Annotated in this window: 49 protein-coding genes, 1 tRNA gene, 3 rRNA genes and 1 pseudogene (2 of these 54 running past the window's edge); 16 read left to right on the forward strand and 38 right to left on the reverse strand. The window is 42.5% G+C overall.

Annotation, left to right across the window (positions count from 1 at the left end; translation table 11 throughout):
• A protein-coding gene (locus tag CXF80_RS13825; RefSeq protein ID WP_101033408.1) for a YkgJ family cysteine cluster protein crosses the window boundary here: on the reverse strand, positions 1-55 show its start. 197 nt of this gene lie to the left of the window's left edge; only the first 55 of its 252 coding nucleotides appear in the window; the start codon lies at positions 53-55; its stop codon lies off the left edge, out of view.
• A 319-nt stretch (positions 56-374) separates the two neighbouring features.
• Here CXF80_RS13825 and rihA point away from each other — a divergent pair, with 319 nt between their 5' ends.
• Together rihA and rbsK are read left to right on the forward strand one after the other, a co-directional pair.
• A complete protein-coding gene (gene rihA / locus CXF80_RS13830; protein ID WP_101033409.1) occupies positions 375-1,307 on the forward strand; it encodes a pyrimidine-specific ribonucleoside hydrolase RihA in 933 nt (310 codons plus the stop codon).
• 53 nt (positions 1,308-1,360) lie between these two features.
• A complete protein-coding gene (gene rbsK, locus CXF80_RS13835) occupies positions 1,361-2,269 on the forward strand; it encodes a ribokinase (protein WP_101033410.1) in 909 nt (302 codons plus the stop codon).
• Positions 2,270-2,620: 351 nt separating this feature from the next.
• Here the strand turns inward: rbsK and CXF80_RS13840 are convergent.
• The 5 genes from CXF80_RS13840 to ccoG form a co-directional block, all read right to left on the reverse strand.
• Positions 2,621-2,697 (reverse strand) — tRNA-Asp (locus CXF80_RS13840).
• Between the two features lie 103 nt (positions 2,698-2,800).
• A 5S ribosomal RNA gene (rrf, locus tag CXF80_RS13845) occupies positions 2,801-2,916 on the reverse strand.
• 192 nt (positions 2,917-3,108) lie between these two features.
• A 23S ribosomal RNA gene (locus CXF80_RS13850) occupies positions 3,109-6,012 on the reverse strand.
• 381 nt (positions 6,013-6,393) lie between these two features.
• A 16S ribosomal RNA gene (locus CXF80_RS13855) occupies positions 6,394-7,936 on the reverse strand.
• The 16S, 23S and 5S rRNA genes sit together here with 1 tRNA gene alongside, the layout of an rRNA operon.
• Before the next feature lie 540 nt (positions 7,937-8,476).
• Complete coding sequence (gene ccoG / locus CXF80_RS13860) at positions 8,477-9,904, reverse strand: cytochrome c oxidase accessory protein CcoG (RefSeq protein WP_101033411.1); 1,428 nt, start codon at positions 9,902-9,904, stop codon at positions 8,477-8,479.
• A 76-nt stretch (positions 9,905-9,980) separates the two neighbouring features.
• Between ccoG and CXF80_RS13865 the strand changes: the two genes are divergently transcribed.
• The 4 genes from CXF80_RS13865 (at position 9,981) to CXF80_RS20165 (ending at position 11,987) form a co-directional block, all read left to right on the forward strand.
• Complete coding sequence (locus tag CXF80_RS13865; protein ID WP_101033412.1) at positions 9,981-10,328, forward strand: hypothetical protein; 348 nt, start codon at positions 9,981-9,983, stop codon at positions 10,326-10,328.
• A 90-nt stretch (positions 10,329-10,418) separates the two neighbouring features.
• The gene (locus tag CXF80_RS13870) at positions 10,419-11,336 is read left to right on the forward strand and encodes a 1,4-dihydroxy-2-naphthoyl-CoA synthase (protein WP_101033413.1); all 918 of its coding nucleotides are present in this window, start codon (positions 10,419-10,421) and stop codon (positions 11,334-11,336) included.
• Positions 11,337-11,529: 193 nt separating this feature from the next.
• Entirely contained in the window at positions 11,530-11,745 is a 216-nt protein-coding gene (locus CXF80_RS13875; RefSeq protein ID WP_101033414.1) for a DUF2061 domain-containing protein, read from the forward strand.
• A 74-nt stretch (positions 11,746-11,819) separates the two neighbouring features.
• The gene (locus tag CXF80_RS20165) at positions 11,820-11,987 is read left to right on the forward strand and encodes a hypothetical protein (RefSeq protein WP_157822235.1); all 168 of its coding nucleotides are present in this window, start codon (positions 11,820-11,822) and stop codon (positions 11,985-11,987) included.
• A gap of 850 nt (positions 11,988-12,837) precedes the next feature.
• On the opposite strand, the gene CXF80_RS13880 is transcribed toward CXF80_RS20165, so the two are convergent.
• The 3 genes from CXF80_RS13880 to CXF80_RS13890 all read right to left on the reverse strand — a co-directional run bounded on the left by CXF80_RS13880 (position 12,838) and on the right by CXF80_RS13890 (position 15,469).
• A complete protein-coding gene (locus tag CXF80_RS13880; RefSeq protein WP_232772109.1) occupies positions 12,838-13,608 on the reverse strand; it encodes a PepSY domain-containing protein in 771 nt (256 codons plus the stop codon).
• 41 nt (positions 13,609-13,649) lie between these two features.
• Positions 13,650-14,156 carry an FMN-binding protein gene (locus CXF80_RS13885; RefSeq protein ID WP_443019047.1) on the reverse strand — a complete coding sequence of 169 codons (507 nt, stop codon included), beginning with the start codon at positions 14,154-14,156 and terminating at the stop codon, positions 13,650-13,652.
• A 137-nt stretch (positions 14,157-14,293) separates the two neighbouring features.
• Positions 14,294-15,469 (reverse strand): porin, encoded by a 1,176-nt coding sequence (locus CXF80_RS13890; protein ID WP_101033417.1) that lies wholly within the window; start codon positions 15,467-15,469, stop codon positions 14,294-14,296.
• Between the two features lie 488 nt (positions 15,470-15,957).
• Here CXF80_RS13890 and CXF80_RS13895 point away from each other — a divergent pair, with 488 nt between their 5' ends.
• The 3 genes from CXF80_RS13895 to CXF80_RS13905 all read left to right on the forward strand — a co-directional run bounded on the left by CXF80_RS13895 (position 15,958) and on the right by CXF80_RS13905 (position 18,532).
• Positions 15,958-16,623, forward strand: coding sequence for a class I SAM-dependent methyltransferase (locus CXF80_RS13895; protein ID WP_101033418.1), 666 nt, complete (start codon positions 15,958-15,960; stop codon positions 16,621-16,623).
• Positions 16,624-17,009: 386 nt separating this feature from the next.
• The gene (locus tag CXF80_RS20170; protein WP_157822236.1) at positions 17,010-17,168 is read left to right on the forward strand and encodes a hypothetical protein; all 159 of its coding nucleotides are present in this window, start codon (positions 17,010-17,012) and stop codon (positions 17,166-17,168) included.
• A 170-nt stretch (positions 17,169-17,338) separates the two neighbouring features.
• A complete protein-coding gene (locus CXF80_RS13905) occupies positions 17,339-18,532 on the forward strand; it encodes a class I SAM-dependent rRNA methyltransferase (RefSeq protein ID WP_101033420.1) in 1,194 nt (397 codons plus the stop codon).
• A 147-nt stretch (positions 18,533-18,679) separates the two neighbouring features.
• Here the strand turns inward: CXF80_RS13905 and CXF80_RS13910 are convergent, their stop codons facing one another.
• A complete protein-coding gene (locus CXF80_RS13910) occupies positions 18,680-19,018 on the reverse strand; it encodes a DUF805 domain-containing protein (RefSeq protein WP_101033421.1) in 339 nt (112 codons plus the stop codon).
• Between the two features lie 479 nt (positions 19,019-19,497).
• Entirely contained in the window at positions 19,498-20,862 is a 1,365-nt protein-coding gene (locus CXF80_RS13915; RefSeq protein ID WP_198554768.1) for a DUF4397 domain-containing protein, read from the reverse strand.
• 865 nt (positions 20,863-21,727) lie between these two features.
• On the opposite strand from CXF80_RS13915, the gene CXF80_RS13920 reads away from it, so the two are divergent.
• Complete coding sequence (locus tag CXF80_RS13920; protein WP_101033423.1) at positions 21,728-22,225, forward strand: fasciclin domain-containing protein; 498 nt, start codon at positions 21,728-21,730, stop codon at positions 22,223-22,225.
• Between the two features lie 432 nt (positions 22,226-22,657).
• Here CXF80_RS13920 and glmS read toward each other — a convergent pair whose 3' ends face one another.
• The 20 genes from glmS to CXF80_RS14020 form a co-directional block, all read right to left on the reverse strand.
• Entirely contained in the window at positions 22,658-24,487 is a 1,830-nt protein-coding gene (gene glmS, locus CXF80_RS13925; protein ID WP_101033424.1) for a glutamine--fructose-6-phosphate transaminase (isomerizing), read from the reverse strand.
• A 29-nt stretch (positions 24,488-24,516) separates the two neighbouring features.
• Entirely contained in the window at positions 24,517-25,287 is a 771-nt protein-coding gene (locus CXF80_RS13930; RefSeq protein ID WP_101033425.1) for a DeoR/GlpR family DNA-binding transcription regulator, read from the reverse strand.
• A gap of 181 nt (positions 25,288-25,468) precedes the next feature.
• Positions 25,469-27,562: a TonB-dependent siderophore receptor gene (locus tag CXF80_RS13935; protein WP_101033426.1), complete on the reverse strand. Its 2,094-nt coding sequence runs from the start codon at positions 27,560-27,562 to the stop codon at positions 25,469-25,471.
• Between the two features lie 265 nt (positions 27,563-27,827).
• Entirely contained in the window at positions 27,828-29,192 is a 1,365-nt protein-coding gene (gene glmU, locus CXF80_RS13940) for a bifunctional UDP-N-acetylglucosamine diphosphorylase/glucosamine-1-phosphate N-acetyltransferase GlmU (protein WP_101033427.1), read from the reverse strand.
• Between the two features lie 139 nt (positions 29,193-29,331).
• On the reverse strand, positions 29,332-29,760 hold the full coding sequence (locus CXF80_RS13945; RefSeq protein WP_101033428.1) for a F0F1 ATP synthase subunit epsilon: 429 nt from the start codon (positions 29,758-29,760) through the stop codon (positions 29,332-29,334).
• A 36-nt stretch (positions 29,761-29,796) separates the two neighbouring features.
• Positions 29,797-31,188, reverse strand: coding sequence for a F0F1 ATP synthase subunit beta (gene atpD / locus CXF80_RS13950; RefSeq protein WP_101033429.1), 1,392 nt, complete (start codon positions 31,186-31,188; stop codon positions 29,797-29,799).
• A 35-nt stretch (positions 31,189-31,223) separates the two neighbouring features.
• Entirely contained in the window at positions 31,224-32,084 is an 861-nt protein-coding gene (atpG, locus tag CXF80_RS13955) for a F0F1 ATP synthase subunit gamma (RefSeq protein WP_101033430.1), read from the reverse strand.
• Positions 32,085-32,137: 53 nt separating this feature from the next.
• Positions 32,138-33,679: a F0F1 ATP synthase subunit alpha gene (gene atpA, locus CXF80_RS13960; protein WP_101033431.1), complete on the reverse strand. Its 1,542-nt coding sequence runs from the start codon at positions 33,677-33,679 to the stop codon at positions 32,138-32,140.
• A 14-nt stretch (positions 33,680-33,693) separates the two neighbouring features.
• Complete coding sequence (gene atpH, locus CXF80_RS13965) at positions 33,694-34,227, reverse strand: F0F1 ATP synthase subunit delta (protein ID WP_101033432.1); 534 nt, start codon at positions 34,225-34,227, stop codon at positions 33,694-33,696.
• A gap of 16 nt (positions 34,228-34,243) precedes the next feature.
• Positions 34,244-34,714 (reverse strand): F0F1 ATP synthase subunit B, encoded by a 471-nt coding sequence (gene atpF, locus CXF80_RS13970; protein ID WP_101033433.1) that lies wholly within the window; start codon positions 34,712-34,714, stop codon positions 34,244-34,246.
• A 37-nt stretch (positions 34,715-34,751) separates the two neighbouring features.
• Positions 34,752-35,003, reverse strand: a complete 252-nt coding sequence (gene atpE, locus CXF80_RS13975) for a F0F1 ATP synthase subunit C (RefSeq protein ID WP_011639455.1) — start codon at positions 35,001-35,003, stop codon at positions 34,752-34,754.
• 65 nt (positions 35,004-35,068) lie between these two features.
• Positions 35,069-35,905: a F0F1 ATP synthase subunit A gene (gene atpB, locus CXF80_RS13980; protein ID WP_101033434.1), complete on the reverse strand. Its 837-nt coding sequence runs from the start codon at positions 35,903-35,905 to the stop codon at positions 35,069-35,071.
• A 12-nt stretch (positions 35,906-35,917) separates the two neighbouring features.
• A complete protein-coding gene (locus CXF80_RS13985) occupies positions 35,918-36,301 on the reverse strand; it encodes an ATP synthase subunit I (protein WP_101033435.1) in 384 nt (127 codons plus the stop codon).
• 225 nt (positions 36,302-36,526) lie between these two features.
• On the reverse strand, positions 36,527-37,411 hold the full coding sequence (locus tag CXF80_RS13990) for a ParB/RepB/Spo0J family partition protein (RefSeq protein ID WP_101033436.1): 885 nt from the start codon (positions 37,409-37,411) through the stop codon (positions 36,527-36,529).
• Between the two features lie 9 nt (positions 37,412-37,420).
• Positions 37,421-38,209: a ParA family protein gene (locus CXF80_RS13995; RefSeq protein ID WP_101033437.1), complete on the reverse strand. Its 789-nt coding sequence runs from the start codon at positions 38,207-38,209 to the stop codon at positions 37,421-37,423.
• Between the two features lie 62 nt (positions 38,210-38,271).
• Positions 38,272-38,892, reverse strand: a complete 621-nt coding sequence (gene rsmG, locus CXF80_RS14000; RefSeq protein WP_101033438.1) for a 16S rRNA (guanine(527)-N(7))-methyltransferase RsmG — start codon at positions 38,890-38,892, stop codon at positions 38,272-38,274.
• A 112-nt stretch (positions 38,893-39,004) separates the two neighbouring features.
• On the reverse strand, positions 39,005-40,894 hold the full coding sequence (mnmG, locus tag CXF80_RS14005) for a tRNA uridine-5-carboxymethylaminomethyl(34) synthesis enzyme MnmG (protein WP_101033439.1): 1,890 nt from the start codon (positions 40,892-40,894) through the stop codon (positions 39,005-39,007).
• Positions 40,895-41,365: 471 nt separating this feature from the next.
• Positions 41,366-41,806 (reverse strand): FMN-binding protein MioC, encoded by a 441-nt coding sequence (gene mioC, locus CXF80_RS14010; protein WP_101033440.1) that lies wholly within the window; start codon positions 41,804-41,806, stop codon positions 41,366-41,368.
• A 475-nt stretch (positions 41,807-42,281) separates the two neighbouring features.
• Positions 42,282-43,127, reverse strand: coding sequence for an S-formylglutathione hydrolase (gene fghA, locus CXF80_RS14015; RefSeq protein ID WP_101033441.1), 846 nt, complete (start codon positions 43,125-43,127; stop codon positions 42,282-42,284).
• A gap of 74 nt (positions 43,128-43,201) precedes the next feature.
• The gene (locus CXF80_RS14020) at positions 43,202-44,332 is read right to left on the reverse strand and encodes an S-(hydroxymethyl)glutathione dehydrogenase/class III alcohol dehydrogenase (RefSeq protein ID WP_101033442.1); all 1,131 of its coding nucleotides are present in this window, start codon (positions 44,330-44,332) and stop codon (positions 43,202-43,204) included.
• Positions 44,333-44,473: 141 nt separating this feature from the next.
• Between CXF80_RS14020 and CXF80_RS14025 the strand changes: the two are divergent.
• A pseudogene (locus CXF80_RS14025) lies at positions 44,474-45,336 on the forward strand (LysR substrate-binding domain-containing protein).
• A gap of 17 nt (positions 45,337-45,353) precedes the next feature.
• On the opposite strand, the gene CXF80_RS14030 reads toward CXF80_RS14025, so the two are convergent.
• From CXF80_RS14030 to rpmH, 6 genes are all read right to left on the reverse strand, one after another.
• Positions 45,354-45,971, reverse strand: coding sequence for a 3'-5' exonuclease (locus CXF80_RS14030; protein ID WP_101033443.1), 618 nt, complete (start codon positions 45,969-45,971; stop codon positions 45,354-45,356).
• A gap of 13 nt (positions 45,972-45,984) precedes the next feature.
• Positions 45,985-47,346, reverse strand: a complete 1,362-nt coding sequence (gene mnmE / locus CXF80_RS14035; RefSeq protein ID WP_101033444.1) for a tRNA uridine-5-carboxymethylaminomethyl(34) synthesis GTPase MnmE — start codon at positions 47,344-47,346, stop codon at positions 45,985-45,987.
• Positions 47,347-47,427: 81 nt separating this feature from the next.
• Complete coding sequence (gene yidC / locus CXF80_RS14040) at positions 47,428-49,053, reverse strand: membrane protein insertase YidC (protein ID WP_101033445.1); 1,626 nt, start codon at positions 49,051-49,053, stop codon at positions 47,428-47,430.
• 3 nt (positions 49,054-49,056) lie between these two features.
• On the reverse strand, positions 49,057-49,311 hold the full coding sequence (gene yidD / locus CXF80_RS14045) for a membrane protein insertion efficiency factor YidD (protein ID WP_101033446.1): 255 nt from the start codon (positions 49,309-49,311) through the stop codon (positions 49,057-49,059).
• Positions 49,278-49,634, reverse strand: coding sequence for a ribonuclease P protein component (gene rnpA / locus CXF80_RS14050; RefSeq protein ID WP_101033447.1), 357 nt, complete (start codon positions 49,632-49,634; stop codon positions 49,278-49,280). The genes yidD and rnpA overlap by 34 nt, the downstream gene beginning before the upstream one ends.
• Positions 49,635-49,646: 12 nt before the next feature.
• Positions 49,647-49,784 carry a 50S ribosomal protein L34 gene (gene rpmH, locus CXF80_RS14055; RefSeq protein WP_101033448.1) on the reverse strand — a complete coding sequence of 46 codons (138 nt, stop codon included), beginning with the start codon at positions 49,782-49,784 and terminating at the stop codon, positions 49,647-49,649.
• Between the two features lie 445 nt (positions 49,785-50,229).
• Between rpmH and dnaA the strand changes: the two genes are divergently transcribed.
• The 5 genes from dnaA to CXF80_RS14080 all read left to right on the forward strand — a co-directional run bounded on the left by dnaA (position 50,230) and on the right by CXF80_RS14080 (position 57,496).
• On the forward strand, positions 50,230-51,615 hold the full coding sequence (gene dnaA / locus CXF80_RS14060) for a chromosomal replication initiator protein DnaA (protein WP_101033449.1): 1,386 nt from the start codon (positions 50,230-50,232) through the stop codon (positions 51,613-51,615).
• A 19-nt stretch (positions 51,616-51,634) separates the two neighbouring features.
• Positions 51,635-52,735, forward strand: coding sequence for a DNA polymerase III subunit beta (gene dnaN / locus CXF80_RS14065; protein WP_101033450.1), 1,101 nt, complete (start codon positions 51,635-51,637; stop codon positions 52,733-52,735).
• Positions 52,736-52,827: 92 nt separating this feature from the next.
• Positions 52,828-53,910 carry a DNA replication/repair protein RecF gene (gene recF, locus CXF80_RS14070; protein WP_101033451.1) on the forward strand — a complete coding sequence of 361 codons (1,083 nt, stop codon included), beginning with the start codon at positions 52,828-52,830 and terminating at the stop codon, positions 53,908-53,910.
• Positions 53,911-53,925: 15 nt separating this feature from the next.
• Positions 53,926-56,346 (forward strand): DNA topoisomerase (ATP-hydrolyzing) subunit B, encoded by a 2,421-nt coding sequence (gyrB, locus tag CXF80_RS14075; protein ID WP_101033452.1) that lies wholly within the window; start codon positions 53,926-53,928, stop codon positions 56,344-56,346.
• A gap of 97 nt (positions 56,347-56,443) precedes the next feature.
• Positions 56,444-57,496, forward strand: a complete 1,053-nt coding sequence (locus CXF80_RS14080) for an HDOD domain-containing protein (RefSeq protein WP_101033453.1) — start codon at positions 56,444-56,446, stop codon at positions 57,494-57,496.
• A gap of 134 nt (positions 57,497-57,630) precedes the next feature.
• Here CXF80_RS14080 and glyS read toward each other — a convergent pair whose 3' ends face one another.
• Positions 57,631-57,671: the final stretch of a glycine--tRNA ligase subunit beta gene (glyS, locus tag CXF80_RS14085; protein ID WP_101033454.1), read on the reverse strand. Its footprint extends 2,044 nt past the window's final position; 41 of the gene's 2,085 nt are visible here — the last part of the coding sequence; the start codon falls outside the window, past its right edge; the stop codon is at positions 57,631-57,633.

The following is a 57,671-nucleotide window of genomic DNA, read 5'->3' on the forward strand; positions in this document are numbered from 1 at the left end:
CACTAGTAATCGAAGGCGCAATACAGCAAGCACCGCAACCTAGACGACAATTCACACTACTCTCCACGATTTCAAAACAGTTATACCTTCACTTAAACACGTTAAACAGCCATATGGAAAAACAAGCTTAATTTGCAGCAATGCTGCAGATGTTATATCGCCAATAGCAGGCCTTTTCACTCGCTTATTGGCCATTATAACATTTGGATCACTCATCACGCTTCGATAGTCTACAACGAGGTTATCATAACGGTATTCAATAGCGACTAGCAGTGGGTTTAATCTCTATATTAGATCACATTTACATCGTTTAAGCATTAATACAATCAGCCATGATGATACAGTAACCACACATTCAAATAAGGAAATCACCCATGAAACGTCCCGTTATACTTGATTGCGACCCAGGTCATGATGATGCCATTTCACTTATCTTAGCACTCAGTTCTTCTGAGCTTGATGTCTTAGCGGTAACAACCAGTGCAGGTAATCAAACACCAGATAAAACCCTAAATAATGCATTACGAGTATTAACATTGCTCGGGCGTCACGATATTCCGGTAGCCGGTGGCGCACCGAAGCCATTAGCAAGAGAACTGATCATTGCTGATAATGTACATGGAGAAAGCGGCCTTGATGGGCCCAAATTGCCAGATCCAGCCTTTGCGACTGTAGAACAAACAGCCATTGAACTTATGGCCGATAAAGTTGGCAACAGCAAACAACCTGTCACTCTTGTCCCTACAGGGCCACTGACTAATATTGCTTTATTTTTGGCTGCTCACCCAGAACTGCATCACAACATCGACAGCATAGTGCTCATGGGGGGCGCAGCAGGTGAAGGCAATTGGACTCCAGCGGCTGAATTCAATATTTTTGTCGACCCAGAAGCGGCTGACATGGTATTCAAATCAGGCATACCTATTGTGATGTGCGGCTTAGATGTGACTCATAAAGCACAAATCATGGATGAAGATATTGAGCGTATTAGAGCAATTAATAACCCTATCGCTCTATGTGTCGCAGAATTACTCGACTTCTTTATGATTTATCATCGAGATCCAAAGTGGGGCTTCACCGGTGCACCACTACACGACCCTTGCACTATCGCGTGGTTACTCAATCCATCACTATTTACGGCTGTAGATTGCTGGGTTGGCGTTGAGACGAAAGGGGAGTATACACAGGGTATGACCGTGGTTGATCGTTATCAATTAACCGCTAAACCTCACAATGCTAAAGTATTGTTCGATATTAACCGAACCGGTTTTGTCGACTTCATTGTTGAACGTTTAAACGATTACTAGCAAATCAATGCCATGCAGAATCACTTAATTCTGCATGGGTTATAAGGAAATACATGAGCACTTTACTGGTTGTCGGCAGTGCCAACGCCGATCATGTCCTAACATTCAACGAATTACCCCAAGCAGGACAGACCTTAATTAGTCAGCAATATCGACTTGAACTAGGTGGAAAAGGGGCAAACCAAGCTGTTGCGGCTGCCCGATTAAGTAATACTGGCCAGAACGTATGTTTTATCAGTGCTCTGGGTGACGATAGCAACGCAGCAACAATGCGGAAAAACTGGACCGCCGATGGGATTGACCTAATTGGTTGTTATGAAATAGCCAATGAGAGTACTGGCACTGCGGTGATTTTTGTTAACCAGCAGGGCGAGAACTGTATTGGAGTTGTGCCTGGCGCCAATGCCTATTTGTCTGCACAACATCTTCAGCAACAACAGGTATTATTTACCCAAGCTAATTTCTTGCTGGTTCAACTAGAAACTTCGTTAGACAGTGTTCATCACGCATTAACATTAGCCAAACAGCATCACTGCACAACTATCCTTAACCCAGCACCAGCGGCAAAACTGAGTAACGATTTATTGTGTTTAATAGATATCATTACCCCCAATGAGACTGAGGCTTTCGCATTAACGGGAATTGATGTTATCGATCAACAAAGTGCAGCAAAAGCTGCAGAAAGTCTTCACAGGCAAGGGATTAATATCGTCATTATTACTCTAGGCAGTAAAGGTGCTTATGTCAGTGAAAAAGGCCAAGGGCGAATAATTCCAGCGCCCACAGTCAGCGCAATAGATACCGTAGCAGCCGGAGACACATTTAATGGCGCACTGATGGTAGCATTAGATGAAGGAAAAACCTTAAACGAGGCGGTCAAATTTGCCAATAAAGCATCTTCTCTCGCAGTCACTCGCCACGGAGCGCAAAGCAGCATTCCTTATCGAAACGAATTAGCTTAACCAGTGGTAAAAGTAATCCGGGTACGTTTTACTTCACTAAATCACATGAACGAAAAAGGCCTTTGCAGTAATGCAAAGGCCTTTTTCGTAAGTTTGCGGGCGAATATTGCGGCAGCAATAAGATAAAGGACGAGAAGCATGGGAGCCGACGGAACTATTAGCACAAGACTATTAACACGAGACTGTTGAGCGCAGATTGAGTTGAGAGTGACCCCATGTAACTTCTACCGCGTTGTGTTTTTAGGGAGTCTACAATCCCCATGTATGGGGTGAATGATCGCTCTATGACTGGTATTTCACCAAATTTCAGATACAAAAAAGCCTCGTCATATGACGAGGCTTAGATGTAATTGGCGGAGTGGACGGGACTCGAACCCGCGACCCCCGGCGTGACAGGCCGGTATTCTAACCAACTGAACTACCACTCCTTTAGCAAATTGCTTACGCACGATGCTAAATGCTTTTTAAGTCGCTAGTGTGTCAGCACAAGGAGACTTGCTTTTTCAAGCTACTCTTTCGAGTAAATTAGGCGCCTGGAAATGACCTACTCTCGCATGGGGAGACCCCAAACTACCATCGGCGCGATTGCGTTTCACTTCTGAGTTCGGAATGGGATCAGGTGGTGCCACAATGCTATGGTTTCCAGACAAATTTGTATATCTACCGCCTTTAAGGCCGTAAATAATAATTCGGAAAGCTGATTTTTTTGAGTCTACAAAACACTACTTAAGCGCTCTATTCTAACACTAAGGTTATGCTCCCTGTCAGTACGACCTCCATGGAAGGAGGAAGTGCTAGAAAATGTCGGGAACATTTTCAGTAAAACCCATCTGGGTTGTATGGTTAAGCCTCACGGGTCATTAGTACAAGTTAGCTCAACGCCTCACAACGCTTACACACCTTGCCTATCAACGTAGTAGTCTCCTACGGCCCTTTAGAGAGCTTAAAGCTCTAGGGATGACTCATCTTAGGGCTCGCTTCCCGCTTAGATGCTTTCAGCGGTTATCGATCCCGAACGTAGCTACCGGGCAATGCCATTGGCATGACAACCCGAACACCAGCGGTTCGTCCACTCCGGTCCTCTCGTACTAGGAGCAGCTCCCTTCAATCATCCAACGCCCACGGCAGATAGGGACCGAACTGTCTCACGACGTTCTGAACCCAGCTCGCGTACCACTTTAAATGGCGAACAGCCATACCCTTGGGACCGACTTCAGCCCCAGGATGTGATGAGCCGACATCGAGGTGCCAAACACCGCCGTCGATATGAACTCTTGGGCGGTATCAGCCTGTTATCCCCGGAGTACCTTTTATCCGTTGAGCGATGGCCCTTCCATTCAGAACCACCGGATCACTATGACCTACTTTCGTACCTGCTCGACGTGTATGTCTCGCAGTTAAGCTGGCTTATGCCATTGCACTAACCGTACGATGTCCGACCGTACTTAGCCAACCTTCGTGCTCCTCCGTTACTCTTTGGGAGGAGACCGCCCCAGTCAAACTACCCACCAGGCACTGTCCCGAACCCCGATTAGGGGCCGCGGTTAGAACATCAAAACTACAAGGGTGGTATTTCAAGATTGACTCCACTCAGACTAGCGTCCAAGCTTCAAAGTCTCCCACCTATCCTACACATGTAGGTTCAATGTTCAGTGCCAAGCTATAGTAAAGGTTCACGGGGTCTTTCCGTCTAGCCGCGGGTATACGGCATCTTCACCGCAATTTCAACTTCACTGAGTCTCGGCTGGAGACAGCGTGGCCATCATTACGCCATTCGTGCAGGTCGGAACTTACCCGACAAGGAATTTCGCTACCTTAGGACCGTTATAGTTACGGCCGCCGTTTACCGGGGCTTCGATCATGAGCTTCTCCGAAGATAACCCAATCAATTAACCTTCCGGCACCGGGCAGGCGTCATACCGTATACGTCATCTTGCGATTTTGCACAGTACTGTGTTTTTGATAAACAGTTGCAGCCACCTGGTATCTGCGACTGCCAACAGCTTAAGGAGCAAGTCCTATCACCGTCGGCAGCGTACCTTCTCCCGAAGTTACGGTACCATTTTGCCTAGTTCCTTCAGCCGAGTTCTCTCAAGCGCCTTGGTATTCTCTACCCGACCACCTGTGTCGGTTTGGGGTACGATCCCCACTAACCTGAAGCTTAGAAGATTTTCCTGGAAGTATGGCATCAACTACTTCATCACCTTAGTGACTCGTCATCAGTCCTCAGTCTTGCAATTAAATGCGTATCCCCGGATTTGCCTAAGAATACAACCTACCACCTTAAACGCGGACTACCAACGCCGCGCTAGCCTAGCCTTCTCCGTCTCTCCATCGCAGTTAGTGAAGGTACAGAAATATTAATCTGTTTCCCATCGATTACGCCTTTCGGCCTCACCTTAGGGGTCGACTCACCCTGCCCCGATTAACGTTGGACAGGAACCCTTGGTCTTTCGGCGAGGGAGTTTTTCACTCCCTTTATCGTTACTCATGTCAGCATTCGCACTTCTGATACGTCCAGTGTGGGTTACCCCTTCACCTTCAACCGCTTACAGAACGCTCCTCTACCGCGCAATTCTAATGAAATGCACCCGTAGCTTCGGTGGTATGTTTAGCCCCGTTAAATCTTCCGCGCAGGCCGACTCGACTAGTGAGCTATTACGCTTTCTTTAAATGATGGCTGCTTCTAAGCCAACATCCTAGCTGTCTGAGCCTTCCCACATCGTTTCCCACTTAACATACACTTTGGGACCTTAGCTGACGGTCTGGGTTGTTTCCCTTTTGACAACGGACGTTAGCACCCGCTGTCTGTCTCCCGAGTAGTACTCATTGGTATTCGGAGTTTGCAAAGGGTTGGTAAGTCGGGATGACCCCCTAGCCTTAACAGTGCTCTACCCCCAATGGTATTCGCTCGAGGCGCTACCTAAATAGCTTTCGAGGAGAACCAGATATCTCCGAGTTTGATTGGCCTTTCACCCCCAGCCACAAGTCATCCGCTCATTTTTCAACATAAGTCGGTTCGGTCCTCCAGTTGATGTTACTCAACCTTCAACCTGCCCATGGCTAGATCACTCGGTTTCGGGTCTACACCTTGCAACTAAACGCGCAGTTAACACTCGGTTTCCCTACGGCTCCGCTATTCGCTTAACCTCGCTACAAAATGTAAGTCGCTGACCCATTATACAAAAGGTACGCAGTCACGGTCTCAAGAACCGCTCCCACTGCTTGTACGTACACGGTTTCAGGTTCTATTTCACTCCCCTCACAGGGGTTCTTTTCGCCTTTCCCTCACGGTACTGGTTCACTATCGGTCAGTCAGGAGTATTTAGCCTTGGAGGATGGTCCCCCCATATTCAAACAGGATGTCACGTGTCCCGCCTTACTCGTTTTCATCTACGGTTAGTTTTCATGTACGGGGCTATCACCCTGTGCCGCTGTGCTTTCCAACACATTCCACTAACACCCCATAGACTTAAGGGCTAATCCCCGTTCGCTCGCCGCTACTAGGGGAATCTCGGTTGATTTCTTTTCCTCTGGGTACTTAGATGTTTCAGTTCCCCAGGTTCGCCTCATAACGCTATGTATTCACGTTATGATGACCACTTATGTGGCCGGGTTTCCCCATTCGGATATCGTTAGCTCAAATGCTTATTACTAGCTCGCCAACGCTTTTCGCAAGTTATTACGTCCTTCATCGCCTCTGACTGCCAAGGCATCCACCGTATACGCTTGGTCACTTAACCATACAACCCAAATGAGTTTCACTTGCGTGAACCTCTGAGTCATATCATGACCAGCTGGTTTTTACTTGTCTCACCTCCGGGTAGGAAGTGGACTCGCCTTAGTTTTTTAGAATATTCAAGACACTTAAACAGTGTTTTGAGAACTCAAGATACTAATGCTTTCGCATCAGTATTATTTTTCGCACTAACGTAATCACACCAATAACAACGAATCATTATTCATGCGCCTTTAGTTAGTACTATCAGCTTTCCAAATTGTTAAAGAACAACACTAGCCGGCTGGCGGCGTGTTTCACTCTACTTCCGAAGAAGTTAACAAGTAATCTGTGTGAACACTCACATGCATCGCTGCACTTTTAGGTATTGAGTTAGTCGTATAGGTAAGGAGGTGATCCAGCCCCAGGTTCCCCTAGGGCTACCTTGTTACGACTTCACCCCAGTCATGAACCACAAAGTGGTGAGCGTTCTCCCGAAGGTTAAACTACCCACTTCTTTTGCAGCCCACTCCCATGGTGTGACGGGCGGTGTGTACAAGGCCCGGGAACGTATTCACCGTGGCATTCTGATCCACGATTACTAGCGATTCCGACTTCACGGAGTCGAGTTGCAGACTCCGATCCGGACTACGACAAGCTTTGTGAGATTAGCTCCACCTCGCGGCTTTGCAACCCTCTGTACTTGCCATTGTAGCACGTGTGTAGCCCTACTCGTAAGGGCCATGATGACTTGACGTCGTCCCCACCTTCCTCCGGTTTATCACCGGCAGTCTCCCTAGAGTTCCCGCCATTACGCGCTGGCAAATAAGGATAGGGGTTGCGCTCGTTGCGGGACTTAACCCAACATTTCACAACACGAGCTGACGACAGCCATGCAGCACCTGTCTCACAGTTCCCGAAGGCACAAGTCCATCTCTGGTCTCTTCTGTGGATGTCAAGAGTAGGTAAGGTTCTTCGCGTTGCATCGAATTAAACCACATGCTCCACCGCTTGTGCGGGCCCCCGTCAATTCATTTGAGTTTTAACCTTGCGGCCGTACTCCCCAGGCGGTCTACTTAATGCGTTAGCTTGGGAGCCCAGTGACTAAGTCACCAAACTCCGAGTAGACATCGTTTACGGCGTGGACTACCAGGGTATCTAATCCTGTTTGCTCCCCACGCTTTCGTGCATGAGCGTCAGTCTTTGTCCAGGGGGCCGCCTTCGCCACCGGTATTCCTCCAGATATCTACGCATTTCACCGCTACACCTGGAATTCTACCCCCCTCTACAAGACTCTAGTTCGCCAGTTCCAAATGCAATTCCCAGGTTGAGCCCGGGGATTTCACATCTGGCTTAACAAACCGCCTGCGCACGCTTTACGCCCAGTAATTCCGATTAACGCTCGGACCCTCCGTATTACCGCGGCTGCTGGCACGGAGTTAGCCGGTCCTTCTTCTGTAGGTAACGTCACAGTAACGGGCTATTAACACGCTACCTTTCCTCCCTACTGAAAGTGCTTTACAACCCGAAGGCCTTCTTCACACACGCGGCATGGCTGCATCAGGGTTTCCCCCATTGTGCAATATTCCCCACTGCTGCCTCCCGTAGGAGTCTGGGCCGTGTCTCAGTCCCAGTGTGGCTGATCATCCTCTCAGAACAGCTAGGGATCGTCGCCTTGGTGAGCCATTACCTCACCAACTAGCTAATCCCACCTAGGTTCATCCTGTCGCGGAAGGCCCGAAGGTCCCCTCCTTTCCCCCGTAGGGCGTATGCGGTATTAGCAGTCGTTTCCAACTGTTATCCCCCTCGACTGGGCAGATCCCTAGGCATTACTCACCCGTCCGCCGCTCGTCACCTCAGGAGCAAGCTCCCTTGTGTTACCGCTCGACTTGCATGTGTTAGGCCTGCCGCCAGCGTTCAATCTGAGCCATGATCAAACTCTTCAATTAAAGTTTTTTGAAAACCCCACTCTTACAAGTAAGAACGATGCTTTCGGCTCAATGAATTCTGATTTCATTAATTAGACTCGGAAGAATCTAAATAATGTTTGTACATATTACTATGAACACTCATCGTTGCATTGAGTTGAAATTTTTTGATTGCCAACATTCCGAAGAACAGAAGACAATTTCGAATAACTCAATACCTGTGAATGTCCACACAGATTTCTTGTTTAGATTGTTAAAGAACGTTGCTAACATGAACATCTTTCGATTTTTCATTCAGCGGCCGTTGACGCTAGGTCGTTGGCTTGGGGTGCGTATTTTACGCATTTCAAACTTTCTTTTCGCTGTTGTAAGCTTCAATTTGAACCTTACAACCTGTCCGCGACGTTTGCCGTGTCAGTGGTTGCGCATTATAGGGAGCTTAAGATTTTGTGCAAGTATAAAAAGGCTAAATATTGCAAAAATATGACCAAGAGGTGCTTTTTCAATCGAAACGAACAAAAAAGGGACTACCCGTCCCTTTTTTGGCTATTTTACTGGGTTCTAATCCCCGAAAAATCGTGTTTCCTGTTTTATTTCTATTGGATTACCATCTATTTGCGCCGTAATTTTAATATAGATTTTAGTGATCCTTCTCTTCAGCTCAATGGGATCAACAGCAATACTAATTGGTAAGGTTATAACTTCACCAGATCCTATTGATACGTGCTGCGACCCAATCCATTTAGCGTTAGGCAAGCCTTCGACACTTAACTCATATTCTTGCGGTTGCTCTGTCTTATTGAGAATTTTAATCGTAAAGGTATTCTCTGTGTTGCCTCGGTTATTTTCTCGATAAAGTGAGTTTCTATCTCTAATGACATCCATGCGAACTGGAGCAATGGTTGCGCTGGCATAGATGAAGATTAATATCATCGAAGTGAGTACCACTCCGTAGCCAACCAACTTAGGTCGCAATACCTTTTCTTGCACACCATCAAGTTTGTTTTCTGTTGTGTAACGAATGAGACCTTTATCGTATCCCATACGCTCCATGGTGTTATCACATGCATCAATACAGGCACCACAGTTAATGCATTCGTATTGCAGACCATTACGAATATCAATCCCTGTTGGGCACACTTGAACACATAAGTCACAATCAATGCAGTCGCCTAAACCCATTTCTTTTGGATCTTGTTTACGAGTACGTGGACCGCGAGTTTCTCCGCGCTTAGTGTCATAACCCACTATATAAGTGTTCTTGTCAAACATAGCGGCTTGGAAGCGGGCATACGGACACATGTGAATACACATGATCTCTCGCATCCATCCTGCATTACCGTAAGTCGCAATAGTAAAGAAGACCACCCAAAAATATATCCCACCACCGGCATTAAGCGTAAAGAAGTCTATATAGAGTTCGCGACTTGGAACAAAGTAGGATACAAATGTCGTGGCCGTTAATAGTGAGACCAATAGCCAGGAGGTATGTTTAGCGGTTTTACGCCATAGTTTATTAATACTCCATGGCATTTGATCAAGCTTGATTCGTTTATTACGCGCACCTTCAAACTTTTCTTCGAACCAAATAAAGATGAAAGTCCACACGGTCTGTGGACAGGTATAGCCACACCACACCCTGCCAAGGTAAGTGGTGACAAAAAATAATCCAAATGCGGCTATCATAAAGAGTGCAGCAAGCAAGGTAAGATCTTGTGGCCATATCGTTAAGCCAAAGACGTGAAATTTTTGCTCGGCAAGATGAAACCACACGGCTTGACGATCTCCCCAGGGTAACCAAGGAAGGAGTAAGAAGAATAATATGGCAATCCACCCCATATAACGTCGTAACGTTGTCCATAAGCCATCGACAGCTCTTACGTAAATACGGTTGCGCGGATTGAAACGGTCTGCTTTACTAGCATCAGGTTGATGAATTTTAATACGCTGCTGTTTAGAAAAGTCCTTGGAGTTAGATTCTGTCGTCATTTTACAGCCTTACTGCTTTAATATTGAACGGTAACTAGCTTATTATATAGGTAATAACACATAATTGGATAAAAAGATGAGAGGCTGGATAGGATTAGCAATAATCGCGGGGGTTATTTATTATTTCGCGACAGAAACAGACAAACTAGATAAGCCAATTAACGATATTAACACTATGTTTACTAAGGCAGATAAAAAACTTGATTCGATGACTGGCACAAAAATAATTAAAATCGATAAACATCTACCACAACTTAAAACAGAAATTTATGAGCGATTATCAACAATTGAAATCCGTGAATTAGATGGTGTATTTACCAGTAACGAAGCGATAGCCGAGTTTAAAGATCAATACTGCCACAGTAGTGCTCGCCACCCGGTTTTTACTAAAGAAAATCTGCAATTTATTTGCGATAAAATCTGAGTAAGTTAACGGTTTTATCGACACGAATTGACCTAGATATCAAACAAGCCTAGCCTTTATGTAACATTTGCAATAGGGGCTAGGTTTTATATGACGCAACAATCACAAACTAATTCAGTATCTGACATTTTTGACCCTACTTTATGGGATGTTGTTAACGGATTCAATTTTGAAGACATCACATATCATCGCGCTAAATCCCAAGGTACAGTGCGTATCGCCATTAATCGCCCTGATTGTCTTAACTCATTCCGTCCCAAAACAGTAGATGAACTCTATATAGCGTTAGACCACGCGAGGCAATGGTCTGATGTGGGCTGTGTACTCATAACAGGTAATGGGCCGTCTGCAAAAGGTCAGTATTCATTCTGTGCAGGTGGCGATCAACGTATTCGAGGGAAAGACGGCTATAAATATGAAGGAGCTGAAGAAGGTAAACCTGATGTCGCTCGTATGGGGCGCCTGCATATCTTAGAAGTGCAGCGTTTAATTCGTTTTATGCCAAAAGTGGTGATTGCCGTAGTGCCTGGCTGGGCTGTTGGCGGTGGACATAGTTTGCATGTGGTTTGTGATTTAACCTTAGCATCTAAAGAACATGCCATCTTTAAACAAACCGATCCTGATGTAGGCAGTTTTGACTCAGGATATGGTAGTGCTTATTTAGCCAAGATGATTGGCCAGAAACGTGCTCGTGAAATATTCTTCCTTGGGTTTAATTACTCTGCTGAAGAGGCGTTTAATATGGGTATGGTCAACCGTGCCATTCCACATGCAGAACTCGAAACTGAAGCCTTAGTTTGGGCTAAAGAAATTAACTCTAAATCCCCTACGGCAATGCGCATGCTGAAGTATGGCTTTAATATGGCTGATGATGGTTTAGTGGGCCAACAACTGTTTGCTGGTGAAGCAACACGCTTAGCCTATGCCAGCGAAGAAGCCCAAGAAGGCCGTGATGCCTTTTTAGAAAAGCGCGACCAAGACTTTTCACGTTTTCCTTGGCATTACTAACCTCAATAGATGAGGTTATGATCTGACTTAATGTTATTAGCTAGTATAAAGGCTCTTGTTAAGGGCCTTTATTTTTTTGGTATTAGAAAGTATAAACCTAATCGAAATTTTCATTTGCAACAATCGAATCACCCCTCTTTTATATGATAATGATAACTGTTATCATTTAAATAAATCAAACGGGGGTTCCATCATGAAAAAGACCATCAGCTTTGCAATTTTACACTTCTGTGTTGCGTTTACGATTACTTACTTATTAACGGGTAGCATTATTATCGGTGGCACCATTGCCCTGCTTGAGCCTGCAGTCAACACGGTTGTGTTTTACTTTCATGAAAAGGTGTGGAAAAACATTGAGGCAAAGCAGGTGCAACAAGCTGAGATAGTGGCACAACACGCAAGTATTTAGGTAACCCGAATATGGTTAAGACTAACATTACGGCGAGAGGTTTAACGTACTCAAGTAAAAGTTGTCTCAGGTTAATGTCGCGATATCACGAGTATGTTGAAGACAAGCAAGAGCTTGCTTTTCTCACCAGCACTGACTTTCAAATACCCTCTATTAAAGTGCAACACTTCACGGCAATCTGCAGCGAGGTTTCAGTTGATGACACCCCCACAGCCACTCATGTTTTAACCGATCAATACTAGCCTAGGCATAAATTAAAACTCATCTGTTTATTAACGGAACTAGCCGAATATAACAACGCTCAATCAACCTCAACCACATTACTCAACACCGTAACTTGAAAGCGAAACGGTCTGATGAATACATCGTTAAATGGGCAATCTAGCCTCCTGAGTTAACGGCTTCATTAATGTATCCCACCTAGAAATAAATGATGTCGACGACGCCATTGCCAGCATTAACCAAACAGTTGCCTAACAGAATAATACCACCGAAAATCATTAGCCTCTGCTGACGAACTTCAAAGCACAATAGTAAATTTAGTGGATGTTATGTCGCAACTTGAGCTGCTAATGGAGCAAATGTAGCAAATGTAGCAAATGTAGAGCACTCTCAACGTGCCTCAGACTCAGCCCAACAAAGTACTAGAAGTATGCCCGACGGCTAAAAGGAAGTTGAACAGACTGCCGGCAGCATTTGCATATTGGCCAAGGACATTAAAACCACAGCCAGCATATTACTCACACGGAAAATTTCAGGTAAACAATTGGCTAACCCGGTAAAACTATTGCTCCACAAACCCGTTTGTTGTCATTGAATACCGCAACTCGAGCAGGCGAAAGAAACCGTCAATCAACAATAAGCCATGCTAACGAGCACAAGCCTCACAACAATAAGCTCATATAGTTAAGCTTAGAATGCAAGATTTTAGACCGTTAGGCGAAACTGTTTCTGCTGGTAATTATCAAATTAGTGAAGCAGGTATAGAGCTAAGCTCTGTTGCAGGCAAGCAAACCAATATCGCTGAGGCTTGGTGAGGCTTGGTGAGGCTTGGTGAGCATTAATGAGTAACAGTTAACACAAATAAAGTTATTACCTGGGCGGTTTTTGTTTATACCAAATCCAAAATCCACTTAATGACACTAACAATAATGCTAGCGCAAACAAATCCCATAACCACACAGTTAACGCCCCAAATAAGCGACCACTATGCAGGTCTAGCATTACGCGTTGCCAATTTAAATGCGCACTACGGGCATGTTGAATAAACTCAGCATCAACTCGTGGATTAGGTATCAACCAAGTGATAGCCTTGATAGGCTCCATGAGTTGCCAATCGATTAACTGCTCATCGGCTTGATAAACACCAGCTTTAGTATTTAACCATACTCGACTGTTCACCACAGCAAGCGCTAATAAGTCAGTCGGTAAACCCATGCTGCTATTTTGCGTTTCTTGTAAATGGCCTGCTGTATCGAATAAATACAACTGTTGCTCATCTATTGCCACCAGCATATTGGCAGTATAACTGGCACTCATTAAGGTTTGTGAACCTTCAAAAATAACCCGTTTACCCTGCCACAATAAATTATCGGTAATATACAGCGCAGGCAAATTGGAGGTATCTAATGCAGAAAACTGAGCAACATGTGCAGGAGCAGGAATACCATAATAATCAAGTAACCACGACTGAGTAACTGGCGTTTGAGCTAAACCAATATCGTCACTGTGATTTATCGCCACACCGGTAAGCACTAACAGCAAGATGAACAGCGCACTTACTAATCCTAAACGGCGATGCCAAGGACGAAGAATGCGCATAAATTTAAGCCTAACACTGTTTTGTCGAGATGCTTTATTCACACTAACCTGCTTGAAATTATCCGGTTGAATTGAAACGTGGTTTATTGCACCACATGGGCATGAAGTAATAATGCAATGCGCGATAACTTAGTTAATGCTCTTACCGATAATGTTGCACCAGTAATCCCATCTATATGTTTATCCAGCTGATGTTGGTCGTCTAACTTTGCCGACTTAAATTGGTCGGTAAAAAAATCATGACGAACTTCATCACCACGACTTTCGCGATAAACTAACACTTTAGTTCGCGCTATATGATGGTCTTTTATATGCACAGCAACCGTAATAGGCGACTCTTTACCAACCTCATCCATAATCCATACGGTTTCATCATTATGTTGCCAGTAACGCACACGCATTTTATTAAAACGATGAGCTAAAATAGCTTCTACCGATTGTTTGAGATCATCATCTAACCACAAGACTTTGGCTTTACCACTACCGCCATTAAATGCTTGGTTAATAAAGGCTTCATTTGACTGATATTGTGAGGCTGCAATCGCATTAAATGCCGAAAAACAAATAACTAACCCCATCATAAATAACATTAAATATGATCTTAACCTTGTCTGCATATCAGCCCTTAATCTATAATAAAAACACGGGTGCCGACAATATACACTGTTGGCACCCATTGACCGATAATCTGTTATATCGGTTTATCTTATCTCTGAATACTCAACGATTAAAACTGGTAACCAACACCTAGGTTGAAACCATCTGAATCAGCAGCGCCGCCAATTTTTTCGTAGTCAGCTTTAAACACCACGTTTTCGTGTAACCAGTAGTTCACACCCACGCTAGTTTGTTTTTTCTTGGTATCGGCGCTATCACCGGCATTGTTGTCCCACTCGTTGTAACGGGCAAACACACCAAACTGTTCATTGATTCGGTAAGCAGGCTCAATATAGAAACCATTTTGCTTGTCACGACCTAACGCTTCAGCTTCTTTACCATCAATATTCCACTGGGCGTATAGCGCTTTAACCGTGAAGTTTTCAATGCTGTAAATCGCATGCGCAGTAAGCAATGTTGCTGAGGCAGAATCAACATCAGCTGTACCTTGCGTTAAGTCAGACTGATATTGAACCGTCGCCGCTAGCTCTAAACCTGGAACCGCAGTATATTTTACTCGGCCGGTATAGGCTAAATCTTCACCTTTCGCTTTAGATACTTTTTGACGACCATCACGGATTTTATAACCAGAGCTTTGGTCTAAATACAAACCAGACGTCACGGCGGTGTCAAAGGCTACACCAGGAGCGGCTTTAATATTAAGGTTTAAACCACCTTCCCACCATGTCGCAGGAATAATGTCTTTTTCTACCGGGTTACGCTCAACACCGTAGAATACTGTAGGTTCGTGAGTTTCGTTGATAATACCGACAGGCATTAAGAATAGACCCGCTTTACCGGTAAACATTTCATTAAAGTCATGCTCGATATACGCTTGCTCTAACTCAACCTCACCATTTTGACTCTCACCGGCAATTGAATGTTCAACTTCTAGCTCAGAGAAAAAACGGGTTGTGCTATTAAACTCGTGACCTACAAACAATACAAAGCGGTGGAAATCGAATTCTTTCTTGTCGGTGCCGGTTTGGTTATTAGAAATATTGTTATAGTGTAATTCACCATAACCACCAATAGTGGTTGCCGACTTGCTTGATGCGGTCGCTTCTACTACATCAGCTGTGGTCTCTACACGCATTTCTGTTTGCTCAAGACGTTTTTCAAGATCTTGCAGCACTTTTTGCTGCTGCTCAATAATTTGGCGTAATTCGGTTGTGTCGTCAGAAGCTATAGCTTGATTGCTAGCAAAAAGCCCGAGTAATGTTGCCGCAATTAACGTTTTTTTCATTTTCTCATCCTGATTTAGTCAATGTGAGTAACTATAATGTTATATAAAGCTCTGTAAGTTCCGTGGATTATACATAGTGGATATACTAATGCAAACAATTATCATTAAGGTTATGATACGTATGTCACATATTTAACAATGAATAGCGCTTTATTATCAGAGCTGATAATTGATATAAAAGGGGGTTATTAAGGTGAAAGTGAGCATGCTAATATTAACCAGTAACGGGTGAAAACCTGTTTTATTCGCAGCGATTAATAGCTGTGTAGGACATATTTGTATTCAGTATTATCCACATTGATACCCAAAGCGCACAAAAAAACACAATATAATGATGCCTTTGACTAAGGGCTTAACCTAATAGAGCCCAAACCAATTAAATATATTTGCCTTTCTAGCAAAGTGCTATAATCTAACTAACACCTCTTCGTTTTGTCATTTATTTGTCCTCGATATCTGGCTGAACACTCAATTTTTAAGACGGCCCAATGACTGCCCTTCGTTTAAGCTACCAAACTGTTGAGTTTGGTGAAATCGATGTTCACTTGTGTACCTTACGTAATAATCAAGAATTTGATGACCCTACCGGTATTGCTGAAAAACTCGGTATATCTTCGGCGAATTGGCCAATTTTTGGCATTGTTTGGCCATCAAGCTTAGTGCTGGCTAATTATATGTTGGATTACAAAACAGAAGGCAAAAGAATTCTAGAAATAGGCTGTGGAATGGCGCTCTCAAGCTTACTACTTAATGCAAAAAATGCCGATATTACCGCAACCGACTACCACCCAGAAGTTGAACAGTTCCTTAATAGAAATACCCAATTAAATAATGGTAAAAGCATTGCTTTTGAGCGTGTAGACTGGGCTAACGACACCAGTAAATTGGGGCTTTTTGACGTCATCATCGGCAGCGATTTACTCTATGAAGATCAACATGTGCAGTTATTAGCTTATTTTATTAAAAACCATGCCAGCGCCAAATGTGACGTCATCATTGTCGACCCCGGTCGCGGTCGAAAAAATAAGCTCACTGTAAAATTAGCCGAATTCGGGTTTATCAGCAGCCATTTCAAACCGATACACACCGACTATCTAGCACTGCCATTTAAAGGCTATATTCTGGTTTTTTCTCGTAATAATGTTATAGCGTAACCACGACGTAAAAGTCTACATGTGATTATTGTCGATGTAAAAAAGAGCGCGTTCATCTTAAATTCAATACTCACTAACCGGAGCGAGGCATAACAAGCACACCTAAGTAACTATTTTTTAGCACTTTTGTAGCACGATCTGTATGGTATTACTTGCCATTTACTCGTTTGAACACGTCAATGAACCTTGTTATCAGCAAAAGCGTAAGGACACATTTAACATCATTTTTGGGCTAAAGCCTGTTATTCACAACTTGGTGAAGCCTTACACTTTACGCCGAGGTAGCTATCTGAGATTTAACATATTGTCTCAAGTGACCACGTTAACTACACTTGCTTCATTTTGATGCTTCACTCACATCTGCGCGACCATCACGGGTCAATTTGATGGAACAACAGCCACCAGCAACTGCTGCCACTATTTTACCCATCCACAAAATGCCGTTGATACCTTGTTACGGTAACGATAAACGCCCATTGAACGATCAAAATCTAAGTAACGAATACAACACTCAGCCAGCATTTTATTATTTGTCAGGTTTTTAGGCTCAAAAAAGGCTATGATCTCCCTTCGTCGCCCCCAGAGCCTTTTGACATTGATAATAGTGTGATGTCATCCATGCCTCTAATGAGTCGTTATAGAGGTTTTTACTCAGCCTTTATCAGGTGCGCCGTGAATCTTTTTACCCCTTTTATAATTTAAATTAGGCAGTACCATGGCTATCAGAATTAAACTTAAACCTGGCCGCGAACGTTCATTAGATCGACGCCACCCTTGGATATTTTCCAACGGTATTCACAACATCAATGGCGGAAAACCTGCAGCAGGTGACACGGTTGAAGTCGTGGCGCACGACGGGCACTGGCTCGGACGCGGTGCCTGGTCGCCAGAATCTCAAATCCAAGTACGGATATGGACCTTCGACAAAGAAGAAACCATCGATGCCGACTTCTTCGCGAGACGCATAAAAAGGGCACAAGCAGGCCGAGATGATCTGATCCGGGAACAAGGCCTAACAGGCTATCGCTTAATCGCCGCAGAATCGGACGGTTTACCTGGTATCACCATAGACCGTTACGCCAATGTATTGGTGTGCCAACTATTAAGTACCGGTGCCGAAAAATGGCGTGACACCATAGTAGAGCAACTGGTTATTCAATATCCAGATTGCACTGTCTATGAGCGTTCAGATGTCGACTCGAGAAAGAAAGAAGGCCTCATTCCAGTGGTAGGGTTACTGCACGGTGAATTACCCCCCATGCCAGTCATCATCGAAGAAAATGGTATCAAGATTGCCGTCGATGTGGTTAAAGGCCACAAAACAGGCTTCTATTTGGATCAACGTGACAACCGCGCCATCGCCGCCCGTTTCGTTAAAGGTAAGTCTGTACTTAACTGCTTCTGTTACACCGGCACTTTTGGCTTGTATGCCGCTAAAGCTGGTGCGGCGAGTATTGAAAACGTCGATGTCTCTACCCTAGCACTGCAAACCGCCCGCGATAATATGGCGATTAATAACCTTAATGATGACCATGTAAACTACCTCGAAGCCGACGTATTTAAGTTACTGCGACTGTATCGAGATGAAGGTAAAACCTTCGATGTTATCGTATTAGATCCGCCTAAGTTTGCCGACAATAAGTCACAACTCGATGGCGCGTGTCGCGGTTATAAAGACATCAATATGATTGCCATGCAATTACTTAATCCTGGTGGAATACTACTGACCTTCTCTTGTTCGGGCTTAATGCAGTCAGACTTGTTCCAAAAAGTCGTTGCCGATGCTGCATTAGATGCAAAACGTGAAGTACAGTTTATTGAGCGCATGCATCAAGCCAGCGATCATCCTATTAGTAGCGCATTCCCAGAAGGCTATTACCTTAAAGGGCTTGTTGCCAGAGTTTGGTAAATCAAGTGCCTGGTAAATCAATAAGCTATAGATAGCAAAAAGGGAACAAGATTTGTTCCCTTTTTGTTGGACTGCTTAGCGATGGTGTGATGTAGAAAGTGCCAAAAGCGAAAATTAACTCTTGGCACCATAGTCTCTTGCTCAGTTTTATGCTGGTACACCTGATTTAGGATTAATACCGTAATCATTTGCATCATGGCTATCTTGAGTTAGAAAAACAATTAGCACAATTAAACCAATAATTGGAATTAATAGTATTAATTGCCACCACCCAGAACGACCAGTATCATGCAGCCTTCTTGCTGCAATGCTGAGACTTGGGACTAGCAGTGCAAGACTCACTATCGCTGAAATGGTATCCAAACCAATTACAGCAAAAACAATATTGATAATCATATAAACAAGTATAAACATCCAATATTCTTTTCTTCGTGCTCGACCAGTGAAATCAGCATATTTTTTTAACGCGCCTATAAAATAATCCATTAGGGACTCTCCTTGTTGTTGATAAAGCTTTAAAGCGTATTAGCGAAAATGCCGATAAACATCCTGAGATCCCCTTCAACAACCATCATTAACATAGCTTTATTTATTAATAATTTTAATAACCTACCAGCATATTTAAGTTAAATCAATCACCCTTTTGTGAGAATGTTCTTTATAGAAATAGGTACATTACGCCCCATAAATACGGCTGCCGAAGAAGCCGCCTTTTATTCGTGTCACATGCTATGACAATAACGGTAATGGGATAATGTAAATTAACGGCACTATAAACTCGCGCAGAGTGGCAAAGGGATGACTTTTCATGATGAAGTGTGACTCAAACTGGGCAGCAACATAACGTGAAAAAAAATGAATAAGCGGTTTACTTAAGAGCACCCAGCAATATCTGCACCATTAATTGGGCATAAAAAAGCGGCTTATCTGGCAAGAATAAGCCGCAAATCTTTTACAGAGTAATATTACATTGCAGTGAAGTCGTCTAATAAAATCACCCCAAATGGCGCTCCGCCACCGACATTATCAACAGCTGCCACACCATATATACCCGAGGCTCCTAACGTGACCTCCAGAGGCCCAATAGCGACATCTTTAGTATTAGCCACAGTGACACTAATAGTATAAGTACCAGGTGTTACGCTAATGCTCCCAGAAGAAACCTTAAATGGCACGTCTTCTAATACTGGTGTTGCATCAGTTATATCAGCAGATGAAGTAAGGTAAACGTCTACTTCTGGTGCAGAATAGGCAGCATGTGTCACAGTAAGCTTTGCCTCTGTCGCTACGCGACGAGTTTGTTCAACTAACACTAATGGCTCAATCATATTGCTGGTTAATGATCCCACAGCCAAGGCGCTATAACTCATACCAATACCTAAGTCGACTGCAGCATTATCTATAACCACAACATCATTATCGGCATCCGCGGCAACGGTTACGGTGTGAGCACCTTCAGCAAGGTTGACATAACCCGTCACATCACCAAAAGACAACATATCTACAGCTGGTGTAGCGGCGCCGTCAACAAACACATCAACAGCGGGCGCATCAGCAACGGCATGTACCACACGTAAATTAGCGCCGCTGTTGACGTCATTTAACACCAGCTGTGCTCCGGGTAGCGACACTTGCAATGCCACAGGTGAATCTCCAGACCATGTATTAGGGATAGCACTGATAAAGTAATCTTGCATATCGCCTAACGCAACAGAACCAGAGTCATACACAACATCTTTCATTCCAGATGCAGTAATACGAATTTGATAATCGCTAGCGGGCACTTCAATCTGCGAGCTTACATCTAAATAGCTTGCCGATAACGTGGGAGCTGTAGCGCTTATATCTGCATCAGGAGCCGTAACATAAATATCAACAGTACCCACTAAAGGTGCGCCATGCAGCACTTGCACTCTTGCGTAACCCGCCGCAATATCCATGGTTGGGTTTTCAATTAATTTTAGACTCAATGTGTTATCTGCCACAGAACCTAACGCAATGGCGGTATATTCCATGTCATCTTGTGCATCAAGTAATGCTTCTAACACTGTTAGAGTAGAGCCATCTGCCAACACAGCATCAACGTCAATGTCGTAGCTTGTTGCTGACACTTCGATTAAATCACTGGCCATCGCATAATCAACATTCGACAGTAATGCATTACCATTAGCCACAACATTCACCAATGGAGCATCGCTGCCAGCATGAATAACGCGTATATATGACATTTCGGGCTCTACAGGCTCAACAACTGTTGCATCGTCGTCATCTGAGCAAGCTGTTAGACCAATCAAAGAAACACATAGTGCAAAAGGGTATATCCGTTTCATCTTAGAAATCCTCATTAATAATATGACCGGTATATACGTGACAATCTTTTTATAGTTCAAAAATACAATAAAAATACAATAAAAATACAATAAAAATACAATAAAAATACAATATCAATACAAAACCATCCATTACCTTTATATAAAAACCTATAAGCAACTGATAAATATAGAGTATTAACAAATAAACAACTTAACCGAGGGTGTGTTACAGGAGACGAAACGAGAGGGGGATATCCTAAAGGATAATGAGATTAATATATCTATCTTTGGCTTATTGTCAGATACGTTACTACGGGAATAATTAAGCTCCAGCAATGTATGTATCATCGCTCAACTAAACTCACCGATGATTAATATCACAAAAATTACCATCCTGTTTTATTTAAAAAAGCCTAAAACCTCAGCCTTTACGGCAGACCGAATACCGCAAGTATCAACCACACCACCTTGTAAAACTAACGGTAATTAATCGCTCTTAACCTGCCAAAAATCATAATACCAACAATTATTGGATCTTTTATTAGACGCCAACAATTTAGTTTACCCATCATTATTGCAAAAAGTGGTAGCCAATGCGGTACAGAATATAAACGTGAAGCGCAGTTGATTGAACGCGTGCATCAGCAAACCAACAATTATCCTATTAATAGTCCATTGCCAAAAGGTGATGTATTTAAAGGTCTTATGGGAAAAGTTGAGAAGATAAAAAGGGTTATTGTTGAACATCTGGTGATATTTTTAGCGTCGTATCCTAAGTAAATTGAAACCAAACTGATCTAGTTGTTTATACCATGCGTAACAAATGTTGCACAAAAAACAGCCTCCCCCCTCAAAGTGGTATAAATTCGAAAGGAATATAAAAATGTTAAAGAAATTTATTACAACACTCGCCCTTATTGTTGCCAGTTTATCATTCACCTCTGTTGCTTATGCCGAACATCATGGTATGAAAAAAGACATTGTCGATGTGGCAGCTGAAAATGGCTCTTTCAATACGCTTGTTGCTGCAATCAAAGCAGCTGGACTTGTTGATACACTAAAAGGTGAAGGTCCATTTACGGTATTCGCACCGACAGATGAAGCTTTTGCTAAGTTAGCAGATGGGACCGTCGAGTCGCTACTGAAACCAGAAAACAAAGATAAACTTGCGGCAATTTTAACATATCATGTTGTTGCAGGAAAAGTGATGGCTGCTGATGTCGTTAAACTAGACAGCGCATCAACAGTTCAGGGACAAATGGTTACGATTAAAGCAAAATACGGCAATGTAATGGTAAATAACGCAAAAGTTATCATGACAGACGTAAAGGCGAGCAACGGTGTGATCCACGTGATTGATACTGTACTACTGCCAAAGTAATTGATGTACCGACGGGGGTATTGGTTACCATCAGTGCCCCCTGACCTTCAACAGCATAATAATCTTTATAATACAGAGCCTAGGTAATCGATAGCCAATCTTTAGATAACATGTCGAGCATCGGAACAGTTGTCTCTTTTTATATTGCCTTGTTCAATATTTTCCAACTCATGCCCATTGTTTAGATAAACCTCAAAAGTATTGAATGAGCTTAATGATTTATTTTCTAGTTAAACAACCTAGCGTGTTTCAACATGATTGCGATAGCTTTTATGGCCAGCTAAGTGCTCACATTGCGATCGACTTATTTGAAACTAAAAACGTAAACAACCAAAAACACCATTGATTTATTAGACCCCTGCACCCAATAAAAACAGCTTCCTAAGAAGCTGTTTTTTCATTGCTATATGCGATTTAAATCAATTTAGAGGTTTATTCTACCGTGACTGATTTGGCTAAATTACGCGGCTGATCTACGTCAGTCCCTTTAATTAATGCCACATGGTATGACAATAACTGTAATGGGATGGTGTAGATTAACGGTGCCATAAATACATCGCAGTGTGGAACAGGGATGACTTTCATGGTGTCGTCTGACTCAAATTCTGCATCGACATCAGCAAACACATACATCAATCCACCACGGGCACGCACTTCTTCAACGTTTGATTTAAGCTTTTCGAGTAATTCATTGTTTGGCGCCACCACAATCACGGGCATATCGGCATCAATCAAGGCTAATGGGCCATGCTTTAGCTCGCCAGAAGCATAGGCTTCTGCATGAATATACGAAATTTCTTTTAGCTTTAATGCACCTTCCATCGCAATGGGGTATTGATCGCCTCGGCCTAAGAATAAGGCATTCTGTTTATCGGCAAAGTCTTCAGCTAATTCTGCGATAGCATCATTTAAGCCAAGCGCTTGCTCCACTTTAGCAGGCATAGATAACAGGCTTTGCGTAATAGCCGCTTCCATGTCGCTAGACATACCATTATGACGACCAATCGCCGTGGTTAACATTAACAAACCGGCAAGTTGCACGGTAAAGGCTTTCGTTGATGCAACGCCAATTTCAGCGCCCGCTTTCATCATGTAAGCCATATCAGATTCTCGTACTAATGATGAACCCGCTGAGTTACAAATGGTTAATGTGGCTTTATAGCCCATTTCTTTTGCCAGGCGCATTGCCGCTAAGGTATCTGCGGTTTCACCAGATTGTGAGATAGTCACTAACAAGCTATTTGGGAATAAATGCGACTTGCGGTAACGAAATTCTGAGGCAATTTCGACGTTACACGATACTCCGGCCCAGTCTTCTAACCAGTAACGCGCTGCCATACCCGCATGATAACTGGTACCACAGGCAATAATTTGTACGTGCTTAATATCTTTTAAAAATTCAGCTGCATTTTCACCAAAAGCTGAATCTAATACCTTACCGCCGGCAATACGACCTTCTAAGGTGTGCGCAATGGCTGTAGGTTGCTCATAAATTTCTTTGAGCATGTAGTGACGATATTCACCTTTGTCACCCGCGTCATGGGTCACTTCAGATTCTTTCACTTCACGCTTAACGGCGTTGCCATTAACATCAAAAATATTCACTTCACGACGCGTTATTTCTGCTACGTCGCCTTCTTCTAAAAAGGCGAACGAGCGAGTGACGGGTAACAGAGCCAGTTGGTCTGAGGCGACAAAGTTTTCACCTAGGCCGTAACCTATCACTAACGGGCTACCGCTTCGAGCCACAACCATGCGATCACTGTCGCGGCGGTCGATAACAACGGTGCCATAGGCGCCTTCAAGTTGCTTAACGGTCGCTTGTACAGCTGCTAATAAATTAGTCGCTGTTTTTAATTCGTGGTGAACAAGATGACAAATCACTTCGGTGTCGGTGTCTGATGAAAATACGTAACCCAAACCTTTTAACATCTCGCGCAGTTTGTTGTGGTTTTCAATAATACCGTTATGTACAACAGCAACATCGCCTTCAGATAAATGTGGGTGTGCATTTCGCTCACTTGGTTCACCGTGGGTTGCCCAGCGAGTGTGGGCAATACCGGTGCCACCCGTTAATGGTGCGGCATCAAGTGCTGATGATAACTCCTGCACTTTACCCACGCGGCGAGTACGGCTTAATTCACCTTGATGAATCACAGCAACGCCAGCTGAGTCATAGCCACGGTATTCAAGACGGCGTAAACCTTCAACTAATATTTCAGCAACATCCCTTTGGGCCACGGCGCCTACGATTCCACACATGATATTTTCCTTTATTATTTCAATTTAATTTAATTAGCGAACGGCGCGAGTATCACTCTAACGCCATGGGCTGAAATGGTGTCGACTGCATCTTGGGTGATGTTGTCATCGGTCACTAACACATTAATCACATCCCAAGGCAGCTCTAGATTGGGGATACGCCGACCAATTTTGGTCGATTCCAAAAGTACCACCACTTCACGCGACATTTCTGCCATCACTTTACTTAAGCCTGTTAACTCGTTAAACGTGGTGGTACCGCGATTAAGATCGATGCCGTCGGCACCGATAAACAGTTGGTCAAAGTTATATGATCGCAGCACTTGCTCTGCCACTTGGCCTTGAAAAGACTCAGAATGGGGATCCCACGTACCGCCGGTCATCAATAATGTCGGTTCATTTTCAAGTTCATGAACGGCATTGGCTAACTGTAATGAATTGGTCATCACCACTAAGCCACGTTTGTCATTGAGTTGCTGGACAATACCTGATGTGGTACTGCCGCTATCGATGATTATCCGGTTATGGTCGCGGATCAGTTGTGCGGCTTTGGCGGCTATCGCTTGTTTATTAAGAGACAGTTTTTCGCTGGCTATTTGGGTCATTTCTTGTGGCACTGACACAGCGCCTCCATAACGTCGTAATAATAGTCCATGGGTTTCAAGCATGGCCAAATCTTTACGAATAGTCACTTCTGAAGTGGCAAATAGATTCGCCAGCTCATCGACACTGACTTCGCCTTGCTCATTAACCAATTTAATGATCGAATGGCGACGTTGTTGGGTGTTACGTTTCGTCATTAAAATTAACTATCTTTCACATAAGTTTCGAAGCGAAAGGTATTTTAACAGCAAATGAAACTTTTTCTAGATCATATAGCCTAAATTTGAAATAAAAGTACAAAAAAGCCTCTTGAGTAAGTAGAGGCTTTTGATGATTAAGAAATGAAACTACTTTGAGTGGATAAAATATTATTTCTGATTAGAACTTAGTTTCGACGGCAACACTGAAATTACGGTCTTGGCCGATTGTGACCATATTATACTGACCACCTTCAATATAATCGGTATCGAATAGATTTCTGACATTGGCACGAACACTGACGTCTTTGCCCATAATATCCATAGTATAAGCGGCACCAATATCAAAGCGGACATAACCGTCTTTGCTAATGCTGTTATCGATATTAGCAAAACGCTCACCAACGTAGATAGCACCAAAATTAATTGCCAAACCTTCGGTCATTTCATAGCGAGTCCAGATGTTGGCTGACAATTCTGGAGCATCAACGGGTGTTTTACCTTCTCGCTCATCGCCAGTTTGATATTTGGCATCTAAGAACATCATTGAAGAGGTCATAAACCAGTTATCACTTAATTGACCTTGGGCGCCGACTTCAAATCCACGATGTTGCTGCTCACCGCCTTGGGTGGTGATATCAGTAAAGGAAGCTATTGGGGTCGGTAATGTCTCAGAGACAGTTATATTTTCAAGGGTGATATCAAATACCGCCGCCGTGAGTAACAAACTATCGTTAAACAGCTCCCATTTGGTGCCGACTTCATACTGAACACCGTATTCAGGCTTTAAATCTAGCTTATCGTTTACATCAAACTGATTACTAACGGCACCTTGTGGGGTAAAGCTCTTTGAATAGTTAACGTAAATGCTGCCATTTTCCATCAGCGAGTAAATAATCCCGAATTTAGGTGATACCGCATAACTGTTCTGACCTAAGCCATCTTTCTTCTGTTCATCGTAACGCACTCCAGCGAGCAACTTCCATTGCTCACTTAATGTCATTAAATCCTGTAAATAGAAGCCGTAGTATTGGTATTCACTTGCAGTGCTTTTTGTACCAAGATGATAATCAATATCTGGCTGTATAAGGGGTTGTCCAGGCATAACCGTTTGAGGGGTACCCCGTACGATTTGTCTCTGATAGAAATAATCTAAATAGTTAGCGCCGATCAACAATTGATGTTGTATTGCCGCGAAATTAAACTCGCCAGTGAAATCGATATAAGCCGTTTTATGTTGCCAGTCGTCATAGCGATCAAATGGTTTAATGTTGTAACCATTAGTAAAAGGGTCGGTTGTACGTTGCGGCGCAGAGTCGAAACGTTGACGATTAAATTGTTGATCGTTATATCCCCCTTTAACTTTCCACTTATCACTAATATACCAAGTCAGATCAGCACCTAGGTTAGAAATGGTATTATCGGTAAAAGCCCAAGGTGCATCCCAAACGGTTTTATTACTCCCAATAACATTACCTTGGGCATCTAACCAACCACCGGCATCAATACCGGCTTTATCTTGAGTATGATCGTATTTAACCGATAACAATACATCATCAGTTAAATCAAATTCCATATTAAGATAACCTAACCAACGATCGCGCTGTTGATTTTCTTCGGTAGTGGAATATTCACGCCAGTATTGGGTGTCTTGCTTAACTAACACACCACGATAACGAATGCTTTGAGCGTCATTTAAACTCCCTCCAGCATCTATCTTCGCACGAGTAGAGCCGTAACCATCCGTGTCTAAACCGATATTAAGCATAGAGTCATAGGTCGGTTTTTTAGTCACCATATTGACTAAACCGCCAGGGCCAGATTGGCCATACAGCATACTAGAAGGGCCTTTCAATACTTCAACTTGTTGCAGCGTTTCAATAGGTTGTATGTAGTGAGACCATTGCTGGTGGCCATTAATAAGATAACCATTGCCCGAACTTAACTCAAAACCTCGAATACTGAACACTTGGCGGTTCCAGCGTGTCGTCCCGGCTGTTACGCTCGAGTCGTTCACTAACACTTCGGCAAGGTTAGTGGCCAGTTGTTCGTCGGTAACAAAATAGGGGATCACATTGACTGATTGCGGAGTATCCATGAGGTCGATATCACCACGCATAGCACCAGATGCTGTACCGACTTTATAATCGTTAAAAGTACGACCGGTAACATTAATGCGCTCTATGTTTGCATCACTCGAGACCTCTGCCATCACAGGCATAGTCATTAATACCGAACCGACGGCCAAACCTATAACTGAATATTTATACACCATTGCCAACACCTCAATTAAACCTTTAACTTTAGAATTAATGGTAATATAAATGAGAAGTGTTTGTATTTAAGGTTCTTTACACAAACTTACAATCTGTTGCGATATAGATCAAAACTATTTAAAACCAATAGATTGAAAACCACATCTAGGTTAACTCAAGCTTAATTTATTTTTAATCAGTTATTTTCTATACAGAATAAATAAACAACAAAAATGTTAAAACAAAAAAACGGCATATAGCCGTTTTTTTGTATTCGTTTAAAACTTACTTTTTAATTTTTAACGGACGTTGCCAACCCGTAATATGGCGCTGCTTAACGCGGGTAATAACCAATTCATCTTCGCCGACATCTTTAGTAATAGTAGAACCGGCACCAAGGGTAGCATTTTTACCAATAGTCACGGGGGCAATTAATTGGGTATCACTACCGACAAATACACCATCTTCAATGGTGGTAATAAACTTATTGGCACCATCGTAATTACAGGTGATGGTACCGGCGCCAATGTTCACCCCAGCGCCTATTTGGGCATCACCTAAATAGGCTAAGTGGCCTGCTTTAGAGCCCTTACCTAACACGCTTTTTTTAATTTCAACGAAGTTACCAATGTGGGCATCTTCTTTAAGCTCTGCCCCAGGGCGTAAACGGGCAAAAGGTCCTGCACTCGCAGCGGGTCCAAGCTTGGCGCCTTCTACAATAGTATAGGGTTTAATTTCAGCATTATCGGCAATCTGGCAATCTATAAGAATCGCTCCTGCGCCAATAGTGACGTTATTACCCAAGGTGACTTTACCTTGGAATATCACATTGATATCAATCATCACGTCCATACCTACGCTTACATCACCGCGAATATCGATGCGAGCAGGATCGCGCAAGTTAGCCCCTTCGAGCATCAGTTTTTCAGCAGCACGCGCTTGATAAGCTCGTTCTAATTGCGCTAGTTGTACGCGATTATTAGCGCCTTCAACTTCGATAGACGATTGCGGCTGTGAGGTAGTAATTTCAACGCCATCAGCTTTAGCCATGCCAATAATGTCAGTAAGATAATATTCGCCTTGAGCATTGTTATTCGATAAACGCTTTAACCACGCTTTTAGCTGCTTACCGGGTACCGCCATGATGCCGGTGTTCACTTCGTTAATTTTTAGCTGTTCAGCGTTGGCATCTTTTTGTTCAATAATGCCGACTACGCTGCCATGCTCACGCACAATACGACCATAACCGCTAGGGTTAGGTAAATTAACCGTCAAAATAGCTAGGCCATTTACAGGGCGAGCAGCCAATAATGCCTCTAGGGTTGATTGCTGAATAAGCGGCACATCGCCATATAGGATCAAAACGGTATCGTGGTCATTAATGTTTGGGGTTGCTTGCGCGACCGCATGGCCGGTCCCCAGTTGTTCTGCTTGTAATACCCAGTTTAATGCTTGCTCACCTAATGCTGTTTGTAACCTATCTGCGCCATAGCCATACACTAATTGAATTGCAGATGAGCCTAATGAATTAGCCGTATCTATCACGTGTTGCACCATACTTTTATGGGCAATAGGATGCAGCACTTTAGGCAGATCTGAGCGCATCCGAGTTCCTTTTCCTGCAGCTAAGATCACAACATTTAACGACATTAAGCATTCCTTTATTGAACCGATAGAGATTGGCTGACATTTTAACGGAATATCGCCAAAAGTAAAAATAGAGCGAGGGAATTTAACCCATAAAAAAGGCGACTCATAAGAGTCGCCTTTTAAGCGTCAAATAATCAGATTATCTGGTGATATTTTTCTTGATGGTTTCAACAACACGTAATTGAGCCAAAGATTTGGCTAATTCGATTACAGCAGCTTCGTAATTGAAGTCAGATCCAGCATTAGCAATTGCTTGCTCAGCATGTTCTTTAGCTTCTAAAGCCGCTTTCTCATCAATATCATCGGCACGTAATGCTACATCAGCAAGTACTGAAATTGCAGTAGGTTGTACTTCCAGTAAACCACCTGAAAGATACAACACTTCTACACTGCCATCTTGCATGATAAAGCGCGCCATACCAGGCTTGATTTTTGTTAGTAACGCAACATGGTTAGGCATAATACCTAACTCACCTTCAGCACCATTAACTTCAAAGAAGCTAACTTGGCCATGGAAGATGCTGCTTTCTGCACTAACAATATCAAGTTGGACTGTTTTGGCTGCCATCAAGTTCTCCTTAAAGAACTAAGCTTTACGGCCTAGTTATTTTTTTTTGTTCGCTTTTTCGACAGCTTCATCGATTGAGCCAACCATGTAGAACGCTTGCTCTGGGATGTGATCGAACTCGCCATCCAAGATACCCTTAAAGCCACGAATGGTGTCTTTTAGAGAAACGTACGTACCAGGAGAACCGGTGAAGACTTCTGCTACGAAGAAAGGTTGAGACAAGAAACGCTCAATCTTACGTGCTCGGAATACCATGGTTTTGTCATCATCTGACAATTCATCCATACCCAAGATAGCAATAATGTCTTTCAGCTCTTTATAACGCTGTAATACAGTTTGTACACCGTTTGCAACATCATAATGCTCTTGGCCAACAACCTGAGGATCTAACTGACGTGAAGTCGAATCCAATGGGTCAACCGCAGGGTAAATACCCAAAGAAGCAATTTGACGAGACAATACAACAGTCGCATCTAAGTGAGCGAAAGTTGTTGCTGGTGACGGATCAGTTAAGTCATCCGCAGGTACATATACTGCTTGTACAGAAGTAATCGAACCCGTCTTAGTTGAAGCGATGCGTTCTTGAAGAACACCCATCTCTTCAGCTAGTGTTGGCTGATAACCTACTGCAGAAGGCATACGACCTAATAGTGCAGATACTTCAGTACCAGCTAAGGTGTAACGATAAATATTGTCAACGAACAACAATACGTCACGACCTTCGTCACGGAACTTTTCAGCGATACTCAAGCCGGTTAACGCTACGCGTAAACGGTTTCCTGGAGGCTCGTTCATCTGACCATAAACCATGGCAACTTTGTCTAATACGCCTGAATCTTCCATCTCGTAGTAGAAGTCGTTACCCTCACGGGTACGCTCACCAACACCAGCGAAAACAGAAAGACCAGAGTGAGCTTTAGCGATGTTGTTAATCAGTTCCATCATGTTAACTGTTTTACCAACACCAGCACCACCGAACAGACCTACTTTACCACCTTTAGCGAAAGGACAAACAAGGTCGATAACCTTGATACCCGTCTCTAATAGTTCAGTTGAAGTTGACTGATCTTCGTATGAAGGCGCAGCACGGTGAATAACATAACGTTCTTCTTCACCGATAGGACCCGCTTCATCGATAGGCTCGCCCAATACATTCATAATACGGCCAAGGGTCTTAAGCCCAACCGGAACATTAATTGGTGAACCTGAGTTTACTACCTCTAGACCACGACGCAGACCATCAGAAGAACCCATAGCGATGGTACGAACAACGCCACCACCTAGCTGCTGCTGAACTTCCAGCACCAAACCATTACATGGGCCTTCGCCAGTGATCTTCAGAGCGTCATATACTCGAGGTACAGAATCTTGTGGAAATTCTACGTCCACAACCGCGCCAATTACTTGGACAACAGTACCTGTGCTCATGATTAATCCTCTAAACTTGATTTCGTTACCTAAACCTAAACCGCTGCAGCGCCTGAGACAATTTCCGACAGTTCTTGCGTAATAGCAGCCTGACGGGCCTTGTTATAGACGAGTTGCAAATCATCGATCATTTCGCCAGCGTTATCTGTTGCCGCCTTCATTGCTACCATACGGGCAGCCTGTTCAGAGGCAATATTCTCAACAACACCTTGATACACTTGAGACTCTACATAACGAGTTAACAATACATCCAAAACTTCTTTTGGATCTGGCTCGTAAATATAATCCCAAGGATAATTAGCTACTTCTTCATCTGACTTAGGTAAAGGTAGCAGCTGTTCGATCACTGGTGTCTGGCTCATTGTATTAACAAACTTGTTAAACACAATGTACAGACGATCCAATTTACCTTCGTTGTAAGCTTTTAACATGACACGTACTGTGCCAATCAAATCAACAAGTTTGGGCGCATCGCCTAAACCTGATGCATGGGCGGATATTTCACCACCGAAGCTTTTAAAAAACTGAACAGAACGGGCACCAATTGGGCAGAACTCAAAATCTGCGCCCTGTTCCTTCCATTTTTTAACGTCTGACACAACCTGTTTAAATAAGTTGACGTTCAAACCACCACAAAGGCCACGGTCGGTCGCTACAACAATGTAACCAACCCGCTTGGCCTCTCTCACCTCTAAATAGGGGTGTTTATACTCGAGAGTACCTCGCGCTACGTGACCGATCACCTTACGCATATTTTCTGCATATGGACGGCTTGCTCTCATGCGTTCCTGCGCTTTGCGCATTTTGCTGGCAGCTACCATTTCCATAGCGGAAGTGATCTTCTGAGTATTTTTAATACTCGCGATCTTGGTTTTAATCTCTTTAGCGTTGGCCATCTCTACTCTCCAATCTGGGACCTGAGGTGCCTAATGACACCCCTTGTTCATTATTACCAGGTTTGGGTTTCAATGAACTTGTCTAGGCCTGCCTTTAACTCACCTTCGATATCAGCGTTATAATCGCCAGTAGCATTGATGGTATTAAATAGGTCAGCATGTTGACTGTTCATGTATGAAAGCAGAGCGGCCTCGAAGCGACCAATTTCATTTAAAGCAACACCTTTAAGGTAGCCTTTTTCAGCTGCGAAAATAGACACAGACTGTGCTGCAACGCTCATAGGAGCATATTGCTTTTGCTTCATTAATTCGGTTACACGCTCACCATGCTCAAGTTGAGCACGTGTTGCATCATCTAAATCAGATGCAAACTGTGAGAACGCAGCAAGCTCTCGATACTGTGCAAGAGCAGTACGAATACCACCTGACAGTTTCTTGATGATTTTAGTCTGCGCAGCACCACCAACACGAGAAACTGAAATACCTGGGTTAACAGCTGGACGTAAGCCCGAGTTAAACAAATCAGTTTCAAGGAAGATCTGACCATCTGTAATAGAAATTACGTTAGTCGGTACGAACGCTGATACATCACCAGCTTGGGTTTCAATAATAGGCAAAGCGGTTAACGAACCCGTTTGACCTGTTACTGCACCTTTAGTGAACTTTTCTACATAATTTACGTTTACGCGTGAAGCACGCTCTAGTAAACGAGAGTGTAGATAAAATACGTCACCTGGGTAGGCTTCACGTCCTGGTGGACGCTTCAATAGCAATGAAATTTGACGGTAAGCAACTGCTTGCTTAGACAAATCATCATATACGATTAAAGAATCTTCACCGCGGTCACGGAAGTATTCACCCATAGAACAACCAGAATATGGCGCTAAAAATTGCAGTGCTGCAGTTTCAGAAGCAGATGCAACAACTACGATAGTGTTAGCTAATGCGCCATGTTCTTCAAGCTTTCGCACTACGTTAGCAATGGTAGAAGCTTTCTGACCAATGGCAACATAGACACACTTAATGCCTGAATCTTTCTGGTTGATAATTGCATCGATTGCCATCGCTGTTTTACCAGTCTGACGGTCACCAATGATCAATTCACGTTGACCACGACCAATAGGGATCATGGCATCAACGGCTTTATAACCAGTTTGAATTGGTTGTGATACAGACTTACGTTCAATAACACCAGGGGCAATCACTTCAACAGGAGAGAAACCATCGTTTTCGATAGGTCCTTTACCGTCAATAGGCTCACCTAGAGTGTTAACAACGCGGCCAAGTAGACCACGACCCACTGGTACTTCAAGAATACGACCAGTGGTTCTAACTTTATCGCCTTCTGCTAAATTAGCATAAGGCCCCATCACTACGGCGCCGACAGAATCACGTTCTAAGTTCAACGCGATTGCAAAACAGCCACCAGGCAGTTCGATCATTTCACCCTGCATTACATCGGCAAGGCCGTTAATGCGAATGATGCCGTCACTTACTGCAACGATTGTACCTTCGTTGCGAGCTTCACTAACGACGTCGAACTGCTCGATCCGCTGCTTAATCAGATCGCTGATTTCAGTGGAATTCAGTTGCATGCTCAAACTCCCAATTACGACTGCAGCTTATCAGACAATCGCGATAATTTACCGCTTACCGAGCCATCAATGACTAGGTCGCCTGATTTAATAATAACACCGCCAATAAGCGATGCGTCGATGCTGCAATTCAGCTTAACTTTGCGTGCGAGACGTTTCTCTAGAGAAACACTAATTTGTTGCTGTTGCTCAGAGCTTAGCTCAGTAGCAGAAACCACATAGGCCTCAACTTCTTTTGCCCACTCATTACGGTATTCAGCAAAAAGTAGCGATACTGTTGACAGTATCCCTAAACGACCGTTTTCAGCCATTACCTTTATCAGATTTTGACCTTGCTCATTGACTTGTTCACCGCATACTTTAATAAACAGTGAAGCGAGTTCTGTACTCGCTAAAGTACCATTAAGCAGTGGCTTTATTGATTCGTTTTCACTTACCAATGAAGCGAAAGTTAACATTTCTGTCCAACTTTCTACTACTTTATGTTCAACAGCAAAATCAAAAGCTGCCTTTGCGTAAGGGCGAGCGATGGTGCTTAATTCAGCCATAACTCAACTCCCTTAATCAAATTTCAGCAACAAGTTTATTAACAATGTCACTGTGGGCTTCTGGATCAATCGCACGTTCAAGAATTTTCTCTGCACCAATGATGGCTAGAGAAGCAACTTGCTTACGCAAGTCATCTTTCAGGCGATTACGTTCGTTTTCAATTTCTGCTTGACCCTGAGCGATAATTTTCGCTCGCTCAGTTTGAGCTTCAACTTTAGCTTCGTCAACGATTTGAGCCTTACGCTTATTAGCTTGCTCAATAATGTCGTTGGCAGTTACCTTTGCTTCTTTTAGATGCTCAGTAGCTTTAACTTGTGCTAACTCTAGATCTTTTGCTGCACGGCCGGCATCAGCCAGACCATCAGCAATTTTCTTCTGGCGTTCTTCGATGGCATTCATCAACGGCGGCCATACAAACTTCATGCAAAACCACACGAAGAGAATAAAGGCAACCGTCTGACCGAATAGGGTAGCGTTGAAATTCACAACAGCCTCCTAGTTAGATTAAAGACAGAAGCGTTAATTAAAGCATTGCACCCAATGGGTTAGTAAACAACATAAATAGCGCAATACCGACACCGATCATAGTCACCGCATCTAGTAGACCCGCTACGATGAACATTTTAACTTGTAACATAGGCGCCATTTCTGGCTGACGTGCTGCACCTTCCAAAAACTTTCCACCTAAAAGGCCGAAACCGATAGCTGTTCCTAATGCACCCATACCAATAAGTAGAGCAACAGCAATAGCCGTCATTCCTAATACAGTTTCCATATCTATCTCCAATATTCTAAATCGTTGTTATTAATGATTTAGGTCAAAAAAATTTTCGGTTATTCTTAATGATCTTCATGAGCCATGCTTAAATAAACAATGGTCAACATCATGAAAATAAATGCTTGTAAGGTAATAATTAAAATATGGAAAATTAACCAACCTAGTTGTAAACCTACACCTAGAGCAGATAACGCCACGTTAGAACCGTACATCAATGCAATAAGAATAAAAATCAACTCACCAGCATACAAGTTACCAAATAGTCGAAGAGCCAATGAAATAGGCTTTGCAACAAGAGTAACTGTTTCTAATAAAAAGTTGACGGGTATCATTGCCCAATGGTTAAAAGGCTGAAGTGTTAATTCTTTTACAAAACCTGAAACACCTTTGACTTTAATGCTGTAATAAATAATCAGCACAAACACACCAATAGCTAAGCTGAAGGTGATGTTAACGTCGGTAGTCGGAACAACTTTTAGGTATGGCACACCCATTAAACTCGCTGCCCAAGGCAACCAATCTACAGGTATCATATCCATGAAGTTCATCATGAAAATCCACACAAAAACTGTCAAGGCTAAAGGTGCAATAACCGGATTGCGGCCGTGAAAAGTTTCTTTCACACTGCTATCAACGAACTCAACAATCATCTCGACAAAACATTGAAATTTGCCAGGAACGCCTGTTGTCGCTTTTTTGCCGGCACTGTAAAACAGCCATAAGAACAACACTCCAAGCCCAACCGAAAAGAACAACGAATCAATGTTCCAAGTCCAAAAGCCAGCCTTTTCACATGCATGGTTCATTGCTAGCCCATTATCGGTAGCACAAACTTGCAGGTTAGTAAGGTGATGTTGGATATAGCTTTGCTGTGTTAGCTCTTCACCAGTTGCAGCCATGATTCATCCCACTTAACTTTGCTTGAAATATAAAGGTGCTATCCAATGTACGACTAACGCTAACGAATAACAGGTAAAAAGTGGCATAAAACCGACTTTTAAATTGATAAACACTAACGAAAACAATGCAATGGTTAACAGCATCTTTACCGCTTCCCCCCAATAAAAGCTTTTAATCACTTTTACTGCTGAGCTTGCTCCACTATGAGAGAAAGCTAGGGTTGCGAATACAAAATTAGGAAGTACAGCAATTACACCACCTGCTAGTGCAGATAAGCCATGCAGTGCTCCCCACATAACGAAAAATAATATTGAAATAATACTCGCCACTGCCGCTTGTACCAGCACTAATTTATAGGCTGCTAACCTGCCACGACGCGCCAAAACATTACTCAACTTTATATCTCCGCATTAATACCTTTTGTGGTCCTAATGTTAAATTTAATATATTAAACTAGCCTTAAGATCCAAAAAGCCTGCAAAGTATACCTTTTCGCGCTTTGTTTGCAACGTTGATGATAGTAAAACAGCTATGTAATGCACTATTACGCACTTAATAATCAAAAACAAAAAACAGAGCTATGTCGCAAACTTACTAATGAAATTGGTTTAATCCACATTTCAACGAATTTTACTTAAAATCCCGTCTAATTCAGTAAGGTTCTGATAGTTTATAACAATTTTCCCTTTACCTTTGCTGCCATGATTAATGGCAACCTTGGCACCGAGTTTTTCAATTAACTCTTGCTCTAAGCGACTAACATCATGATCTTTAGCTGGTGTTTCGGCTTCTTTAGCAGGATTTAAGACTTTATTAACTAATCGTTCAGTTTCTCGAACAGTCATTTCTTTTGACGCGACTAATCGAGCTAAATTTGTCTGTTCATCACCCTCTACAGCCAATAATGCACGGGCATGGCCCATGTCGATGTCACCATTTTCTAACAAACGTTTAACAGGCTCGTTGAGGCTATTTAAGCGTAATAAATTAGACACGCTTGCACGAGACTTACCAACAGCATCGGCTACTTGTTGGTGGGTTAACTCAAACTCTTCAAGTAATCGTTGCAGTGCGATGGCTTCTTCCATTGCATTAAGATCTTCACGCTGAATATTCTCAATAAGGGCGATGGCGACAGCAGCATCATCTGCCACTTGCTTAACAATACAGGGGACTTTATCAAGTTTGGCTAATTGAGCGGCACGCCAGCGACGTTCACCGGCGATGATTTCATAGTTAGTTTCAGATATTTTACGGATAACAATCGGTTGGATTACACCTTGAGCGCGAATCGATTCAGCCAGCTCTTCTAACGCTTCTGATGACATGTCTTTACGAGGTTGATATTTACCCGGCTGTAATAAATCAAGATCTAGGTGAATTAAATCACTTAATCTAGCTGATTGTTGCTGTTCTTCTGCTTGTTCGCTTTTAAGACTTGCGGCATTACTATGATTTAATAAGGCATCCAAGCCTTTACCTAAACCGCGTTTTTTTAAGGTCATTTTTGTATCCTACGCTTGTTTTGGTTGAGTTTGCTGTTCCGCACGACGTATTATTTCACCGGCTAGGGCTAAATATGCTTTGGCTCCAGCACTTGATTTGTCGTAATACATGGCAGGTGCACCAAAACTAGGTGCTTCAGCTAAACGAACATTTCGCGGTATCACGGTACGATACACTTTTTCACCAAAATGCTGCTTGAGTTGATCAGATACATCATTTGATAAACGATTGCGCGGATCATACATGGTGCGCAAAATACCTTCTATGCTCAACGTAGGATTAACCATAGCACCGAGCTTAGTTATAGTATCAATTAACGCTGTTAAGCCTTCTAGGGCATAATATTCGCATTGCATTGGTACTAGAACGGAATCAGCGGCAGACATGGCGTTTACCGTTAGCATATTGAGCGATGGCGGGCAGTCTATAAAAATATAGTCATAATCATCTTTGATCGACGCTATTGCATTACGTAAACGGATCTCTCGAGCATAAAATTCCATCAATTTAATTTCTGCCGCGGTGACATCACTATTACCTGCGATCAAATCATATTTACCTATGGTATTTTTAATCACGATATCGGCAAACGGTTTTTCTTCGACTAATAATTCATAAGCGGTATTCTCGACTTCATATTTATCAACGCCACTGCCCATAGTCGCATTGCCTTGAGGATCTAAATCGATCAACAACACTTTACGCTTTGTGGCGGCAAGTGATGCGGCTAAATTAACGCAAGTTGTTGTTTTTCCAACGCCACCTTTTTGGTTGGCTACGGCAATTATTTTACCCACAATGTCATCCTGTCTTAAAATTATTGATGTCCGGTTAGCTTAATTAGCGAAAGAAATGCGTGTTATTGCTTGGCTATTTTTAATAAATGTCGCTGTTCATCTAACGTTGGAACATGCAATACAATAGTTTCTACCAACGAAAATCCTGCTGGTATCTGTTGTAATTCTTGCTGATTTAACTGGCCTTTTAACGCATAAAAAATGCCTTTTTCAGTCGGTAAATGGTGACACCAACTTAGCATATCTTGAATAGATGCAAATGCTCTGCTTAATACACCGTCAAATTTAATATCTGGGTTATAAGCTTCAACACGACTTTCAACTGGAGTAATATTATTGATTTTTAGTTCGAACTGAACCTGTTTTTGAAAACGGAACCGTTTGCCTAAACTATCAAGCAATACAAACTGCTTATCTGGATTCATAATCGCTAATGGGATCCCAGGTAAACCAGGGCCGGTTCCTACATCGATAAAATGCTGTCCTTCAAGGTAAGGAGAAACCGTTAAGCTGTCCATAATATGGCGGATTAGCATTTGCTCAGGATCGCGAACGGAGGTGAGGTTATAAGCCTTATTCCATTTATCAAGCATTTCAACAAAACCTATTAATTGTTTTTGTTGTAATTCGGTGGCCGACATTTTAATTTCAGCTAAATAGGTTTTAAGTTGGGCAGATAACACAGAAAGCCTCGTAGGTTGCATGATAACGACGGCAGTTATTATGAAGCCGTAAAAGCACTAAGGGAAGCCTTATGGCTTCCCTTGTGTTATTGAGTTGAAAAAATTACAACATTTATGCGATTTTGCGCAATAAACCTCGTTTTTTCAAATGCACTAGCAAAATAGAGATTGCTGCAGGTGTAATTCCTGGGATCCTTGATGCTTGTCCAACGGTATCGGGTTTATGGTTATTGAGTTTTGCGATCACTTCATTTGACAGGCCTGGTACTTGTTGATAATCCAAATCAAGTGGCAATAACGAGTTTTCATGACGAATAGCTTTATCAATTTCATCTTGCTGACGCTGAATATAACCCGAGTATTTAACTTGAATTTGTACTTGTTCAGCCGCTTGCGGATCATCAAGACCAGGGCCAAAACCCTCTAATGACATTAGCTTCGCATAATCCATTTCTGGACGACGTAGTAAATCTTCAAATGATGCTTCACGTGAAATAGGCGCATTTAATTCTGGATTAAGTACGCCTAATAAAGGTGAATTAGTATGAACCCATTGGCTACGTAAACGCTGAAGTTCCAATTCGATCGATTCTCTTTTTTCTATAAATAATTTCCAGCGATTGTCATCAACTAATCCAAGTTCACGGCCTTTTTCTGTTAAGCGTAAATCGGCATTGTCTTCGCGAAGCAATAAACGGTATTCCGCACGACTGGTAAACATGCGGTAGGGTTCTTTGGTTCCTAAGGTTGATAAATCATCAACAAGTACGCCAAGGTAAGCTTCATCACGACGAGGACACCAAGCCGTTTTGCCTTGAACTTGCAGTGATGCATTCATCCCAGCAAGTAAACCTTGTGCTCCGGCTTCTTCGTAACCTGTAGTGCCGTTAATTTGACCGGCGAAAAAGAGTCCTTCAATGGCTTTGGTTTCTAATGAGTTTTTAAGATCTCGTGGATCAAAATAATCATATTCAATGGCATAACCTGGGCGAATAATTTCAGCGTTTTCCATGCCTTTAATCGAACGTACTAAATTTAGCTGTACATCAAACGGTAAGCTGGTTGAGATACCGTTTGGGTAGATCTCATTGGTGCTTAACCCTTCTGGCTCAATAAATATTTGATGTGACGATTTGTCTGCAAAACGGTGGATCTTGTCTTCGATAGATGGGCAATAACGTGGCCCAACACCTTCTATCACGCCAGAATACATCGGACTTCTATCAAGTCCTCCACGAATTATCTCGTGGGTATTTTCATTGGTATGAGTAATAAAACATGAAACTTGTCTTGGATGCTGGCTGACATTACCCGTAAATGACATTACAGGTAACGGTGTATCACCTTTTTGTTCAGTCATTTGTGAAAAATCAATGGTGTTTGCATCAATGCGTGGTGGTGTACCGGTTTTCAAGCGGCCAACACGGATATTTAATTCGCGTAAGCGATTAGCCAATGCAATCGCGGGTGGATCACCGGCTCTGCCACCGCTATAATTTTGCAGTCCAATGTGAATTTTACCGCTTAAAAAAGTGCCCGTGGTCAGCACTATTGCAGGTGCTTCGAAAGCTAAGCCCATTTGAGTTACTACACCAACAACTTTATCATTTTCAACAACGAGGTCATCAACAGCCTGTTGGAAAATACGTAAATTAACTTGGTTTTGTAAAATATGTTGGATTTTTTGACGATACAGCGCTCTGTCTGCTTGGGCTCGTGTTGCACGAACTGCTGGCCCTTTGCTTGAATTTAATGTTCTAAATTGGATACCAGCAAAGTCTGTTGCCGTTGCCATTGCCCCACCCAATGCATCTATTTCTTTCACTAAATGGCCTTTACCAATGCCACCGATAGCTGGATTACAAGACATTTGGCCAAGCGTGTCGATGTTATGAGTTAACAATAATGTTTTTGAGCCCATTCTTGCCGCTGCAAGTGCTGCTTCAGTTCCGGCATGACCACCACCAACAACAATTACATCAAACCGTTCATGAAAATGCATTATCTGACCTTTGATTGCTAAGTAAGTTAAATTTGAATCTACCCTTTTTTCGATTGGATCATTTTAGCACTTGCTTGTCTGAACGTGAACGATCATTTTTCACTGATTGATCAAGATGGCGTTTGCTTAATAGATCTTAAGATCTTTATATAGATCTTTTTATTATACTTATTATTAGGATCGGACTTTTCTGTTGATAACTTTTATTTTTCTTTATAATCATATAGTAATGTAAAACCTAACCTGTTATTTGATCGCGATCAAACTCAAGATAACATGGGGACAGATCGGGGGGTTATCCACAAGGGTGATCATTGAGCGGATCGGACCGTGAATAGTACAGAGTTATGATCGCTAAAAATAATAGCTTATCCACAAAGTTATACTAAAAAAGAGTATATTGTGGATAAGTGTAATCTAATCTGTGAATGGATCATTATTTATTCAGGATATGATCGCGTTTACTGACATTTAGATAAGATGTTGCCATTGCAATAACCACGCTAGAGCGGGTTCTTCCGGTATTGGATCTTGTTGTACATCGATTTGGATCTTATCCACAATAGCTTTAGATCCATTTTGTAAAAGCAGTTCGGTGATCATTTCAGGTCCTTGGCAGAAAGTATCGTAGCTTGAGTCCCCTATTGCACACAAAGCGAACTGGATATGGCTAAGATCGGGCATTTCGATCATTAATTGTTTATAAAAAGGAACGATATTATCAGGTAGATCGCCTGCTCCATGAGTAGAACTGACAATGATCCACAGTGAAAAATCACCTAATTCATCGATATTTGGCTCTATAAATACCTCTGTTTGGTGATTTAACTCAGCAAGTTGAGCTGCCATTTCATCGGCAACATACTCTGAACCCCCTAATGTTGTGCCTACTAATAATGCGATTTTTGCCATTTTAACTCCGAATACTTAATTATATTTGTCCATTATACGCCCATTTTTCATTACCCTGTGTGGCTAACCTCAGTCGTGTATTAGACTGAATGTAACCATAAAACAACCAGTTTAAATGACTCTTACTGAAGAAACACGACAGATAGCTGAGTTTGCATGGGGGTCTGAGAGGGTTATGTTATGGGTTGATGACTTATTCTGGCTTATTTACTTTCGATTTGTCCCCTTTCGCTACATAGATCACCCTATTAATGTCGTTAGAGGTCCATATCCTGATGATCGCGCCAAGCATAATATGCTGCATGCGGGGCGTTTTTCAGGGCCATGAACGGTACCGTGGGGATGGCCTATGTTGCAGTGGCTAATATGTTTGGGGCGGCAAGGGGCTATTTTCTGTTGGGAATTAATCATTAATATATTGATTAATAATAAAAAACGAGCTATCTAGGCTCGTTTTATTATCTGCTTATAGACTTTATAACCGTGCTAGGTGTTTTGCATGAAAACGCAGATGGTCTTCAATAAACGTTGCGATAAAATAATAGCTGTGGTCATAACCTGGTTGCATTCTTAGCTCAAGCGGATAACCTTTGGCTTTAGCCACTTGTACTAAGGCTTGTGGTTTGAGTTGCTCGTCTAAAAAGTTGTCGTTGCCGCCTTGGTCCACTAGCGCGGGGACAAATTGTTGGCTATTGCTCATCAACTCACAGCTGTCATATTGTTGCCATTGTTGCTGATCATCTCCTAAGTAACTGCGGAATGCTTTGATGCCCCATGGGCAGTCCATTGGGTGACAAATAGGACTAAATGCTGACAGGCTGTTATATCGGTGCGGGTTTTTCAATCCGATAGTTAACGCGCCGTGTCCACCCATTGAGTGACCGCTAATACTACGTTGCTGTGTTACCTGAAAATGAGCTTCAATCAATGCTGGCAATTCGTTTACCACGTAATCATACATTTGGTAATGCTGATCAAATGGTGGTTTTGTGGCATTAAGATAAAATCCTGCCCCTAAGCCAAAGTCATATGCGCCGTCTTTATCATCTGCGACACCTTCCCCTCGCGGGCTGGTATCGGGTGCCACAATTGCTATTCCTAGTTCGGCAGCGATGCGCTGTGCGCCCGCTTTTTGCATAAAGTTTTCATCAGTACAGGTGAGCCCTGACAACCAATATAACACCGGTACTTTTTGGCTTTCTGCTTGTGGCGGTAAGTAAATGGCAAAGCGCATAGTGCAATTAAGTGCGCTTGATTGATGACTATATTGTTTATGCCAACCACCAAATGCTTTGGTACTGCTGATACTTTCAATGGTCATTAAGTGTCCTTATTTGTCAGCACGCAGTTAAGCCGTCTGAATGCTTAACTGCGCCTGCGATGATGAATTAAGCGTTACTTGGCAAAGTGAATTACACTGCGAATACTTTCGCCTTTGTGCATTAACTCAAACGCATGGTTAATATCTTCAAGACCCATAGTGTGGGTAATAAAGTGGTCTAGTTTGAATTCGCCCGCTAAGTATTGTTCAACAATACCGGGTAACTCGCTGCGTCCTTTTACCCCACCAAATGCACTGCCACGCCATACACGACCCGTGACCAACTGGAATGGGCGGGTTGATATTTCTTGGCCTGCGCCGGCAACTCCAATAATGACCGATTCGCCCCAACCTTTATGACAACATTCTAATGCACTGCGCATCACATTGACGTTACCGATACATTCAAACGAGAAATCCACGCCGCCATCGGTCATTTCTACAATCACTTCTTGAATCGGCTTATCAAAGTTTTTAGGGTTAATGCAATCGGTTGCCCCTAATTTTTTAGCCAATTCAAATTTAGATTCATTAAGATCTATACCAATAATACGGCTGGCACCTGCCATGGTGGCACCAATAATTGCAGATAAACCAATACCGCCTAGACCAAAAATTGCCACAGTATCGCCTTGTTGAACTTTAGCTGTCTTTAGAACAGCGCCCATTCCAGTGGTAACACCACAACCGAGCAGACACACTTCTTCAAGTGGCGCGGTTGGATTCACTTTTGCTAACGATATTTCTGGTAATACTGTGTATTCCGAGAACGTTGAGCAACCCATATAATGGAAAATAGGTTGGCCATCTTTAAAGAAACGTGTAGTGCCGTCTGGCATTAACCCTTTTCCTTGAGTAGCGCGAACCGCGCTGCAAAGATTGGTTTTACCAGAAGTACAAAACTTACAAACACCGCATTCAGCGGTATACAGCGGAATAACATGATCGCCTACTTTTACGCTAGTGACACCGTCACCGACCATATGAACAATGCCGCCGCCTTCATGACCAAGAATCGCTGGGAATACGCCTTCAGGATCATCGCCTGAAAGTGTGAATGCATCTGTGTGACAAACACCTGATGCCACAATTCGTACCATGACTTCACCTGGTTTTGGGTACATTACATCGACTTCTTCTACCGATAGTGGCTGACCAGGTCCCCAAGCAATTGCGGCTTTTGACTTAATAAATTGTGCTGACATAAATGATTTCCTTAACATTAGCTACCATGGTCGACATGGCTGATCGTAATAACTTCAGTGTAGTGTATTTAGCCATTGTATTTGTTTATCATATAATGATAATTAACTTTTTTTACAAATAACTTTTACGATAATGTAATAATGATGAAGTGGGAAGGTATTTTTGAATTTGTTGCCGTGACCGAAACCAACAGTTTTATGGCTGCAGGTAAGCGTTTGAGTATTTCTACTGCGCAAGTGAGTCGACAAATCAGCCAGTTGGAAAATCGTTTAAACACCAAATTATTTTATCGCACCACCCGTAAGGTATCACTAACTAAAGAAGGTATGGTTTATTATCAGCATTGTCGTCAAGTGTTAAACAGTCTTGATGAAGCAGAGCGAGCTATTTCAAAACCGCAAGGCTTGATTAGGATCACCGCGCAAGTGACCTACGGTGAAAAATTTATTATGCCGATAGTAATTGATTTTATGCAGCAATATCCTGACATTGAAGTGGTTTGCGAATTAACAAATCAACAACTTGATTTGGTTGATGGTGGTTATGATTTAGCTATTAGGCTTGGGCGTTTACTCAATTCCAGCATGATGGCAAAACGATTAACCAATAGACGCCAGTACGTGTGCGCCGCACCGAGTTATATTGCTAAATACGGTACACCTTATGCTTTATCTGAACTGACTCAACATAACTGCTTAATTGGCAGTCAGCCTCATTGGCATTTTGTTGAAAAAGGTAAACCTAAGACGGTAAAAGTGCATGGATGTTTGGCATGTAGTAGCGGTTTGAGTTTATTGAATGCGGCAATTTTGGGTTTGGGTATATGCAGTTACCGGGATATTACGTCAATGATGCCATTGCTGAGGGGCGATTGGTTGTATTACTTGCACCTTTTCAACAACCAAAAGAAGGCATTTGGGCTTTGTATCCGCACAATCGTCATTTATCACCAAAGGTGAGATTGTTGGTCGATAAGTTATCGCAAGAGTTATCATTAAAGTGATTCAATCACTGATAAATTTAGCTCATAGTCCGTAAAAACCGCGCTATTTGAGCTTTAGGAAGACTGGATATTTTGTTGACCATATCAATGGTAATCGGTTGTTTGGGTAGTTGTTGCTGCAATACTTCTATTTGATGTAACCATAAATGACTTGTCATGGTGGCGTCGGCTAATGCGCGGTGAAATACGCCATCGTTAGGTAACTGATGATGATCCACTAGCGTGCCGAGCTTATGATTGGGGGCATCTTGGCTTATGCGGCGAGATAACAATAAAGAGCAGCAAAAGATCCCTGAATATTTCAGCTTGTGTTGGGTAAATTCAGCATCGAGAAACTTCTTATCAAAACTGGCATTGTGTGCCACCAGATTAAACCCATCGATAAATTTGGCAAATTGTCCCATTACTTGCTTTGACACTGGGGCATGTTTGAGCATGTCGTTGCTGATACCTGTGTATTGTTCAATAAAGCTATTGACTCGCCGACCTGGATTAATCAGTTCCTGAAAGGTATCGACTATTTGACCATCGACCAATTTTACCGCGCCGATTTCAATGGCACGGTCACCATTATCGGGTGACAAACCTGTGGTTTCAAAATCGAGCACCACAACTTGGTTAGCGAGTGTTGTCATTAATATTGTCTACTTATTTACCGATACAAAATGAACTAAAAATCTTGCCGAGCAAATCATCTGAGGTAAATTTACCGGTGATTTCAGATAAGGCTATTTGTGTCATTCGAAGCTCTTCAGCCAGTAATTCACCGGCTAAATACACCTCAAGCTGTTCTTTACCTAGCTGTAAGTGACTTGCGGCAAGATCGAGTGCTTCTAAATGGCGACGACGGGCAATAAAGCCACCCTCTAAGTTACTTTGGTAACCCATTAATGATTTGAGATGTTGCTTTAACTCATCAACACCTAAACCTGTTTTGGCCGATATCCGATAAACGTTATTGCCCTGTTCTTCGGTTTTGTCTAAGGTTTCACCGGTTAAATCGGCTTTATTACGTACGACTGTAACCCCAAGTTTTGCCGGTAGGCGGTCGATAAAATCTGGCCAAATCTCGTGAGGGTTCACGGCATCGGTTGTGGTGCCATCGACCATAAACAATACTCTATCTGCTGCGGCTATTTCGGCCCATGCGCGTTCAATACCAATTTTTTCAACAGTGTCGAGCGTATCTCGTAATCCTGCTGTATCTATGATGTGAAGTGGCATACCGTCTAAGTGGATGTGTTCGCGTAGCACGTCGCGAGTCGTACCGGCAACTTCCGTTACAATAGCCGATTCTTTACCTGCTAACGCATTCAGTAAGCTAGATTTACCGGCATTTGGGCGACCGGCAATAACAACTTTCATGCCTTCGCGGATAATAGAACCTTGCTTGGCGCTGGCTTGTACCGTGTCTAATTTATTGATGATTTTATATAACGCGTTGGCGATTTTTCCATCGGATAAAAAATCGACTTCGTCATCGGGGAAATCAATCGCGGCTTCCACATATAAACGTAGGTTGGTGACTTGGTCGACAAGCTCATGGACTTCTTTTGAGAATTCACCTTGTAGTGATAACAATGCACTTTTCGCAGCCTGTTCACTGGTGGCATCGATTAAGTCTGCAATGGCTTCTGCCTGAGTTAAATCGAGCTTATCGTTCATAAAGGCTTGTTCGCTGAATTCTCCTGGTCTAGCAATGCGAATACCATCGATTTCCATGACGCGCTTGATTAGCATGTCGAGCACAATTTGACCACCATGACCTTGTAGTTCAAGCACATCTTCGCCAGTAAAGGAATTGGGTCCTTTAAAAAATAGCGCAATACCTTGGTCAATAACCTTACTGTCAGCACTGTTAAAGTCACAATATTCAGCGTAACGCGTTTTTGGCACATGGCCAATAATGGCGGTTGCAACATTAGTGGCTAAGTTACCAGAAATACGAATGATGCCTACGCCACCTCGTCCGGGGGCGGTCGCTTGTGCCACAATAGTGTCTGTTGTCACGGTAGTACCTATAAAATTGATAAAGGAAAAGGCGGCTAATCAGCCGCCTTTTTAATCAGTTATACAACATTGAGCTTAGGCTTATTTTATGCCATTTTTCTCAAGGCCGGCATAAATAATCTTCTGTTGAGTAATGGCAACTAAGTTACCTACTAACCAGTAAAGTACTAGACCTGCTGGGAACCATAAGAAGAAGACGGTAAAGATAACGGGCATCCACTGCATCATTTTTACTTGCATAGGATCCATCGTTGGCGCAACCGGTTGCATTTTCTGCATTAAAAACATCGACAAGCCCATTAATAATGGCAAGACGTAGTATGGATCTTGTACCGATAAGTCGTTAATCCATAGCATGAATGGCGCATGGCGTAATTCATAGCTTTCTAGCAGCACCCAGTAAAGCGCGATAAAGATTGGCATCTGTAACAAAATAGGTAAGCAACCTCCCATAGGGTTTACTTTCTCTTTCTTGTACAGTTCCATCATCGCTTGACCCATCTTCTGACGGTCATCGCCAAAGCGTTCTTTCATCTCAGTCATTTTTGGCTGCAGATTACGCATTTTGGCCATCGAAGTGTATTGCTTCTTGGTCAGGGGATATAAGCCACCACGTACCGTTAGGGTAATCAAAATAATTGCTACACCCCAGTTACCCACAAATGATTGATAGAACATCAATAACCAATGGATTGGAATGGCTAACCACCATAAGAAACCATAATCAACAACCAAGTTTAAGGTTTCAGAAATAGCTGAAAGTGCTTTTTGATTTTTAGGGCCGACATAAAACTGTGAGCTAATATCTTGTGTGACGCCTGGTGCAATATCATATACCGCGCCGCGAAAACCTATATTGGCTAAACCACCAGAGACTCTTGAGAAAATGGTGTTTGAATCTATTGCTGGCGGAACCCAAGCTGACACAAAGTAATGTTGTAGCATTGCTGCCCAACCACCTAATGTGACTTTAGCAAGATTCTTATCAGCCATATCGTCAAAATTATATTTCTCATAACGAGTATCTTCAGACGAGAAAGCACCACCACGATAAGTCGGCATAATCATGCTACTTTCTGATTCTTTAATCGTTTGTTTAATTTGACCATACATTTGCACTTGTAACGGTGCCGTTGAGGTGTTGTTGATGGTGTAATCTACGCCGACATCATACTGACCACGGGTAAACGTAAAGGTTTTTACGTAGGTGACACCGTTGTCTGCTGTAAAAGTAAATGGCACAGTTAATGTGTCTTTGTCTTCAGCTAAAAAATATGAACTGGCTTGAACATTATAAGTTGCACGACCATTAGCACTACTATCAATACCATCACGACCAATAAGGCCACTTTGAGCGATATAAGTGAAATCATTTTGCTGATCTAAAATAACGAAAGGGTCGTTACTGTCTATTTCGCGTTTATGTTCCACTAATGCGGCATAAACAATGTCACCACCAATAGGGCTTATTTTAATAACAAGCTTATCGGTTTTAACGCTAATAAGGTTTTTAGTTGCAGGTAATTCTTCTTGTACCCCAATAACATCTGCTTCTGGAACGTCATCACTGTGTTGTGGGGCGGCGTTAGTTTGGCTAACAGTTTGTGCTGCTGCCGGTTGTGGTGCTTTATCTGTTTGCCATTGTTGCCACATTAAAAAGCTGACAAACAGCAGACCGATTAGCAATATATTGCGTTGAGATTCCATAGCCTATTTATTACACCTGTCATTTTTAGGGGGGACGGGATCACTACCGCCTGCATGTAAAGGGTGACATTTTAATATGCGTTTTATTGCAAACCAACTACCTTTTAGTGTTCCATGTGTTTTTATTGCTTCTATAGCGTAATAAGAACAAGTTGGATTAAACCGACAACGCGGTCCCAATAAAGGGCTGATAATAATTTGGTAACCACGGATAACCGTAGTTGCTAGCCATTGTAACGGCGACTGAGTTTGCGCCATAGCTTTTCTACTAATTTGTGTAGTTCTGCATTTTCCATTTCCATCACGCCATTTCTGACTAATACAACGATATCTATATCTGGGATGTCGTGTTGATGTAAACGAAAACTATCTCTTATCACACGTTTGATACGATTACGTTGGTTTGCACGTTTAACAAAACGTTTTGCAACGGTTAACCCTAAACGAGGATGTTGCTCTGAATTTGGAATTGCGAGCAGAGTTATTTCAGCAGAGGATGCTTTGATTGGATTGGAGAATACAGATTTAAATTGCGCGGGAGTTAACAAACGTAACTCCCGCGAAAAGGTATAGCTAGTCACCTGGTTATCTACTTATGCAGATAAACGAGTGCGACCTTTCGCACGACGACGTGCAAGTACCTTACGGCCACCTACAGTAGCCATACGAGCGCGGAAGCCGTGAGAACGCTTGCGCTTCAGGTTGCTAGGTTGAAAAGTACGTTTACTCATTATGGCAATCCGTCTTTGTTAGTGAATTTTCCTTATCTCCAAAATTAGAGTTAAGGGTAAAAAAGAGGCAGAATTGTAATCACTTTAAGTACTGTCGTCAATAACGAAAGTACTTATATAATAAATTTATGCCAATCTTTATTTGAAGCTACTAACGATTAAGCACCATAAGATGTGGATAAGTCTGTGTACAGACACTATATCTTGTGGATCTTTCATTGTTTCAGTAGATCAAAGAATCGCTATTATAGATCAAGGTGGATCGGTTAATAAAGCTGGATTTGCTTGAAATTCACAATTAATCGATCGTTTTCGATCTTTGATGATCATCGATTTATACATAGAATGATCACGCTGGGGATAAATCTGCTTTTAAGGATAGCGATCATAGTGATCTCACTATAGAATACATCTCCTTTGTTTAAAGATATTTGGGGATAAATAAGTGGCGGTTTCACTTTGGCAACAATGTATCGGCAGACTGCAAGACGAGTTATCAGCGCAGCAGTTCAGTATGTGGATCCGTCCGTTACAGGCTGAAATGGATGGTGATACATTGGTTTTGTATGCGCCAAATCGTTTTGTGCTGGATTGGGTACGCGATAAATACATCAATATCATTAATCAATTTTTTACTGAACAAATGGGCGGTAATGCACCCAAGTTACGTTTTGATATTGGTAGCCGTCCTTCTGCACGCCAAGTTGCGCCAGCGCCTGTAGCTGCTAAGCCTGTGAATCGTCAAACGAAAGCCCAAGTGGGAACGACGTCTTTTAATACCCAGGCCGAACCGATTATCAATCCCAACCACCGCAGTAATATTAACCCAACATATCAGTTTGATAATTTTGTTGAAGGTAAATCGAACCAATTAGGTAAAGCTGCGGCATTGCAAGTATCTGAAAATCCTGGTGGTGCTTATAATCCGTTATTTTTATATGGCGGAACCGGTTTAGGTAAAACCCATTTACTGCATGCTGTGGCCAATGGCATTATTAAAAACAATCCTAATGCTAAAGTGGTATATATGCATTCTGAGCGTTTTGTACAGGACATGGTTAAGGCCTTACAAAATAACGCCATTGAAGAATTTAAACGTTATTACCGCAGCGTAGACGCGTTATTTATTGATGATATTCAATTTTTTGCCAATAAAGATCGTTCACAAGAAGAATTTTTTCATACCTTCAATGCTCTACTAGAAGGTAATCATCAAATTATTTTAACCTCTGATCGTTATCCTAAAGAGATCGACGGGGTAGAAGATCGCTTAAAATCACGTTTTGGTTGGGGGTTAACCGTAGCGATTGAACCGCCGGAGTTAGAAACCCGCGTGGCGATTTTAATGCGTAAAGCACAAGAGAATGGCATTAATTTACCCGATGAAGTGGCTTTCTTTATTGCCAAGCGTTTACGTTCAAATGTACGTGAATTAGAAGGTGCACTAAACCGTGTGATTGCTAATGCTAACTTCACTGGACGTCCTATCACCATCGACTTTGTGCGCGAAGCATTAAGAGATCTCTTGGCACTGCAAGAAAAATTAGTCACTATAGATAATATTCAGAAGACTGTTGCTGAGTATTATAAAATAAAAATGGCAGATATGCTGTCTAAACGCCGTTCTCGCAGTGTGGCAAGGCCTAGACAAGTGGCGATGGCGCTATCTAAAGAACTTACTAACCAAAGTTTACCGGAAATTGGTGATGCTTTTGGTGGTCGTGACCATACGACAGTATTGCATGCTTGTCGTAAAATCGCCCAACTGCGCGAAGAGAGTCATGACATTAAAGAAGATTATGCTAACTTGATTAGAACTTTGTCTTCTTAATTCAGGGATTGTAGACACGATGAAATTTTCAATTGATAGGGACGCCCTGTTAAAACCGTTGCAGCTAGTGTGTGGCGCGGTAGAACGCAGACACAATTTACCTATTTTAGCCAACTTATTAGTTGAAGTTAGTGAGTCCTCACTTAAGCTAACGGGCACTGATTTAGAAGTTGAGTTAGTGGGCCAAGTGGCAATTCATGGTGATATTGATATCGGTCGTACCACCGTTCCAGCCAAAAAATTGCTGGATATTGTTAAGTCATTACCAGAGCAAAGTGAATTAAAAGTCGAACAGCAAGATAATAAATGGTTATTGCGTTCCGGTCGTAGCCGTTTTTCATTGGCAACATTGCCTGCTGAAGATTACCCCAACGTTGAAGAATTCCAAGCAGATATCGAATTTAGCTTAAAGCAAGGCGTGTTGAAGTCGATTATCGATTCAACTCAGTTCTCAATGGCTAACCAAGATGTGCGTTATTACCTTAACGGTTTGTTATTTGAAACCGAAGGTAATGTTTTACGTGCTATAGCCACAGACGGACACCGTTTAGCGCTAAGTCATCGCACGTTAGATATCTCATTACCTGAAAAGCAAGTGATTGTGCCTCGCAAAGGGGTGGTTGAAATGGCACGCTTGCTCGACAGTGACGATCAGGACATTACCATTGCGATTGGTGATAATGCCATTCGGGCCGTGACTACCTCCGCTGTGTTTACCAGTAAGCTCGTTGATGGTCGCTTCCCTGATTATCGTAGAGTGTTACCTAAGGGTGGCACTAAAGTGGTCATTGCCAGCCGAAATCAGCTAAAACAAGCATTAACCCGCGCCTCTATTTTGTCGAATGAAAAATTCCGTGGGGTTCGTATTCAGCTTGAACCTGGGTTATTGAAAATTACTGCTAATAACCCAGAGCAAGAAGAAGCTGAAGAAATCATTGATGTTGATTATGACTCTGATAATTTAGAAATTGGTTTTAACGTCAGCTATCTACTTGATGTGTTAAATAACTTAGCCAGCGATGAAGTGCGTATTACCTTAATTGATGGTAATTCGAGTGCTTTGATTGAGAACCACAAAGAAGAAGATTCTATGTATGTGGTGATGCCTATGCGTCTTTAACGGGTTATCGTCTGATTGTTTATTAAGGTGCTGTAAGGCACCTTCTTTGTCTATATAGGATTATTTATTCCGGTTATCACAAATAGGTCTTCATGAGTTTATCGCGTCTTACCATTGGTTCATTTCGTAACATTACCTCTGCGTCATTACAGCCTTGTGATGGCTTAAATTTGATTTACGGTCAAAATGGCAGTGGCAAAACCAGTATTCTTGAAGCCATTTACTTTTTGGGTATGGGCCGCTCGTTTCGCAGCCACTTATCGCAACGGGTGATCAACCATGATGACGATAAACTGACCCTATTTGCCCAGTTAATTGACGCCGACAGAGACTATAAAATTGGTTTACGTCGCCATCGAAGTGGTGAGATTGAAGTTAAAATCAATGGCGAGAAAGTGAAGCGTTTATCAACGTTGGCCGATACTTTGCCCATTCAAGTTATTACTCCAGAAAGTTTTTCTTTATTGTTCGAGGGACCTAAAGCTCGCCGTCAATTTATCGATTGGGGGGCATTTCATTCCGACCCGTATTTTTATCAAGCTTGGGTGAATACCAGGAAGGTATTAAAGCAGCGCAATCAATTACTTAGAAATCAATCACCCTATAGCCAAATACAATTTTGGGATAAGGAGTTGGTGCGGTATGCTGAACAGGTTACCGATATACGAAATCAATATGTAGACTCGTTAAATGGGCTACTAAAGGGTATAATCGGAGTGTTTTTACCTCATATTGATATTAAGGTTTCTTTTACCCGAGGATGGGACAGTAAAACGGATTTTTCACAATTACTTGAAAACCAATACTCAAGAGATTTAGCCGCAGGTAATACGGGTAGCGGGCCCCATAAAGCAGACTTACGTTTGCGTGTGGGTACTTTACCCGCGCAGGATGCGTTGTCCCGTGGACAATTAAAATTATTAGTCTGTGCACTACGTATTGCACAGGGAAAGTTGCTCAAACAACAGCTAGATAAAAACAGTATTTATCTGGTTGACGATTTACCGTCAGAGTTGGATGCACAGCATAGGCAGCTATTGCTTCAGCAGTTAACCGAAACCGGTGCACAAATATTTGTCACCGCGATTGATCCGCTAACAATAGTCGATTCGTTATCTAGCCCTCCAAACAGGACGTTTCATGTGGAACAAGGGCTGGTAACAGTTATTGAATAACAACGAGAGATAAATATGTCAGAGAATAGTTACGATTCTTCGAGTATCAAGGTATTAAAAGGCCTTGATGCAGTCCGTAAGAGACCTGGTATGTACATTGGTGATACTGATGATGGCACAGGTCTTCATCACATGGTATTCGAAGTGGTTGATAACTCTATCGATGAAGCTTTAGCAGGCCATTGTAGCGAAATCACCATTACCATTCATTCCGATGGTTCAGTCTCAGTAAAAGACGATGGTCGTGGTATTCCTGTTTCGATACATGAGGAAGAGGGTATCTCTGCTGCTGAAGTGATTATGACCGTACTTCATGCAGGTGGTAAGTTTGATGACAACTCATACAAAGTCTCTGGTGGACTTCACGGTGTGGGTGTTTCGGTCGTTAATGCTTTATCGCGAAAGCTGCAGTTAACTATTCGTCGTGCAGGTAAAATCTATGAGCAGTTTTATACTCATGGTGTACCTGATGCGCCTATCAAAGAAATCGGCGATGCGGTGACAACCGGCACCGAACTCCGTTTTTGGCCAAGCAGTGAGACGTTTACTAATAATCTTGAATTCCATTTTGAAATTTTAGCCAAACGAGTACGTGAACTATCATTCTTGAACTCTGGTGTGGGCATTCGTTTAGTTGACGAGCTCGAGAATAAAGATGAATTCTTTAGATATGAAGGTGGTATTAGAGCCTTTGTTGACTACTTAAACCGTAACAAAACGCCGATTAACAAAGATGTATTCCATTTTGCACACGAACGCGAAGACGGTATTACCGTTGAAGTGGCAATGCAGTGGAACGATGGTTATCAAGAAAATATTTATTGTTTTACCAATAATATTCCTCAGCGCGATGGTGGTACTCACTTAGCCGGTTTCCGTGGAGCATTGACGCGTAACTTGAATAACTACATGGAACGTGAAGGTTATAACAAAAAAGGTAAAACCAACGCCACCGGTGATGATGCGCGCGAAGGCTTAACTGCGGTTATTTCTGTTAAAGTACCGGATCCAAAGTTTAGCTCGCAAACGAAAGATAAACTTGTTTCTAGCGAAGTGAAAAGCGCTGTTGAGCAAACGATGGGTGAGCAGTTAAACGATTACCTATTAGAAAACCCAGCAGATGCTAAATTAATTGTTGGCAAGATTGTTGACGCTTCACGCGCGCGCGAAGCGGCTCGTAAAGCGCGCGAAATGACTCGTCGTAAAGGGGCATTAGATTTAGGTGGTTTGCCTGGTAAGTTAGCTGATTGCCAAGAGAAAGACCCTGGTCTTTCAGAAATATATATAGTGGAAGGGGACTCTGCTGGCGGATCTGCCAAGCAGGGGCGTAATCGTAAAAACCAAGCTATTCTTCCACTGAAAGGTAAAATCTTAAACGTAGAAAAAGCGCGTTTTGACAAAATGTTATCGTCTCAAGAAGTGGCAACACTGATCACGGCATTAGGTTGTGGTATTGGCCGCGACGAGTATAACCCTGATAAGACCCGTTATCACAATATCATTATCATGACCGATGCTGATGTCGACGGTTCACACATCCGTACCTTGCTACTGACCTTTTTCTTCCGTCAAATGCCAGAATTGATCGAGCGTGGATATATTTATATTGCTCAACCACCGCTCTTTAAAGTGAAAAAAGGTAAGCAAGAACAATATTTAAAAGACGAACCCGCGTTAACGGAATATTTAACTACTCAAGCACTTGATGGTACAAGTATTTACCCAAGCAAAGGTGCTTTTGGTATGTCTGGTGAGCCATTAGAGCGCTTGGTGGCGCAGTATCGTGAAGTTGAACGCATCATTAAGCGTCTAGAAAAACGCTTCCCGTCCAACTTACTTGACCGTATGTTGTATCACCCAGAAGTCACCGCGGATGTGTTGAATGACGAAGCGAAAATGACCTCATGGTGCAATGACTTTATTGCGGCATTAGTTGAGCGTGAAAATAGTGGCATTATCTACACTTCGAATGTCATGCTTGATCCTGAACGTAAGGTTTACACCCCTAGTGTGACAATCCGTAAACACGGTATTGATTTCACCTATCTATTTGGTCATGACTTCTTTACGTCAACGGATTACCAACGTATGGCTAAATTAGGTGCTGCGTTACACGGTATGATTGAAGAAGGCGGTTACGTACAACGTGGCGAGCGTGTTAAAGACGTTGAAAGTTTCTTAGAAGCGCTAGATTGGACGATGAGTGAAGCCAAACGCGGTCTTTATATTCAACGCTATAAAGGTTTGGGTGAAATGAACCCTGAGCAGTTATGGGAAACCACAATGGATCCGGAATCCCGTCGTATGTTACGTGTGACCATTGAAGATGCGGTTGCTGCAGATCAGCTCTTTACGTGCTTGATGGGCGACCAAGTTGAGCCGCGTCGTGAGTTTATTGAAACCAATGCGCTTAATGTTGCAAACTTAGACGTATAACATAAATTATGTGTGTAAATGGGTGCCTTTGGCACCCATTTTTTTTACTATATTGATTATAATAGAAATTAATCAACAGCTTATAAGGTTTGTAATCGTGGTTATTAGTTTTTTTAAAAATTTATTTAATTTTCGTGACCACAATGAACAAGTCAAATTTACTGGCATAACCACAGTAGAGAAACGTCAACAAACTAAACCGAAAGCGCCAGTACCTGCAATTGAGATCACCGTAAATCAAGCCGCTGAATCACAGTTAGACTTGTCTACTTTATTTTATAGTTTGTTATTTTCAAACCAACAAACGACAGTAACCGGGATCGCCAATAATTTAGAGCGTAGCGTGATGCGAAATATTGAACAGGCATTAAGCTCACCTCAATCGATTGCAGAAAACGTATTAAAGCTACCCAGTAAAATACTGGAACTCGATAAAAAACTTGCCGATGACAGTATTGAAACCCAAGCGTTAATCAAACTCATTGAGCAAGATCCATTATTGTGTGTTGAAGTCCTTAAACTTTGTAATTCACCCGCTTTCAAACGAGCTAATAGTGATGTTAGTAGTATTCAGCAAGCATTAGTTCAAGTGGGTCGACAGCAATTAAGACAATTTATTACTGCGTGTTTAGCCCGTCAGTTGATAGATATAAAACCTATTTATTTTAGACGGTTCGGCGCTGAAATTTGGCGCCACTCTATGCAAGTGGCTTTCTTGGCCAGCGAGTTAGCGAAGCCTGACCAGCGTGACAGTGCTTTTCTATTGGGCTTGCTCCATGATGTCGGTAAAATTGCTATTTTTAAGATGCTGGTAGATGCTTTTTATCAAGCTGAACCTGGAGATCAGCCTAACTCACAGCTATTTAAGCAGGTCATGACCACAAAGTCGTTAACCCTGAGTGCGCTTTTAGCCCGTTATTGGCAACTACCACAACACTTTGAAACGCCATTAACTCTCCTTGCCAATAGTAATATTAAGCCTACAGACGATATGGCACTGCTAGTCTGGAAAGCTAATATTATTAGTGAGTGCTCAATGCTAAAGCAAGTCGATAAATTACCTAAACCGGCATTAACGGTTTTGTTAGCTCAAGTAGAGTGTAGCGAAGAAGAGTTTATTTCATTACATCAGAAGCTTATGCAATTTTAAATTAACCTCAGTCAGGGAATATGAGCAGTTTTATAACCATTTATGACCCCAAGTTTAGGCTTAATGAGTATAACGCCCATAAAAAAGCGCCTTTCGGCGCTTTGTCACTTCATTTTAATGGCAGCTGAAGCAAACTATTGCAGTAATGAAATATCTGCAACGTGTAAGAACTGCT

Source organism: Shewanella sp. Actino-trap-3 (assembly GCF_002836275.1).
Taxonomy (GTDB): Bacteria; Pseudomonadota; Gammaproteobacteria; order Enterobacterales; family Shewanellaceae; genus Shewanella; species Shewanella psychromarinicola.

Excerpts from the sequence above, each read along its gene's own strand:
- gyrB (WP_101033452.1), top strand. The coding sequence starts at position 53,926 with ATGTCAGAGAATAGTTACGATTCTTCGAGTATCAAGGTATTAAAAGGC.
- atpD (WP_101033429.1), bottom strand. The coding sequence starts at position 31,188 with ATGAGCACAGGTACTGTTGTCCAAGTAATTGGCGCGGTTGTGGACGTA.
- CXF80_RS13920 (WP_101033423.1), top strand. The coding sequence starts at position 21,728 with ATGTTAAAGAAATTTATTACAACACTCGCCCTTATTGTTGCCAGTTTA.
- atpE (WP_011639455.1), bottom strand. The coding sequence starts at position 35,003 with ATGGAAACTGTATTAGGAATGACGGCTATTGCTGTTGCTCTACTTATT.
- CXF80_RS13870 (WP_101033413.1), top strand. The coding sequence starts at position 10,419 with ATGACGCAACAATCACAAACTAATTCAGTATCTGACATTTTTGACCCT.
- dnaN (WP_101033450.1), top strand. The coding sequence starts at position 51,635 with ATGAAATTTTCAATTGATAGGGACGCCCTGTTAAAACCGTTGCAGCTA.
- atpG (WP_101033430.1), bottom strand. The coding sequence starts at position 32,084 with ATGGCCAACGCTAAAGAGATTAAAACCAAGATCGCGAGTATTAAAAAT.
- CXF80_RS13890 (WP_101033417.1), bottom strand. The coding sequence starts at position 15,469 with ATGAAAAAAACGTTAATTGCGGCAACATTACTCGGGCTTTTTGCTAGC.
- CXF80_RS13915 (WP_198554768.1), bottom strand. The coding sequence starts at position 20,862 with ATGAAACGGATATACCCTTTTGCACTATGTGTTTCTTTGATTGGTCTA.
- atpB (WP_101033434.1), bottom strand. The coding sequence starts at position 35,905 with ATGGCTGCAACTGGTGAAGAGCTAACACAGCAAAGCTATATCCAACAT.
- CXF80_RS13930 (WP_101033425.1), bottom strand. The coding sequence starts at position 25,287 with ATGACGAAACGTAACACCCAACAACGTCGCCATTCGATCATTAAATTG.
- CXF80_RS14020 (WP_101033442.1), bottom strand. The coding sequence starts at position 44,332 with ATGTCAGCACAATTTATTAAGTCAAAAGCCGCAATTGCTTGGGGACCT.
- CXF80_RS20165 (WP_157822235.1), top strand. The coding sequence starts at position 11,820 with ATGTCGCGATATCACGAGTATGTTGAAGACAAGCAAGAGCTTGCTTTT.
- CXF80_RS13905 (WP_101033420.1), top strand. The coding sequence starts at position 17,339 with ATGGCTATCAGAATTAAACTTAAACCTGGCCGCGAACGTTCATTAGAT.
- CXF80_RS13895 (WP_101033418.1), top strand. The coding sequence starts at position 15,958 with ATGACTGCCCTTCGTTTAAGCTACCAAACTGTTGAGTTTGGTGAAATC.
- yidC (WP_101033445.1), bottom strand. The coding sequence starts at position 49,053 with ATGGAATCTCAACGCAATATATTGCTAATCGGTCTGCTGTTTGTCAGC.
- CXF80_RS13990 (WP_101033436.1), bottom strand. The coding sequence starts at position 37,411 with ATGACCTTAAAAAAACGCGGTTTAGGTAAAGGCTTGGATGCCTTATTA.
- glmU (WP_101033427.1), bottom strand. The coding sequence starts at position 29,192 with ATGTCGTTAAATGTTGTGATCTTAGCTGCAGGAAAAGGAACTCGGATG.
- CXF80_RS13865 (WP_101033412.1), top strand. The coding sequence starts at position 9,981 with ATGAGAGGCTGGATAGGATTAGCAATAATCGCGGGGGTTATTTATTAT.
- rbsK (WP_101033410.1), top strand. The coding sequence starts at position 1,361 with ATGAGCACTTTACTGGTTGTCGGCAGTGCCAACGCCGATCATGTCCTA.
- rpmH (WP_101033448.1), bottom strand. The coding sequence starts at position 49,784 with ATGAGTAAACGTACTTTTCAACCTAGCAACCTGAAGCGCAAGCGTTCT.
- atpA (WP_101033431.1), bottom strand. The coding sequence starts at position 33,679 with ATGCAACTGAATTCCACTGAAATCAGCGATCTGATTAAGCAGCGGATC.
- ccoG (WP_101033411.1), bottom strand. The coding sequence starts at position 9,904 with ATGACGACAGAATCTAACTCCAAGGACTTTTCTAAACAGCAGCGTATT.
- recF (WP_101033451.1), top strand. The coding sequence starts at position 52,828 with ATGAGTTTATCGCGTCTTACCATTGGTTCATTTCGTAACATTACCTCT.
- CXF80_RS13885 (WP_443019047.1), bottom strand. The coding sequence starts at position 14,156 with ATGTTATTTATGATGGGGTTAGTTATTTGTTTTTCGGCATTTAATGCG.
- CXF80_RS20170 (WP_157822236.1), top strand. The coding sequence starts at position 17,010 with ATGGAACAACAGCCACCAGCAACTGCTGCCACTATTTTACCCATCCAC.
- CXF80_RS14030 (WP_101033443.1), bottom strand. The coding sequence starts at position 45,971 with ATGACAACACTCGCTAACCAAGTTGTGGTGCTCGATTTTGAAACCACA.
- yidD (WP_101033446.1), bottom strand. The coding sequence starts at position 49,311 with ATGGCGCAAACTCAGTCGCCGTTACAATGGCTAGCAACTACGGTTATC.
- CXF80_RS13875 (WP_101033414.1), top strand. The coding sequence starts at position 11,530 with ATGAAAAAGACCATCAGCTTTGCAATTTTACACTTCTGTGTTGCGTTT.
- CXF80_RS13945 (WP_101033428.1), bottom strand. The coding sequence starts at position 29,760 with ATGGCAGCCAAAACAGTCCAACTTGATATTGTTAGTGCAGAAAGCAGC.
- CXF80_RS13935 (WP_101033426.1), bottom strand. The coding sequence starts at position 27,562 with ATGGTGTATAAATATTCAGTTATAGGTTTGGCCGTCGGTTCGGTATTA.
- CXF80_RS13910 (WP_101033421.1), bottom strand. The coding sequence starts at position 19,018 with ATGGATTATTTTATAGGCGCGTTAAAAAAATATGCTGATTTCACTGGT.
- mnmG (WP_101033439.1), bottom strand. The coding sequence starts at position 40,894 with ATGCATTTTCATGAACGGTTTGATGTAATTGTTGTTGGTGGTGGTCAT.
- mioC (WP_101033440.1), bottom strand. The coding sequence starts at position 41,806 with ATGGCAAAAATCGCATTATTAGTAGGCACAACATTAGGGGGTTCAGAG.
- atpH (WP_101033432.1), bottom strand. The coding sequence starts at position 34,227 with ATGGCTGAATTAAGCACCATCGCTCGCCCTTACGCAAAGGCAGCTTTT.
- fghA (WP_101033441.1), bottom strand. The coding sequence starts at position 43,127 with ATGACCATTGAAAGTATCAGCAGTACCAAAGCATTTGGTGGTTGGCAT.
- glmS (WP_101033424.1), bottom strand. The coding sequence starts at position 24,487 with ATGTGTGGAATCGTAGGCGCCGTGGCCCAAAGGGATGTTGCTGAAATA.
- rihA (WP_101033409.1), top strand. The coding sequence starts at position 375 with ATGAAACGTCCCGTTATACTTGATTGCGACCCAGGTCATGATGATGCC.